Here is a 57,671-nt window from a genome sequence, read left to right on the forward strand (position 1 = left end):
CAATGAAATTCCGTGCGAAAGATCATCAAGCTTTGCAAACACTCTATTCGATTACATTAAAAAAACAAGATGGTGTTGATTACCCAGTACCGGTTTTAGAGCGAGAATTAAAAATGAAAGAAACGGAGCCACCGATCCAAAATAAATAATCAGAATAATTAAAAATCAATCGCGCATTGCCTTCTCTAATTACCTAGTTTTAATGGGGAGATAGAGTGTGATTGATGAGAGATTTCCAGCTGTGATAGAAGAAAAAACATGGCTGGAATCTTTACTTTATACAAAAAATACTTTGTGAGGAGGGCGTAGTGTGGAAAAATTGCTAGAGACTCGCGACCTTTGTGTCTCGTTTGGAGAACATCATGTCATTAGAGGCGTGAATTTGACGATACAAAAAGGAAAGCTTATTTCCATTATTGGACCGAACGGGGCAGGAAAGACAACTTTATTTAATTTGTTAAGTGGTCAGCTTTCTCCGACAAAAGGAGAGATTTATTTTAAGGAACGTGACATTACAAAGTTATCGATTCCAGATCGAACGCGCCTTGGCATCGGACGTTCTTTTCAGCTTACGAATATTTTTCCAGAATTAACTGTTCTTGAAAATGTTCGGCTTGGTGTGCAGTCGTATGCGAAAGATTATTATAGTTTTTTCCCGAAGCCGTCTCAGTATAAGCGGCAACAGGAAGAAGCGCGGCATTTACTTGAGGTTGTACTACTGAATGATAAAGAAGAAGTTTTGGCGAAAGACTTAGCTCATGGAGAAAAGCGAAAATTAGAACTTGCCATGCTTTTAGCGCTTAAAACAGACGTATTATTGCTTGATGAACCGACGGCTGGTATTTCTATTGAGGAGGTTCCTGCTATTCTACAAGTAATTGAAAATATAAAGAATAATAGTGAAAATACGATTGTGTTAATTGAACACAAAATGGATATGGTTCTTCATTTGTCTGATCATCTCGTTGTATTATTTCATGGGGAATTATTAGCAGAAGGTCTGCCAGAGGAGATTATGAAGGATCAGCGTGTGCAAACTGCTTATTTAGGGGGATTATACAGTGACACTATTAAAAGTGGATAATATAGAAACGTATTTAGATCAGTTTCATATTTTGCAAGGTGTTTCCTTCGGTGTCAAAGAAGGGACCATTACAGTCTTATTTGGTAGAAACGGAGCGGGAAAAACAACGACACTTCGTTCAATTATGGGTTTTCATACGATTTCTAAGGGAGAGGTTTACTATGGTGGCGAGAAAGTAAACGGGTTATCTACACATACGATTTCGCGAAAAGGTATGGGATATGTGCCAGAAAATCAAGGGATATTTCATGATTTAACGGTTGAAGAAACGCTTGCTCTTGCTCAAACGAAAAAAAATATTGAGACAGATGAAAAAGTGGACTGGATGCTTGAGCTCTTTCCGGACTTAAAAAGATATTGGCATAAAAAAAGTGGATTATTAAGTGGCGGACAAAAACAAATGTTGGCTATTGCACGGGCGTATATTAACAGTGAAGGTCTACTGCTTATTGATGAGCCGAGTAAAGGATTGTCTCCGATTATGATTGAAAAGCTGATGGTATCCATTTTAAAAATGAAAGAGAAAACAACTGTTTTGCTTGTTGAACAAAACTTTATGATGGCAAGTCAAATTGGTGATTATTTTTACATTATGGATAATGGGAAAATTGTGCATAGCGGCCTGATGAATGAATTGAAGGAAGATAAAGAAACATGTCATAAATATTTAGGGATTTCTTAATCTTAATACGGGGGGCATGGAACGTGGATGTGCTGGTCAACTTATTTGTAAATGGTGTTTCGACAGGAATGCTGATTTTCTTATTAGCATCTGGACTTACGCTGATTTTTGGTTTAATGAGTGTCCTCAACTTTGCTCATGGCGGATTGTTTGCATGGGGAGCTTTTACAGGTGTATGGCTATTTAATGTAACTGGTAATTATATAATTGCATTACTTGGTGCCATCGTAATGGGAATGTTTCTTGGGTTGATATTAGAAAGATTTCTTATTCGGCCTGTTTATGGGAATCACGTTCGGCAGCTACTTGTTACACTTGGTGGTATGCTCGTGCTCAGTGAATGTATCAAAGTATTTTGGGGACCAAATCCGATTGGAGCTAAATTGCCTTCTTGGTTACAAGGAAGCTTTACATTTGATGGAATTATATTAATTAAGTACCGCTTATTCGTTATTTTAATTGGTTTATTGATTTACACTGGACTTGTGTTATTACTTCGTAAAACGAAAATTGGGCTTATGATTCGTGCTGGCGTTATGGATAAAGAGATGGTTCAAGCACTTGGGATTAATGTGAAAGCTATTTTTTCTTTCGTGTTTTTATTAGGAGCTGGAATGGCTGCGTTAGGTGGCTTTCTTCTCGCTCCATATTCGGGTGTTATTTTTGCAGAAATGGGAATGCAATATGCAATTTTGGCTTTTATTGTTGTAATCATTGGTGGGTTAGGGAGTGTACAAGGCTCTGCTCTCGCATCTTTAATTGTTGGATTGGCAGGAGCTTTTACAGCATATTATGTTCCCGATTTATCGCTTGCTATAAATATGTTGATGTTGTTATTCGTCTTATTAGTCAAACCAACAGGACTAATTGGTGAAAAGGGGTGAGATTGTTATGACCACATTTTCTAATTGGGGTAGATTATATTTTGGAATCGCAATGCTTTCCTGTTTGATGATATTTCCTTTTGTAAATGATTCACGGAGCATGCTTATTTTGTTCACACAAATTTTCATCTTTGCCATTTTCGCTATGAGCTTTGATATTCTCCTAGGGTATACAGGAATTGTGTCGTTTGGACATTGTATGTTTTTTGGAATAGGGGCGTACTGTGTCGCGCTCTTGTTCGATCGTCAAGAGGCAACGGTAGCGAGCTTTTTAATTGGAGTTACGATAGCAGTCATTTTATCGGCGATCATTAGTTATATTATCGGCATGCTTTCCTTACGATTGAAAAGCCATTTTTATGCGATGCTGACACTTGCTATTTCCCAGTTATTCTTTGTACTTGCTGAAAAATGGCGTACTGTAACACACGGGGGAGACGGTTTTACATTCCGTGTACCTGATATGTTTCGAGATCGTTTCACATTCTATTATATTACGCTAATAAGCCTAGTCGTTATTTTTCTATTACTACGATTGTTTACGAAATCTTCCATTGGAAAAGTACTAAAAGCTGTTTCGCAAAATGAACAACGTGTGGAGGCACTTGGCTATAAGATTCTTCACTATAAAGTCATTGCAAGTGTTGTAGCTGGAATTGTGGCAGCACTTAGCGGCGGATTATTTGTTGTCACACTCCGCTTTGTGAATACGACCGTTTTCTCGATTGAAATGACTCTAAATGCTTTATTGATGACGACGATTGGTGGTATTGGTACATTAGTAGGAGCGGTAGTAGGGGCCGGAATCATTGAATCTTTTAAGTATTATTTATCAGAGCTTGCTGCGCAGTATCCAATCTTTGAACGATGGACAATCTTCCTTGGTTTATTGTATATCATCGTCTTATTAGGTTTTCCAACAGGATTGCTAGGAACAGTTAGGAAATTGACGAGCTGGAGGAGGCATAAGAAAAAAGAGAAGAGTGAACAGATCGAGCATAGTGCTTAATGCATTGGAAAACGGGACCCTCCGATTGGAGAGTCCGTTTTTTGTTTAAGGTCAGTACAAAAGTTTCTTTTTAAAATATTAAACTCATTATTAGTGTGCTATAAAAAACACCATTGATATAAGTATCTTCTTTCAATAAGCCTTCTTCTTCAAATCCAACCTTCTTATATAACTCGATTGCTCTCGTATTATCCTCTCTTGTAACAAGAGTTATTTTTTTAATAGTTCCGTTTGCTTGTGCCCACTCGATAAGTTCATTCATTAGTATGCTACCTAAACCGAACCCACAATGTTTTTCTTCTATAACAATTCCTAAAGTTCCAACATGTTTCGTTCTGGCCTTTCCATTAGAAGTAATGGATGCGATACTTACGATTTCATCATCAATTGTTGCTAGCAAGATAATTGAATGACTTTCTGCTCTAGTAGATGCCAGGAAGTTTTCATAATCCGTTACCCCCATGCTAAACTCATTTTCCCCAAATGAAAGAAAATCCGTTTCTCCACCTACAATATTATAAAAATCTATCATACGCTTGGCATCTTCTTTTGAAGCCTCTCGTATGAAAACTTCTTTCCCGTTTCTCAAACTTATTTTTTTCATGTATTTCAGCTTCTTTCAAATTAGTCTTGTTCATCATAACAGTTAAAAAAACTTTATGGCTATCATTTTTTGAATTTAAAAAAATAATTTGTTCTTGACAGAATATCAATCAATTTCTTGTTTGAAAACATGAACATTTTATATTGATAAAGTCAAGTATTTTATAGGGAATCATGATTTTTTTCTAAGAAGAGATAGCTTTCATGTTTGAAAATCGTATTTTTATAATATAAAATTTCTTTTTCAAAAAAATAACAAAAGACATATTTTCGACAAAATCCTGTCAAGAATACGTCAAAAATTCATTGAATTTATTATGCAAGTATATTATACAATTCGATTAACGAGTAAAACACTATGGAAATAGGGGAAAATTAAATCGAATGAATAGAGCTTACTTCTTGTTACTGTTAGCTTAAATGACTGAAAATTTTTATTTTCAAACAATACATACGCGAATTAATCATTTCATATTTCCTGATGATTGAGTTTTTGTTGATTAACATAAAGCATACGGATGGCTCAATCTATTTTTAATACATATAAAAAATGAAAAGGAAGTGATTTTAACATGGATACGCTCGAATTGGCACGAATTCAATTCGCATCAACAACGATTTTTCATTATTTTTTCGTTCCGTTGTCTATCGGTCTAGTTTTTATCATTGCGTTAATGCAAACGATGTATGTGGTAAAAGGACAAGAAATTTATAAGAAGATGACGAAATTTTGGGCTCATATATTTCTTGTTAACTTTGCGGTTGGAGTTGTAACTGGTATTTTACAAGAATTCCAGTTTGGAATGAACTGGTCAACCTATTCACGTTTTGTCGGTGATGTATTTGGACCATCACTTGCAATTGAAGGGCTTCTTGCCTTTTTCATGGAATCTACATTCCTTGGTCTTTGGGTATTTGGTTGGGATAAACTGCCGAAACGGATTCACCTTTTATCCATTTGGCTTGTGTCACTTGGAACGATTTTATCCGCGTTTTGGATTTTAACAGCGAATGCGTTTATGCATGCACCAGTTGGATATGAGATGGCTGATGGACGTGCACAGATGAATGATTTCTGGGCAATTATTCAAAACCCACAATTGTGGGTACAATTCCCGCATACGATTACGGCAGCAATGGCAACAGGAGCTTACTTCATTGCTGGTGTAAGTGCATGGAAAATTACTAAAAGACAAGAGACAGAGATGTTTAAAAAGTCTTTCCGCATCTCAATTATCGTTGGAACAATTGCAACAGCTCTTGTGCTGTTCTTTGGGCATGCTCAAGCGCAACATTTAATTAAATCACAGCCAATGAAGATGGCAGCAGCTGAAGCTTTATGGAATACAAGTGCAGATCCGGCACCATTTACAGCTGTAGCAAAAATTAATCCAGAAACAAAGTCTAACTCATTCGAAATTCAAATTCCTTATATGTTAAGTTTGTTATCCTATGATAAATTTAGCGGTCAAGTGGAAGGGATGAATCAGCTTCAAAAAGAATATGAAGCAAAATATGGTCCTGGAGATTATATTCCACCGGTACGTACAATGTTTTGGAGTTTCCGAGCGATGGTAGCAAGCGGTACATTTATGCTACTTCTAGGCGCGTACGGTTGGTTTTTATCAAGAAAAGATCGTTTAACAGAAAAACCATTGTATTTAAAGTTGATGGTATATGCAATTGCTCTTCCGTTTATCGGTAATACGGTTGGATGGATTATGACAGAAATGGGGCGCCAGCCTTGGGTTGTATTTGGAGTAATGAAAACAGAAGATGCGGTATCACCAAATGTTACAGCAAATGAAGTGTTATTCTCTCTTGTTTCATTTACGACGATGTATGCCATTTTAGGTGGAATCTGCATTTACTTATTTGTTCGTTTAATTCGCGAACATGCTAATAAGAAAGCGCAAACGGATCATCATAGTCATGATCCGTTCGATAAGGAGGAAGAATATGTTGTCTCTTAATGAGTTGTGGTTTCTTATCATCTCTACGTTATTTATTGGTTTTTTCGTGCTCGAAGGGTTTGATTTTGGGGTAGGAACAGTCGCTAAGTTTTTAGGAAGAAATGATTTAGAACGACGTATATATATTAATACAATCGGTCCATTTTGGGATGCAAATGAAGTATGGCTTGTAACCGCTGGTGGTACGATGTTTGCGGCGTTTCCACATTGGTATGCAACGCTGTTCAGTGGGTTTTATATCCCGTTTGTGTTTATGCTGCTCGCTTTAATTTTACGAGGGGTTGCGTTTGAATTCCGAGGAAAAGTGGATAATGTAAAGTGGAAGAATATGTGGGATTGGGCGATTCTTATCGGTAGTTTTGTGCCACCACTTCTTTGGGGAATTGCCATTACAAACTTTATGGTGGGCGTTCCAATCAATGAAAATAAAGATGTAGTAGGTGGCTTCGTACAACTGCTTCATCCATTTGCTTTACTTGGAGGTTTAATGTTCGTTCTCTTATGCGTAGTTCATGGTTTGCAGTTTATTACGCTGCGAACAACTGGAGAGCTACAAGAACGTGCGCGAATTGTTTCTAAAAAAATGGCACCCGTTACATTACTTGCTCTTCTTGCTTTTGTAGGTGTAGGGGTGTGGAAAACAGATATTTTTATCGCTCATGGAACAGGCTGGATTGCACTTCCATTAGGTGCATTCGTAGCGCTATTTGTATCTAGTATATTGAATAGAAAGAGACGCGATGGCTGGGCATTTTTTATGACAAGCTTAACAATTATTTTGCTTAGTGCAAGTGTCTTTATTGGTATGTTCCCACGTGTCATGATTAGTACACTTGGGGCAGCGAATGATTTAACAATTTATAATGCGGCATCAGGACCATATTCACTTAAGTTAATGAGTTACCTTTCACTTACGATTTTACCGTTTGTGTTAGGCAATCAAATATGGAGCTACTACGTGTTTAGAAAACGTATTAAGCCTCAGGATCATTTGGAGTACTAATGAAACGAAAAAGAGGACTTCCATCGTATCCTGGTAGCCGTTTTTTATATGTAATACTCAGTTTCATTAGTATTTTTGAAGCTTTGAGTATAATTGCACAAGCAGTATTTTTATCGCGTACCATTACATTTTTGTTTCAAGGAAACCCCGTGCAAACCGTTTACAAGGAAATACTATTCTTTGCGATTGCTTTTTTTGTAAGACGTATACTTATACATGTATCACAATTTCTAGTAGAACGTTTTTCAGAAAGAACAGGACTAGCACTGCGCAAACAATTAATACAAGCGTATTTCAAACTAGGACCAAGATTTATACAAAAGAACGGAACTGGTCGTCTGGTGACCTTATCGATTGAGGGGATAGAACAGCTGAAAACATATATTGAGTTGACAATTCCTCGGATGATTCGAAGCTGTATTGTCCCAGCGATCCTTGTTGTATATGTTTTCACGCTAGATGTTACTTCAGCTGTGATTTTAGTTGTAACAATACCGATTGTTATTGTGTTTATGATTCTTCTTGGTTTAGCAGCGCAAAAAATGGCCGATAAGCAATATGACACCTACCGTGTGTTATCTAATCATTTCATTGACACGCTAAAAGGTTTGGAAACATTAAAGTACTTAGGGAAGAGCAGGCAGCATGAGGAGAAAATCGAGAAGGTTAGTAAGAGATACAGAGAAGCAACGATTCGCACATTGCGAGTTGCTTTTCTTTCTTCTTTTGCACTCGATTTCTTTACGAGTTTATCCATTGCCTTTGTTGCGGTAGGACTTGGTATCCGTTTAATAGATGGTTCCATCATTCTGTTACCAGCGCTTACAATTCTTGTTTTAGCTCCAGAATATTTCCTGCCGATTCGTCAAGTTGGAGCAAATTACCATGCGACATTGGATGGTCAAATTGCGATGGAGCAAATTGAAGATATAATCGAGCAGCAAAAGAACATGGCAGTTCCGAGGGCTGATTCTCAGATTGTCTGGGACTCTTTTAGTAGTATGGCATTAAACAATATAACTGTCTCTAATGAAGAATCGGAAAAAACATTGTTACAGGATATTCATTTTTCATGGAAAGGTAATGGGACTATTGGCATTATTGGTGAAAGCGGGGCAGGAAAATCGACATTCATCGATGTACTTGCCGGATTTCTTCAGCCAGACCATGGTAGCATTGTTATTAATGGCACTGAAACGAAATCGTTCACACGTGAAGATTGGCTGCAAAATATTGCTTATATTCCGCAAACTCCATATGTTTTCCCGCTGTCTCTAGGGGACAATATTCGTTTCTATGAACCGAGTGCTACAGATGAAGAAGTGGAGAGAGTAATAGACGAAGTAGATCTTCGTTCACTTGCTGAATCCCTTCCGGAAGGGATTCATGAAAGAATTGGAGAAGGAGGGCGCATGCTTAGCGGAGGACAAGAGCAACGTGTCGCAATGGCACGTGCACTCCTCAGTAAAAAACCCATTATTCTATTGGATGAACCGACGGCTCATCTTGATATTGAGACAGAATTTGAGATCAAAAAAGAGATGCTTCGTTTATTTCAAGGGAAGCTTGTATTCCTTGCAACGCACCGTCTCCATTGGATGAAACAAATGGATCATATTCTTGTTCTAGAAAAAGGAAAGCTTGTAGAACAAGGAACGTATGAAGAGCTCCGAAAAAAACAAGGGACATACCAGAATTTAGTTGGCAATCATGTGGAAGGGAGGTAATACAAATGAAAAATTGGGTTCAACCTTATATAGGACAAAATAAAGGTCGCATGCTCCTGACCATCGCTCTTGGTGTTCTTGGAGTAGGTTCAGGTGCGATGCTCCTATTTATTTCAGGTTACTTAATTTCAAAATCTTCTCTCCAACCTGTCAATATTATGGTGGTGTATGTACCTATTGTAGCAACGCGAGCATTTAGCATTGGACAAGCAGTGTTTCATTATATAGAACGATTGGTTGGTCATGACGTAGTCTTACGAATATTAGAAAAGATGCGGACAAAATTATATCGCGCTATAGAACCACAAGCGTTGTTTTTACGATCACACTATCAAACAGGAGATTTACTAGGCGTATTAGCTGAGGATATTGAACATCTACAAAACTTGTATTTACGAACAGTATTTCCTAGTATACTTGCTCTCGCGATTTATAGTGTATTTATTGGTGTTCTTGGTGTGTTCGATTGGCTCTTTGCACTTATGATGGGGCTCATGCTAGCTGTCATCGTTTTTCTGATTCCATTTGTATCGTTAATGATGACAAAGCATCACCATGTTTCTTTAAAACAAGGGCGAAGTCGTTTATATCAAAAATTAACAGATGCTGTATTTGGTCTAGCGGATTGGCAAGCAAGTGGTCGAACAACTGAATTTGTAAAAGGTTATTCAGAGGAAGACTTGGAGCTGTTAAGAGTTGAAAAGAAAATGAAGCGTTGGCAACATATACGTGATGGGCTCATTCATTTTACTGTAGGAATCGTTGTAATTTCTATGATTATATGGACAGGGGATCAAGCGCAATCAGAACAAATTGCACCAACGGTCATTGCAGCTTTTATATTAATGACATTATCAGTCACAAATGCATTAATACCTGTTTCAGATGCAATTGAGAGAATTCCATCCTATAGAGATTCATTAGTACGAATTACGAATGTGGAAGATGCTCCCGCTTCATCGTTTGAAGGAAAACATTCTTCTAAAGTGGAAAATATATCTTTACAAACGCAGCAACCAGTAGTCGTTCAATTAGAGGATGTATCGTATCGCTATCCAGAAAGTAAAGAATCCGTACTGAAAAATCTTTCTCTCACAATTCCAGCAGGAAAAAAGGTTGCTATTTTAGGGAAAAGCGGAACTGGAAAATCGACGATGTTAAAGCTACTTACTGGGGCTTTGCATCCAACAAATGGCCGAGTTTTAATTGCGGGAAATGAAGCTCATACTGATTTTTTAGCACAGTATGTTTCGGTACTAAATCAAAAACCACATTTGTTTGATACCACGATAGGAAATAATATACGAATTGGTAGATCGGATGCAGATGATAAGGAAATATGGGATGTAATTGAGCGAGCACAAATTTCTTCATTGATTGCTTCACTTCCAGACGGACTAAATACGAAAATGCATGAAATGGGGAAGCGGTTTTCTGGCGGGGAGCGACAACGAATTGCCTTTGCTCAAACGCTCTTGCAAGAAACACCCGTTATTGTACTGGATGAACCGACAATTGGTCTCGATCCTAAAACGGAATATGCGTTACTAGAAACGATGCTTACTGCTGCGAAAGATAAAACGGTTATTTGGGTAACCCATCATCTTGTGGGGATTGAACATATGGATGAAATTATTTTTCTTGAGAATGGTCAAATTACGATGCAAGGGAATCATGAACAGCTTCTTCAGACAAATAAGAAGTATTATAAGCTTTATCAAATGGACAAAGGAATATAGGGCATAATCTCAATTGATTCTGATGTGAACGCATCTTATTAGAATCTTAGAAGAGAAATCTTTTAATAATATGTTTTGTTTACGTTTGAGTAGCTTCATCTTATGGTGAAGCTACTTTTTTTATCCTGCTATTCGTGGGCAGTAATACCCCAACCTCAAGGTTCAGAAAAAAGCAAAGAAGTTAGGTGGGGATAAACTGCCCGTAAAAGCTCGATTGGTGAGAGCTAATGGTGAGTGGGGGATGAAGAACCCCCCACTAATTAAAGTTTCACTCTATGGTTGTGAATATGGCTATTTTTAGAGGGACATCAAAATAACTCTTTGAAAGATATTTTATAGTGATATTCCTTATTGTGTATCCGTAAAATAAAGATGGATAGCGGGAATTTATGGCGTAGTGTTTAGAACTATTCATATATAGGCAATACTTGAGCCATATGAACTGTTTAAATGAAAGGATGAGACGTGATGTTGGAGGATGGGGATGTATATGAGGAAGATGGAACAGTTTTAATTATGGAACCTTTAGATGAAAGAGGTTTCAGGAAATTTATATTAACGATACCAAAGTCCGTCTATGAAAAAGAAGAAGTTACGTTAGAATATGGAGCTGCCATAGGTGGTGGATATACAAATATCATTGATGAGATTATTGGTGTATACATGAAAGCAGAACAAGTAACGATTGTAGGATATGTAAGAAATTAGTATCCTCTGTGAATGTTTATAGTAACACATGAATAAGTCGTGAGTGAATTAACACCTATTTGGAATCTAAACAAAGGGAAGGTCCTATTTATAAAGGAACTTTCCTTTAACCTATGCAATAAAATCCTTCACGGAGGGGAAGGAATTAAATGTTAGTTTTCCGTTAGAGGAACGGGGAGTATTGTATCTCAGATTCATCCAGCATAGCTTCTTATTATAAAGAGGTGCTTTATCCATCTGGATAGAATAAAAGAAAGAGAATACGCAACAATTTATTTGGTGGGAAGGGAAGTAGTTAATTTAGGAGGGATAAAGGAATGATAATGAATAAAACGGTGTTATTGTTGTTCATGATGGTATTTGGTTTAATGGGTTGCTCAGCTATTGAAGAAGGGAAAAATTCCATCGATTATTTTTCAAAGGCTACAGAGTACATCAATGAAGTAAGTAATTTTGCAAGTGAAGCTCCAGCTTTAGCAGAGAAGGCGATAAATGATGATGCCGCTCGGAAAGAATTAGAGAGCAAATTGCAACAAATTCAAAAGGATATTCCAGCTTTTAATGAATTGACGCCTCCAGACGTAGCAAAAGACATTCACCAACAAATCGTTGATTATAACGAAAAATTAAATACGTTAATTGATACGTCTGTAAAAAACATCGAAGCAGGAAAAATGGATTTAGCTGCATTTGAGAACTCGGAACTGATGAAAAAAGTTCAAGAATTGAAAGATCTTGCAGGGGAAATTCAAAATTTAGGGAAATAATGAGTTAATCAATGGTTCAGAACTTAGTGTGAAAACAGAAAGGAAAAGATTTGCATGTTCAAAATCCCCTTTAGATATTATTTAAAGGGGATTTTGTGTGAAGCAAGAATAGAATGATAGGAAATACATGTAGTGTTTGAGCAATAATCTTCTGTTTCACCTTGACGATTTGAAGGCCTAGTTGTTATGGTTGAATTTGAAATTGTTCTTAGTAGAAAAGGAGTTTTTATCATGAAAAGGTCAAGGTGGGGGCTAGTAGCCATACTATGTGTGATTATCTTTAGTGTATGCTGGTTCTTTTTCCATGAAAGAATACTAGAAAAGAAAGAAGAATCTATTGCTCAAACAGAGAAAAAAATAAAAGCGGTAGAAGAGAAACCGCAGGAAGCAAAGCCTGAAACAAAAGAAGAGAAACAACAGGAAGCACCACTAACAAAAGTTGTTCCGCAAATTCCAGAGCCAATCGTTGAAGCGAAAGCAGCGGTGGTACTAGATGCTGGTGATGGAAAAGTAATCTATAAAAATAATGAAACAGAACCACTTGCTCCAGCAAGTATGTCAAAAATGATGACAGCTTATATCGTGTTAGAAAACATCCATAAAGGCAAAATCCATTGGGAAGATCAAGTGAAAATTAGTGCGAAATCTTCACAAACTGATGGTGCTGGAATCCCAGTGCAAATGGGAGATGTATTAACTGTTAAAGATTTATATCACGCCTTAATGATTCAATCTGCAAATAACTCTGCCGTTGCTTTAGCAGAACATTTAGCGCCGACTGAAAAGGACTTTGTAGAATTGATGAATCAAAAAGCAAAGCAGCTAGAGTTGTCAGATGGTACAATTTTTGCGAATGCCTCAGGCTTACAAGAAGCAGATGGAACAGAAACAAAGATGCCAGCAGCTGATGTAGCACAGTTAGCGTATCACCTCGTAAAAGATTATCCGGAAATATTGCAAGTTTCTCATTTATCACAAAGCCAATTAGCATTTAAAAATACGACTGTTACGAATACAAATAAAATGTTAAATCAGGCTAACCAGGAACTCTATATAGAAGGAATGGATGGCCTAAAAACAGGCTTTACAGATAGTGCAGGCTATTGTTTTACAGGAACTGCAATGCAAGGAGATAGGAGATTAATTACGGTTGTTATGGGAACGGATAGTAAAGAGAAACGTTTTACGGAAACGCATAAGTTATTATCATATGGGTTTCAAATTGTTAAGTAAGTGAAGGGTTTTGGGGTATAATGTAAAGAAATCACCTTGTTTGAATCTCATGTTGAGAGGGAAATAGGGTGATTTTTTATATTATATAAATCGATTTTGATTTTTCGCCATATAGCCGTGGCTATGGATAACAAAAGGTGACCTGCACTGGTTTTCTCTCTTTGTTTTCACTTGGCATGGGGCAGGAAAAGGATCTGACCGCTTCTATGCATGGCTGGATGCTCTCTCCCACCTAAAAAGAAGGGTTTTATGTCGGTTTTTCAATTTGTAGAAGTTAATGAAGTGTATAGTCCTTATTAAGGATGAGAAAAAGAATTGTGAAATTGAATGCATATTAAAAACACTACAAACAAAAAATAGTAGGAGTGCGTGTGTTATTATTTGAATTCTGTTTATTGCGTAGATATAATTAATTTATAAACTTATTATTAATAAGTTGAAGAGGCGAAGATAGAAGGAATACATAAGTCTAATGCCTCATAACAAACAATTGGAGGGAATTAGTATGGCAAAAGATTTTTACACAGCGATTGAAGACAGAAGATCGATTTACGCAATTAGTAAAGAACAAGTGATTTCTGATGAAAAGATTCAAGAAGTGATTAATCATGCCGTAAAATATACGCCTTCATCTTTTAACTCTCAAAGTGCAAGAGTCGTTGTTTTATTAGGCGAACAGCATGATAAATTATGGGATATCACGAAAGAAACGTTACGAAAAGTAGTTCCTGAAAATAATTTTGCACCAACGGAAGAAAAAATGAATGCATTTCGAAGTGGATATGGAACTGTTTTATTTTTTGAAGACAGCAAAGTAGTTGAAACGCTTCAAGAACAATTTGCATTATACAAAGATAATTTTCCAACTTGGTCCGAGCAATCATCAGGAATGCTTCAATTTGCTATTTGGACAGGGTTAGAAATTGAAGGGTTCGGTGCGACACTACAGCACTATAATCCATTAATTGATGATGGAGTGAAAAAAGAGTGGAGTATTCCGGACAATTGGAAATTAATCGCTCAAATGCCTTTCGGTAAACCAGTTGCACCAGCAGGAGAAAAAGAGTTTCAACCGTTAGAAAGTCGTGTGAAATTTTTTAAATAATGTGATGGAAAAGGATTACCGATATCGGTAATCCTTTTTATAAATTGTTAGGGAATAATATGATTGTATGTTTATAAAAAAGGAAAAACGCAGCAGATTCAACGCTACTGCTCCTTCACGGGATAGATGGAACAGAACACGATTTATTGAATATTGGTAGCATGATTTCTGATGAAGTATCTTTGCTTAGTGTGAGAGGAAACGTATTAGATCATGAAATGCCTCGTTTCTTCCAGCGTTTAACTGAAGGTGTTTTTGATGAAGAAGATCTTGTGTTTCGTACAAAGGAATTAAATGAAATTCATCATGCCGCGCAGTGGTTTGAAACGAAATATCCAATAAACGATTAATCATAAAAAAACAGGGAATACAGTCATTTGCATGTCCCTGTTTTTTATGTGTGTATCAAGACTGTGTGTGAATACTTTTACAGTTTATAAGGATTTTCTTTCTTAAAGCCATCTCGTTGTGTTTTTAGCGCTATTTTTAATTCAGCCTTTTTTGTTTCAATAGCTGAAATCTTTTTGAAGGTAAATAAAGATAGTCCACATACTAACGCATAGTATACCTCTATATGGCGATTCTCATTATTTTCGATAATTTGTTCCATAGGGAATAATTAGCCTCCTGTTATCCAGATGTTTATCGTATAGATTAGTTATGTAATAGCTATTTTATCAAGTTAATCCTAAAAATTCCATATTGTTTTGTCAGAGTCTAAAAGATACGTAAGTAATCAATGATATTTTTCCCAATCAGGAAGAGCGTTACGATAATGAATAAAATCCGTACATAGGATACGCCCTTTTTAATCGCAAAGTTTGATCCCACAAAAGCGCCAAGAATCATTGCCAGCCCCATTGGAATCCCATATGCAAAGTTTACGACATCTAAATATAGAAAAATAATGAGTGCGGCAATATTACTGCCAAAATTTAATACCTTTGCATTTCCGGCAGATTGAAGAAAATCAAATCCAACCATTAAGAAAGCAAATAATAGAAATGAGCCGGTTCCGGCACCAAAAAATCCATCATAAAATCCAATAATGAAAATGACGCAAGAGAAGACAATCGCCTTCTTATAGTTCATGCCTTTATAACTCGCATCTTTTCCCCAATCTTTTTTCATAATCGTATAAATGGCAACGCCAATTAATAATACAAGTACTAACGGTTTTAATACTTCAGAAGAAATATGTTTCACGACAAAGGCACCAAGAACAGAACCTATAAATGTTAACGGAAATAACTTGGAGACTAATTTGAAATTAACGTTACCAGATCGAATAAATGAAACGGTACTCATAAGTGCTCCCATTGAACTTGCCAGTTTATTTGTGGCAATGGCTGTTGTTGGTGGAAGTCCAGTAAATAATAGTGCCGGTATAGAAATTAAACCGCCGCCCCCTACGACAGAGTCGATAAATGCAGCTAAAAATCCAGCAAGAATTAAGAAAAGCAGTGTATAAAGATTAATGTCCTCCATATGTATACCCCCTATGTAAAAATAAAAGATAATAGTCACTACTTAAATAGTATCTATTATAAAGGGATATGTAAATGAAAACTTCAACAACTCTATTCATCCATTTACTAATTTTGTTTTTATAGTTACTATGATAGTAATGACTATCGTAAATGTTTTAGCAAATATAACTCTTATAGGAGGGTTACAATGGACGATTTACTACAAAAAATTCAAATGCTCGGTCTCAATCAATATGAAACGAAAGCCTATGTAACGTTAGTTCGCCAAGGGGCTTCAAGTGCCTATCAAGTTAGTAAAAATTCAGGTGTACCTCGTGCTCGCATATATGAAATACTGAATGATCTTGAACAAAAAGGCGTAGTGATGAAAGAGGAAATAAATGAAGCTGTGCAATATTCTCCGTTGCCAGTAGATGTTTTTTTAGAAGCAGTAAAGGAAAAATGGGAAGAAACATATGCGTATGTTGAAAAAAATTTAAAAGGGTTTGAGAGAGAAGAGCCAGAAGTTGATCCACGTGTGACCACTCTAAAAGGAGAAGAAAATATACTTGCTTTTTGCCGAATATTAATTCGCAGAGCACAAAAAAAAGTGATTCTATCTATGTGGAATCCAATGTATGAAAAACTCTTGAATGATTTACAAGCAAAACAGGAGGAATGTAGTTTAAAAGGAATCGTGTTTCAAGTAGAAGAGCCTTTACCTGGATTAGAAGTTCATCGCAAGACAAGCTATGTCGATAATATCGGAAATCATAAATGGTTCATCTTGTCTATTGATGGAAAAGAGATGGTATATGGACATTCTATAGAGCAAAAAGGTAATGCATTTTACACAGATGATCCTGTGCATGTGTACTTACTAGAGAATTATATATGGCATGATATATTAGTGAATCGTTTAGTGAAAGATAATGAACAAAACATAGATTCTTGGATTGCGCCAGAAAGAGATAAGTTCTTTAAAATATAATCCTAATTTTTTAGAAAAGTGCAGAATTGTTATATAAATACAAATTAAAAAACCGACATAAAACCCTTCTTTTTAGGTGGGAGAGAGTATCCGGCCATGCATAGAAGCGGTCAGATCCTTTTCCTGCCCAGACATAGTGAAAACAAAGAGAGAAAACGAGTGCAGGTCACCTTTTGTTATCCATAGCCGCGGCTTATATGTCGAAAAATCAAAATGGATTTATATAGTTTGGTGAATTTTGTAATGATAAGAGAGCTGCTCATGTAGGCAACCCTTTTTAAATGAAGAAAATAGGTATTAAAATCTTTTTATCTCGCATTAACGGACAGTAAGCTTTCATTAATGGAAGTTTCACTTTATCTCACAATAATGGGTGTGAACTCTCCATTATGAAAAAATTGTTGTATTTAAAGCTATTGATTATTTTTTTACTCAAATTTCACGCTATGTTCACACCAAGTTCACTTTAGTAATCTATAATATTGGGGTATAAATATAAAACACTTGTTAAAAAATGGAATTACATATATATTCAATACGTTTCGTTTTGTATATAATGAGTTCGTTTATTTTTAATGAGGAACAGTGGGGAAGGAAGTAAAACAACTTATGAAAAAAGTACTAGCAGGTTTAGCAGCAGTCTCTGTAGCTAGTGTGGTAGTTCCTGGAATGGATACTGCTTATGCACAAGTTCCAACAGATGCACTAAAAGAAATCGATGCACAAACGCAAGCACAAAAACAAACAATTGAACCAACAGTAACTGAAACAAAAGCAGTGGAAACGAATTCTGAAATTAAATACACAGTAACGGCTGATGTATTGAATGTACGTACGGGTCCTAGTACGGGAAATGATATTATTTCTAAGGTACAAGAAGGACAAGTTCTACAAGTAATTGGTGAAGAAAATGGCTGGTTTAAAGTAAATGTAAATGGTAAAACAGGCTATGTAAGCGGTGATTTTGTAACAACTGGTGAGAATAAAGGAACTGCTGTTCAACAAGGAACAGGTAATTATACAGTAAATGTTTCTTCACTTAACGTACGTACAGGCCCTAGCGCTTCTCATACAGTTGTAGGAACTGTAAGCAAAGGACAAACTGTACAAGTTGTTGGTGAAGTGCAAGATTGGTTTAAAATCAATCATAATGGCGGAACTGGATACATCAGTAAGGACTTTGTAACAAAAGGCGGTACAAATACAAATGTCAGTACGGAAACAGAGAAACCAAGTAACAATGATATGACGATTCGAAAAGACGGATCATATGTTGTCGATACAGCTGCTTTACGTGTACGTACAGGCCCAGCTACATATAACGCTGTAATTGGTGGCGTATTGAAAGGTCAAACATTACAAGTTATTGGTGGAGAAAACGGCTGGTATAAAATTAACCACCAAGGAAGAACAGGCTATGTAAGTGCAGACCTTGTTAAGTTTGTAAAAGGTGGTACAGAGAATGTAACTACGCCTTCTCGTCCATCTACTGGTAGTGAGCAAGGAAATACACAAACAGAAAAACCAACAGCACCATCTGGTAATTCATCATCAATCGTGTCTGTTGCACAGTCGTTAAATGGTTCACCATATAGATATGCTGGGACGACACCTGCTGGTTTTGACTGCAGTGGCTTTATCTACTATGTATTAAATAAAGCAGGTCATTCTGGAAGCCGTCAAACAGTTGCTGGTTACTGGGGTAGCTTGACAAAAACAAGTAATCCACAACCAGGAGATTTAGTATACTTTGCAAATACATATAAACCAGGTCCTTCTCATCTTGGGATTTATTTAGGAAATGGTCAGTTTATTAGTGCGGAAAATGAAGATACAGGTGTAAGAATTAGCTCAATCAATAATTCTTACTGGAAGAGCCATCTATTAGGTTATTCAAAAGCATACTAAGAGAATTATATTCTTAAATAGTATAAGGAAAAGCTTTCTAGGAAACTAGAAAGCTTTTTCATACTTCATTTTACTGTAATGCACCACGGAGAAATCTAGAGTACAAATCGTAAAAATAATTTGGGCGGAATATATTTGCCGCATGACCAGCTAACGGAATCTCTTTGTATAGAACGTTAGGAAGAACGGATTTCAAATCAAATAAACATGATTTATAAAGATGGTCGTACTCTCCCATTACCCAAAGAATCGGTTGCTTTAATTCCTGTAAACGAGACTTTAGATCGAATTCAAGACGATGTCGCAGTGATTCTACAATAATGGATGAGTGTAACTCTAATCCAAACCGATAATAAATTTTTTTGGAAAGGAGAGCGAATGGATTTGCTTTGAGTATACCACTTGGGAAAATTGTATTTGAATATTGATCCAACCAAGCTGAGTACTCATTCTCTCTTTTCTCCCAAAATTTTTGAAATACGTTATACAAAACAGAAGGGTTATTATAATGACCTCCAATATGACAAAGGCTCAAAACTTTCTCTGGATAAGTGTGAGCAAATATAGTACCGATATAACAGCCGTAGCTGAGGGCACAAATATGAGCTTGTTCGATTCCTTCTCTATCATAAAGATCCGACAATTGTTGTACTAATCGTTCTAAAGAAAAGTCAATTGCTTGTCCTTTGTCTTCGCCATGACCGAGTAAATCATACGTTATGATGTTGTAAGAAGGGGAAAATAATTTATACTCTTTTTTAAATGCACGACGATTACCAACTAATCCATGAATGAATATAATTGTTTTCTTACTAGAATCCTTTTTTGTTTGCAAAAGTATGCCCCTCTCAGTTTATGAAAATCAGTTTTTTTGGATACCATTTTTTCGCCATTTATATAAATACAAATTAAAAAACCGACATAAAATCCCTCTTTTTAGGTGGAAGAGAGCATCCGACCATGCATAGAAGCGGTCAGATCCTTTTCCTGCCCAGACATAGTGAAAACAAAGAGAGAAAACGAGTACAGGTCACCTTTTGTTATCCATAGCCGTGGCTTATATGTCGAAAAATCAAAATGGATTTATATAGTTATAGGAAATTAATGATTTTTAAACAGTTGGAATAACTTTTTTTATATGAATATATAATTGTTTTTTGTTGGAATATTAAAAGTTTAGAGAGAAAGAACTATTATCTTATTTTTAATAAGTACCAGGTAATAATATCAGATGATTATATTGTTTGTAAAGATAAGTTTATATAAGATTTTATGTATTTTTTGATGGGAATAAAAAAGTGGAAAATGTTGTTACATAAAGGTGGGGAAAAGATACATAGAATAATAGAAAGAGAAAAAGTGTGGGGGAAGATTGTTAGTTGCTATATAAATACAAAATAAAAAACCGACATAAAACCCTTCTTTTTAGGTGGGAGAGAGCATCCGGCCATGCATAGAAGCGGTCAGTTCCTTTTCCTGCCCAGACATAGTGAAAACAAAGAGAGAAAACGAGTGCAGGTCACCTTTTGTTATCCATAGCCGCAGCTTATATGTCGAAAAATCAAAATGGATTTATATAGTAATCATGATTGGGCATGTATATAAGCATGCATTTGTCTTTCTTATTTAATATTTATCCCGTTATTCGCGGGTAGTAAGACCCCCACCTTAAAATTCAGCAAAAAGCAAAGAAGTTAGATGAGGGCTAATGATTTTTAAATTGGCCTTATAATTTTTTGCAACGAGTATATAAGTATATATCACTTAGAGTTTAAACTGAAACATTGAAAATGATGTCCGTGGTTACCTGTAAGTAACCTACGCACATAAAAGTGCATGATTGCATTTCGGTCCATATCTCGATAAAATTCATGTTATAAAAATTAGTAACTGAGAATGATTAAGGAGTGTTATATTTGGCAGAATTATTACAAGGGAAAAATGCATTAATTACAGGAGCAGGAAGAGGTATTGGCCGTGCTGTAGCTGTTGCTTTAGCTAAAGAAGGCGTGAACGTAGGCCTTTTAGCACGTTCGGAAGAAAACTTAAAGGTAGTTGCAAAAGAAGTAGAAGCTGAAGGTGTGAAAGCTGCCATTGCTACTGCTGATGTTTCTTCATATGAAGAAGTAACTGAAGCAATTAATTCATTAAAAAATAGTTTAGGTTCTATTGATATTTTAATTAATAACGCAGGAATCTCTAAATTTGGTAAGTTTTTAGAGTTAGATGTTGCTGAATGGGAAAAAATTATTCAAGTGAATTTAATGGGCGTATACTATGTGACTCGTGCAGCGTTACCAAGCATGATTGAACAACAGTCTGGTGATATTATTAATATTTCATCAACAGCTGGACAAAAGGGAGCACCAGTAACAAGTGCATACAGTGCTTCTAAATTTGGCGTTCTTGGTTTAACAGAATCTTTAGCGATGGAAGTGCGCAAACATAACATTCGTGTTACTGGGCTAACACCAAGTACAGTTGCAACAGATATGGCAGTAGACTTAGGTTTAACAGATGGTAATCCGGATAAAGTTATGCAAGCTGAAGATATTGCAGAGTTTATCGTGGCACAGCTGAAATTAAATAAACGTACATTTATTAAATCTGCTGGCTTATGGTCTACAAATCCATAAAAGAACCAATCATCGAAGCTTGATTTGAAAGAGTCTAATCAAAAAATGGATGATCCAAATACTTTGTTGATTTACGTAAGACTGTGATATGAAGCATAAGTTTGCCGGAACGGCAGGCTTATGCTTCTTTTGTTTGTGGCAAACTTATCTTTATATCAAGAAGCCCTTCAGCGATTGTCTCGCAAGCATTTTACCATCTATCGAATGACAGGGTTATATCAGATGACGTTTGATCAACGATTAAGATGAAACAATGGATAGAAAAACAGATATATAAATACAAATTAAAAACCGACATAAAACCCTTCTTTTTAGGTGGGAGAGAGCATCCGGCCATGCATAGAAGCGGTCAGAGCCTTTTCCTGCCCAGACATAGTGAAAACAAAGAGAGAAAACGAGTGCAGTCACCTTTTGTTATCCATAGCCGCGGCTATATGTCGAAAAACTAAAATGGATATATATAGAAACAAAATTATGTTTAAACAAGTAAAGAAATTTACAACTAGATAGAATAGTTTTCATAGGTACATCACAAGATAAAGATAATTTTCCATACAACCTTGAATAAAAGGAAGGAGCTATCCATGTTGTTTCGAAGCGAGCGAAAACGATTACAAAGGGGAAAACAACTCCACACACAACAATCGCAAGTTGCCAGGCAACAAGTTCCGCTTTCTTCCGACTTGGATGAAAACCTACGGGTCCTTCGTTCCATGTATCAGGATTGCTTTGATGTGGTCTTTCGGACGTTTTTCATTAGTGGACAAACCAAAGCTGTTCTTGTTTATGTAGAGGGTTTATCTAGTGTGGAGGAGATTGAGGGTTATGTGCTTACTCCACTTATGTCAGAAACAGAAACAGGGGTTCATAGTCCGCGTGAACTATTAGAGAAAAAAATACATATTTCAAAGATGAAAGAAGTCAAGACATTTACAGATTGTATAGAGAACATCTCCATCGGGAATCCTGTGGTTTTCATAGACCAAGAAATGTTCGGGCTCGCCTTGGGATTGGCTAAATGGGAAAAGCGATCGATTGAAGAACCGCAGGCAGAGGGTGTTGTGCGGGGACCACGGGAAGGTTTTGTGGAAACACTGGGAGTCAACACTTCCCTACTCCGACGAAAAATCAAAAGTCCTGATTTCAAAATGAAATCGATGAAAATTGGGCGCTTTACTGAGACTAATGTTGTAATTGCCTACATAGAAGGACTTTCGGATCCAACACTCATTGAAGAAGTTGAAAATCGCTTGCTACGTATTGACATAGACAGTGTATTGGAAAGCGGGTATATCGAAGAACTAATTGAAGACAATCCCTATTCACCTTTTCCGCAACTTGTCAATACGGAACGACCGGATGTAGCCGCTGCAAATCTTCTGGAGGGACGTGTGGTGATTCTAGTGGATGGTACACCTTCTGTCTTAATTGCCCCTATAAGCTTTTTTACCTTACTTCAGTCACCAGAAGATTATTACCAACGTTTTTTGATTGGTTCAATCATTCGCTTGTTACGCTTTGTGTTTATGGTGCTTTCTCTCCTTTTGCCTTCGCTCTATGTAGCGGTCCTTACGTATCACCAAGAGATGGTACCGACATCTTTGCTGATTAGCGTGGCAGGTTCAAGGGAAAGTGTTCCCTTTCCGGCGTTGGTAGAAGCATTAATGATGGAGATCACATTTGAAGCGCTACGTGAAGCAGGGGTACGGCTTCCGAAACAGGTCGGGGCTGCTGTTAGTATTGTCGGTGCTTTAGTCATCGGTCAAGCTGCCGTTCAAGCTGGTCTGGTTTCCGCTCCGATGGTCATTGTTGTTGCGATTACAGGCGTTTCCTCTTTTATGGTGCCGCACTATACACAAGGAATCGCGTTACGAATGCTACGCTTTCCTATTATTTTTTTAGCTGGCTCCCTTGGTTTGCTTGGAATTATGCTTGGGGGGATTGCAATCGTCATCCACTTATGTGCATTGCGTTCGTTTGGGGTTCCCTTCCTTACACCCATCGCTCCAATGAAGGGGAGTGAGTTGAAAGATACCTTAATCCGGGCTCCATGGTGGAAAATGAATACACGCCCTCATTTAACTGGCGAATTCAACAAATATCGACAGTCACCTGGGCAAAAACCAAATCCGAGTAAAGGGGATGAATAATAGAGCAAAGATATGGTGAGAAGGATGTGAACAAGAATGAATCTTTTTCTAGCTCGAAACATCATAAAAATGTTTACTATTCTTTTCTTTTTTTCAACTAGCTTTCTGCTTACTGGTTGCTGGGACAGAAGAGAAATAAATGATACGGCGATAGTATTAGGGGCTACCATTGACAAAGCCAATGGGAAAAACATCAAGCTTGCCGTTCAATTTTTGGCTCCTCAGGCTATTGGTGGGCAGCAAGGTGGGGGCGGCGGAGGAGGTCCTAAGGTTTTGATGAGATCGGCGATTGGAGAGAATATGGTAGATGCTGCGTCAAAGCTCCAGGTACAACTTCCGCGTAAACTCTTCTGGGGGCACTGCAAAATATACATTATTGGTGAGAAGCTCGCTAAAGGAGGAGCGCTTAATGAGCAAATTGACTTTTTAATTCGCCATCCGGAACCTCGGGACAATGCTTATTTGTTTGTTAGTTCTGGGAAAGCATCCAAAGTTTTGGAATTCCAGCCACTTTCAGAGCTACATGTTGCAGAAGGACTTCGAAAGATTTCTGAGATGCATATAGGTAAAACTACTACAGTTAAGGATTTTGAACAGATGGTAACAGGTGATGCAAGGGTGGTAACCACCCCTTTAATCAAGATGGTACCGGCCAAAAAGGGGGAGAAAGGAAAATTTTTCCTTTAATGGCAGGAACTGCTGTTTTGAAGAAAGATAAAATGGTTGGTCAAATTGATACGAAAGTCACTAGAGGACTGTTGTGGTTACGAAATGAAATCGAAGTGACTGCGATTACAATAAACCCCAAAAAGGGGGAAACGATTTCGTTAGATCCCACTCGACAAACGATGAAGCTTTTCCCTATCATCGAGAATGGAAAGTGGAAGATCGTAGCGAAGGGCGAATTAGAAGGCACGATTATGCAAAATGGAAGTCATCTTACTGTTATGAATCCAAGCACTGTGAAGAAGGTAGAAAAAGATTTCGAAAAAATCGTCAAACAACGTATAAACCTGTCTCTAAAGCAAGTGAAGGTGGAGATGAATGCGGATGCATTCGGTTTCGCAGATGCGTTTCATCGTAAATATCCAAAAGAATGGGAAAAAGTCAAAGATCATTGGGATAAGGTTCTGCCACAGGTGGATGTGAAAATAGATATTAAAGCGCATGTACGCCGACCTGGCTTATCTTCCACGCCAGCGGGTTTGAAAGAAAAAGAGGTAATAAAGAAATGAAATGGATAACGATAGCAGGAATAACAGCATGCGTGGTACTTATTACTTTGTACGAATGGCCCAAAATGGATCGGAATCAAAAAAGAGAGAAAGCAGTCTTTGTGATTTTAACAGCAATGGGATGGTTGCTCGCCATCCTTCTTCTTTTTTTTCCAGATATGCCGGGTCCTACGCAAATGATTTCTAATATTTTCAAACCACTTAGCAAGATGCTTGAAAAATAGTAGAACTATGGGATGTTAATCAAACGAAGGAGACAAGAAAAGGATGGAAAAAGGGAAAATTTCTTCATTTCAAATGGCACTTATGATAGTACCGACGATCATCGCCACTGCTATTCTCATCGTTCCAAGTATTACAGGCAAGTTTGCGGGGCGTGATATGTGGATTTCTCCCATTTTGGCGTCTCTCAATGGATTTTTTACAGCGTTTCTTATGTATCGATTACATAAGATCTATCCGAACAAGACGTTCATTCAATACAGTGAACATATTATTGGCCGGATTCCAGGAAAAGTCCTTGGGTTTGTCTACTTGTTCTTTTTTTTGCATACGTGTGGCTCAATATGTAGAGAGTACGCAGATTTCGTTATTGGTTCTTTCCTCCCTAAAACTCCGATGATTGTAGTTTTGGGAAGCATAATTTTTGTTTGTGCCTTCGCTGTACGTGGTGGCGTGGAAGTAATCGGAAGAGTGGCCCAACTGTTGATTCCGCTATTCATACTCCCATTGTTTTTGCTCATTTTACTCCTATCTGACTTAAAACCAGTAAATATGCTTCCGATTATGGAACATGGGATCATGCCTTCTGTTATGGGGGCGGCTGTACCACAGGGATGGTTCGCTGAAATTTTTATGATCTCAATGCTGCTACCTTTTTTGACCGATCGTGAAAAAGGGATGAAATGGAGTGTATTTTCGGTGATTGTCGCTATGTTAACTCTCACTTATACCAACATAATGGGCATTCTTCATTTTGGAAATTCAGTAATTAGTTATGCCTATCCATTGTTTTCGGCTTTCCGATACATTAGTATTGCTGGATTTTTTGAACATCTTGAGTCAGTTGTAATAACTTTTTGGATATTAGGAGTATTCGTCAAAATTTCAGTATTCTATTATGCACTTGTTTTAGGGACTGCCCAATGGTTACAGTGCTCTAACTACCGGCCTATCGTATTTCCACTTGGTTTCCTGTTAATGTTGTTCGGTATATGGGTAGCTTCCGCTGAGCAGGAAATGACACGATTTTTAGGGGAAGTCTTCCCTTTTTATGGGGCATTGATGTTTACGCTCATTCCACTATTGCTACTGCTCATCGCCATCATACATAAGAAGTGGAAAGATAAATCATACACCATAAAAGAATAAAATTGTCTGTTTTTATCCTCTATATTTCCTATATGTAGTAGCTGTTTAGTTGTCGATCAAAGGAGAAAGATGCATGATGCAGGAAAAAATAGGATTTATTCAACTTTTTTATATAATGATGGCCTTTGAAGTAGGAAGTACCGTGATTTTCGGATTAGGAGCAGAGGCAAAACAAGATGCTTGGTTAGCGATTCTAGTCGGGATGTTCTGTGGGTTAGTGTTAATGTGGGTGTATACCAAATTATTTGAATACTACCCAGGGGATACACTTACACAAATGATTCCAAAGATTGTGGGCAGATTTATCGGTTACCCGTTGATTGTAAGCTATATTCTTTATTTTGTTTATTTAGCCTCGCGAGTGGCGAGAGATTTTGGTGAACTTATAGCTGGAACCATCTTGCCTAAAACTCCAATGATTATTGTTATCGGTAGTTTTATGGTTGTGATCGTGTATTGTTTACGTGGTGGGATCGAAGTATTCGGCCGTACGGGGGAGATATTCTTTCCTGTTCTGCTTCTCGTTGCGATTATAACATGGATTATCGTATATAGCTCCCAACTTGGTAATATAGAACGACTCGCACCTGTATTGGAAAAAGGAATTGGAATAGTATGGAAGGTGGCATTTCCCCTTACCATCACGTTTCCGTTCGGGGAAATGGTGCTATTCATGATGTTTTGGCCAGCGCTACAAGATCCGGGGAAAGTGAAGAAATTAGGAATGATGGTGGTTTTTGCGGCTGGAATTTTATTGACTGTAAATATGATCAGTATTATTTCCGTTATAGGACCTAATTGGATTCGTACGCAAACATATCCATTGTTTACGGTGGTGAGAATGGCATCTATTGGAAATTTTATCGAAAGAATTGATGCTGGTGTAATTATAACGATGATAGTAGGTGGATTTTTTAAAGTGGGTTCGCTTCTATATGGTGCCGCGATGGGAGCTGCTCAGCTGTTTAAACTGAAAAGCTATCGCGCTATGGTTGTTCCGTTTGGCGTAATTGTAGTTCCATTATCACTTATGATCGCCACTAGCTATATGGAACATGTAGAAATTGGACTGAAGAAGGTCCCGCTATTTTTACATATCCCACTCCAGATTGTAATACCGGTTATTTTATTAGCTATAGCTACAATTCGTAAGAGGATACAGTCATAATTTCTTTTAATACAACAACTTTATGTTTACATAATACCTCGATAGTATGTTTTCATATCTTTCTAACAACCCGTTAGTCAATTGCATATAAAAGTGTTAGATAGTGTTTTTCCATACTACTGGACAGTATGACCAGATCATAAGATTCAAAGGAGGTATTTATAGTGTTGTATTATTTTTATCCGCCAGAAATATGGACTCCTTTTCAAAGTTTTTTTTATCGTAACATTCCACAGTGTAATGACTATTTTTTTCTGTCAAATTCATCTGTCCAACACACACTTTATACTCAAAATTATACAAATACATTTCCGTTTTCCTCAAATAACTATACCCAAGTTTCGATTCAAGAGAGTGAAGAAGCCGTTAGAGGCTCATGGACTCCTTTTTCATGGGTCGAAAAATATGCGTATGCTTTTTCGGGACCTTACAACAAAGCAGAAGTCGCTCTCACATTTGATGACGGACCAGATCTTGTGTATACCCCTCAAATATTAGATAAATTGAGCAAACATGGTGTGAAAGGTACATTTTTTCTGCTAGGTGAAAATGCGGAGAAATATCCTGAGGTTGTAAAACGGATTGTAAAGGAAGGGCATATTGTCGGAAATCATACGTATAGTCATCCGAATTTAGCAAAAGTGAGTGATGAGGAATATCGTGACCAGATTTTAAAAACAGAAGAAATATTACGAAGGTTAACGGGGTATGATGCGAAGTTTATACGGCCACCTTATGGATCGATTAATGAGAATCAGCTGAAATGGGCGACTGAGCAAAACTTTATGATGATTCAATGGAGTGTAGATACGGTAGATTGGAAAGGTTTAAGCGCTGAGAAGATTACGAACACCGTACTCGGAAATACATTCCCAGGCAGCATATTGTTACAACATTCTGCGCCAGGAGGGAAATTACAAGGTTCTGTAGACGCTTTAGATCGAATTATTCCTGAACTTACATCTAAAGGAGCGCGATTTGTGACGCTTCCCAAAATGTTTGATACTTCGAAACAGAGACGATAAAATAAACATGTTAAAAGCCAACATGTATTACAAACTGTTGACTTTTAACATATTTCGACTTTGTTCTACAACAAAGTCATAGTATTCAATTTCATGAGGATAAATATCTTCGAATGTTACAGAAATTGGTTTTTCTTTATCATTTATGAGTGTAGTCCCAGTAACAGATGATTGTTCTCCTTTTAAAAGTTGCAAAAAGGAAGTTGCACTGAGTTTCATCACATCATCGACTTCATCACCAGGAGCAAAAGCTAGTGGGGATGTGACAATATGAAAATACATATGACACATTTCATGGTCAATGAGAGGGGGATGCTCGTTATTTAGTTTATAGACCCCTTTGTATACGAGGTCATTCGCATGGAAAGAAAGTCCTAATTCTTCTTCTGCTTCTCGAAGACCACCTGTTAGCAAATCTTCGTCATGCATAATATGTCCAGCAGATGTGATGTCCCATTTTCCTGGGAAATCTTTTTTGTCACGCGCACGTAATTGAAAATATAAAGAGAGATCTTCATTATCTCGTTCTATTAACCAGCAATGGAAAGTTTCATGCCAATCACCTTCACGATGTACATCATCACGTAATTTTTTTCCTAGTATGTTTCCTTTTTCGTCGAATATGGTTAACCATTCTTTCATATATATTCCTCTTTTGGTATATTTTATTATACAATAAGTTGTGTATAATTTTTAGAAAAATAAAATTTATTCATTGAATGAGGAGGAAAATATAGTGGAAAAAGAGAATCAAAATCAGAATTCATTCATTTCAACAGAAGAAGAATTACGGCTTATTTTAGGATATCCAAGCGAGCGAGCGGTGAAGAAAGTGATTGAATCGCTTGATCACCATTGTCGTGCGTTTATTTCTAAATCTCCCTTTCTAGTATTATCTACGTCGGATAAATCTGGCCATTGTGATGCTTCACCAAGAGGAGATTCTCCGGGATTTGTATACGTTTTAAGTGAAAAGCAACTCGTTATTCCAGAAAGACCAGGTAATCGCCGAATTGATTCGATTCTTAATATTTTATCTAATCCGCAAGTAGGGATTATTTTTTTCATTCCGGGACTCGGGGAAACATTACGAATAAATGGCCGTGCAGCTATCACAAAAGATCAAGAAATTTTAGAGAAAATGCAAGTGAATGGTTGTAGTCCTCTTGTAGGAATTGTTGTGGAAGTAGAAGAATGTTTTGTACATTGTGCAAAAGCATTCATACGTTCTAAACTGTGGAATCCAGACTCTTGGGTAGAAAAAGAACAATTACCTTCTGCAGCAAAAATGTTGGCTGAGCATGCGAAAAGTCTCAATAATGATGAGAAAGAAGTTGCTATTTCTCTCTATGAAAGTTATACGAAAAGGCTTTATTAAAACTTTTGTATTTTTACTACAAATGAGGGGTGAATTGAATAGTAAGAGAGCGAAATAGTTCAAAACGAGAATATATTTTTTAAAATGACACAATTGGGCTTTTTTAGAAAAATAGTCTTGCTTTTTTAAATTATCACAATTATAATAATTAAATAAATATAACTGAACGAAAAGTAATGATAAGGACATGAGATTATTTTTACGGTTTACAGAGAGGGAAGCCATAGGCTGTGAGCTTCCTAACACGAAAAATAACCTTACCACCTTTGAACTTCAATAGTGAACGAGTAATCTAGTAATTATTGACGGACTCAACCGTTATCTGATCTTGAGCAATCTATCCTGTATATACTGGTGGGTTGAAACAAGGGTGGAACCACGAAAACACATTCGTCCCTTTACTAGGGATGAGTGTGTTTTTTTTATATAAATCCATTTTGATTTTTCGACATATAGCCGCGGCTATGGATAACAAAAGGTGACCTGCACTCGTTTTTTCTCTTTGTTTTCACTTGGCATGGGGCAGTTCTATGCATGGCCGGATGCTCTCTCCCATCTAAAAAGAAGGGTTTTATGTCGGTTTTTTAATTGGTATTTATATAGGTAAATAAATTAAATATTTAAAATATAAAAAAATAATTATTTATTTTATGTAATATGTATGTATAATGAATTAATAAATATAACTGAACGAAAAGTAATGATAAGGACATGAGATTATTTTTACGGTTTACAGAGAGGGAAGCCATAGGCTGTGAGCTTCCTAACACGGAAAATAACCTTACCACCTTTGAACTTCAATAGTGAACGAGTAATCTAGTAATTATTGACGGACTCAACCGTTATCTGATCTTGAGCAATCTATCCTGTATGTACTGGTGGATTGAAACAAGGGTGGAACCACGAAAACACATTCGTCCCTTTACTAGGGATGAGTGTGTTTTTTTTGTATATAGAATCTTAAAAGGCACAATTGAATTGAAAGGAGGTGTCGTGGAATGAAACGATTGATACGAACGAAAATAACCATAACCTGCGCAACTACTAGAGCAATGAAGAGGGAGAATGTGTCATAGTTTGAAATAATAAGAGGAGGTACAAAAATGAAAAAGGTAATTTATGTCGGTGTGCTAGGTCTTGGAACTGTAGGGAGTGGGGTCGTTCATATTTTAGAGAACCACCAAAAGAAAATTTCTCTTGATACAGGGTATGAGGTAAGAGTGAAGTCAGTAGCGGTCCGTGATTTGGAAAAAGAACGTGATGTTTCTATCAGTGGAATTGCTATAACGAATGATGCAGATGAAATATTAAATGATCCAGATATTGATATCGTAGTAGAGGTAATGGGCGGAATCCAGGAAGCAAAACAATCTATTGTAAAGGCATTAAACAATAAAAAACATGTAGTGACTGCAAACAAAGATTTGATGGCTTCTTATGGTGCGGAATTATTACAATTGGCACATGAACAGGAGTGTGATTTATATTATGAAGCGAGTGTTGCCGGAGGGATTCCAATTTTAAGAGGTCTTGTGGATGGGCTAGCTTCGGATCATATTGAAAAAATAATGGGAATTGTAAATGGAACAACAAATTATATATTAACAAAAATGAGTCAAAATGGATGGTCATATGATCAAGCACTTCAAGAAGCACAAAAACTTGGGTTTGCAGAATCTGATCCTTCAGCAGATGTGGATGGACTTGATGCAGCACGAAAGGTGGCCATTCTTGCTAATTTAGGTTTTTCAATGAATGTTTCTCTAAGTGATGTACATGTACAGGGAATTCGCGATGTGGAGAAAGAAGATTTGGAAATGGCAAAAAAATTAGGATTTACTATGAAATTAGTGGGGAAAGCGGAGCAACACGATTCGAGTATTCATTTAAACGTGGCACCTACTTTATTGCCAGATCATCATCCACTTTCAAGTGTGAACAACGAATTTAACGCTGTGTATGTACACGGTCACGCTGTTGGAGAAGTGATGTTTTATGGACCAGGTGCTGGAAAATTACCAACTGGGTCTGCTGTCGTGAGTGATATCATTTCTATCGTTAAAAATATGAAGCTAGATGTAAAAGGTCATGGTATGTTAAAAGAACCACAACCTTATATGCTCAAAGGGGATCGAGAAATCGTTTCGAAATACTTTTTACGGATTTTATTAAAAGATGAACCGGGAATGTTTCAAAAAATCACTGAATGTTTCGTTAATCATTCTATTAGTTTAGAAGAAATTATTCAGTTGCCACTAAATCAAGAACTTGCAGAAATTGTGCTTGTTACTCATCAAACTTCAAAATACCAATTTGAACAGACTTTAGCATCATTAGAGAGTGTAGCAAGTGAGATTAAGAGTTATTACTGTATTGAGGAGGAAAAAGAATATGTATAATGGTTTATTAAAACAATATGCTTCATTTTTACCGGTGAGCGAAAAAACGCCAAATGTCAGTTTGATGGAAGGGAACACACCACTTATTCCGCTTCCGAATCTTTCTAAGAAATTAGGTATTACTTTATATGGGAAATATGAAGGAGCAAATCCAACTGGTTCCTTCAAAGATAGAGGAATGGTAATGGCTGTTGCGAAAGCAAAAGAAGCAGGTTCAGAGGCGATAATATGTGCTTCGACAGGGAATACATCTGCATCAGCGGCGGCGTATGCTGCCCGCCTTGGCATGAAATGTATCATTGTTATACCCGAAGGGAAGATTGCCCATGGCAAGCTGGCACAAGCAATTGCTTATGGAGCGGAAATTATTTCAATAGAAGGGAACTTTGATGATGCACTACGAGCAGTACGTCAAATTGCAGCAGAAGAGCCAATTACATTAGTAAACTCTGTCAATCCATACCGTATTGAAGGGCAAAAAACAGCAGCATTTGAAATTTGTGATCAACTTCAAAAAGCACCAGACGTCCTTGCTATTCCTGTTGGAAATGCTGGAAATATTACAGCATATTGGAAAGGGTTCTGTGAGTATGAAAAAGAAAAAGGGTATAAAAAACCAAGGATTCATGGTTTTGAGGCAGAAGGTGCAGCGGCGATTGTAAAAGGTCATGTGATTGATTCTCCAGAAACAGTTGCAACAGCAATCCGCATTGGTAACCCAGCGAGCTGGTCATATGCGGTAGAGGCAGCGGAGCAGTCGCAAGGTGAAATTGATATGGTAACGGATGAAGAAATTCTACAAGCTTATGGGTTATTAGCAAAAAACGAAGGTGTATTCGTGGAACCGGGATCTAGTGCATCTCTTGCAGGTGTGATCAAACATGTTCGAGCCGGTAAAATTAATGAAAATGAGACGGTTGTCCTTGTACTAACAGGAAATGGTTTAAAAGATCCTGATATCGCTCTTTCTTCAAATAAACTGGATATCGCTAATATTTCAAATGATATGTCAAAAATAAAAGAACATATTAAGGAAGTGATTGTTTCGTGATCCCATTTATGATTCGTGTTCCAGCTAGTACAGCAAATGTCGGTCCTGGTTTTGATTCTATCGGAATAGCCTTATCTCTATACTTGGAAGTGCGTGTGAAAGAAAAATCAGATCATTGGCATGTGGCCCATTCATTTGGCCCTTCTATTCCAAATGATGAAAGAAACTTAATTGTAAGTACAGCACGTGAAGTATTCCCGTCTTTATCTCCTTATGTAATAGAAGTGACAAGTAATATTCCACTTACACGAGGATTAGGTAGTAGTGCAGCGGCGATCGTGGCGGGAATTGAACTTGCGAATCAACTTGGAAATTTAAAGTTAACAAATGATGAGAAAATTCATGTTGCAACAAGCTTTGAGGGACATCCCGATAATGTAGCTGCCTCGATTTTAGGAGGTACAGTGATTGGTGTGATGGATCACCAGCATGTATCTGTTATAAGAATAGAACATAGAGATGTAGGCGTGATTGCACTTATTCCAAATGAAGAATTAAATACAAATGAAAGTCGTTCTGTTTTACCAGAAACGTTCTTATTTGCAGATGCTGTTCGCGCAAGTGCGGTAAGTAACGTATTGGTAGCGGCACTATGCCAAAAGAAATGGGAAACTGTTGGTGAAATGATGGAAAGGGATCAATTTCATGAACCGTATCGTTCACAGCTTGTCCCACTTTTACCGGAAATTCGCCATTATGCAAAAAGATTTGGCGCATATGGCACATCATTAAGTGGTGCAGGACCGTCGGTTTTTATTCTGACTCCATATGAGAAACGTCAGGAAATTGCCGAACAGTTAGTAAGAAAGTTTCCAGTGCTACAAGTATGCGAGCTTGAGATTGATCTTGAGGGAACGGTTGTCAAAAGCGAACAAAGTGCTGGAATTTCAATAGAATAATAGAATGGTATGTATCATTTTTGGAGCTATATAAATACAAATTAAAAACCGACATAAAAAAAAGGGTTTTATGTCGGTTTTTTAATTTGTATTTATGTAAGACAAATCGAGGGAAAGTATGATGATAAAAATATGACTTCGTTATATATGTTATCAACGTATAAAGTGTTTCTAGTGTGAAAAATAAAATTGTAAATTTTTTGAAATTTGATTGTGACGTCTTGCTAAAATAAAAAGCGGGAGTATAATGTGAGATGAAATATATAAATTCAGTTTAATTCTCTCCTTAAAAAAGAAACCTTACAAAAATGTAAGGTTAATGAAATGAAATTCAATATGAAGAATAAAAGATTAAGAGTATACTAAGTGCAGATAAGGAGAGGGAAGGAGAATCAACATGAGTTCTGAGTTAGGATCCAATACAAGAAGTGGAAAAAAACGTTCTAAGCGAAAATCTGTGAAATGGTTGATTTTGATTCCATTTGTACTGCTCATTTTTGGTGGAGTAGGCTATGGTTCATTTCTATATAATAAAGCAAAAGCAGTCGTAAGTGATGCATATGCAAAAATTGAAAAGTCGGATAAACGTGATAAAGATGTTGAACCGTTAAAAGATAATATTTCTATTTTGATTATGGGTGTTGATGGAAGTGATATTCGAAAAGAGCAATATGGTGAAGCGGTTCGTACGGATGCACTTCTGCTTGCGACAATTAATAAGGATGATAAATCAGTGAAATTGGTAAGTATCCCGCGTGATTCACGTGTGTATATTCCATCAAGAAAAAAATTGGATAAGATTACACATGCGCATGCATTTGGCGGTGTTGAAAGTACACGGGATACAGTAGAGAAATTTTTAAATGTTCCAGTCGATTATTATGTGAAGTTCAACTTTGATTCTTTTGTGAAAATTGTAGATTCACTTGGCGGTATTGATGTGGATGTACCTGTTACATTTACAGAACAAGATAGTAAAGATCAAGCGGGTATGATTCATTTAGAAAAAGGAAATCAACATTTAAACGGGGAGCAAGCTCTTGCGTTAGCAAGAACGCGTAAAATTGATAGTGATGCAATGCGTGGTCAAAGACAGCAACTTGTAATCGAAGCAATTGCGAAAAAAGCAATGTCCGTTCAATCTATTAGTAAGTTTGGTTCTATGTTGGATGCGGTTGACAGCAACATGAAAACAAATTTATCATTTGATGATATGCTTTCTATTACAAGAAATATGGCCGGAACAGATTTACAAATGGAAAAATTACAAGTGGAAGGTACGGATAAGCGTATCGGTGGTATTTATTACTACCTGCCAAATGAAAAGAATGTGCAAGATATTTCTAACAAGTTAAATGAACATTTAGGTATTACACCAAAAGCGGTTCAAAACTAATTTTGAAAAGGTTGGCGTCTTGCCAACCTTTTTTTCATACGTAACGATTTGTAACGTTTCTGTAACGATTTTCTTTTTAATAAAAATTATACTTTTTTATGAGTGAAGATATTGGATAAAGTGTAACGGTAAGTAGAAATTAAAAATATTTTGTAGCGAGATTACTACAGATACACAATATAAAAGAAGAAAATAACATGGATACTTTGTAGAAGAAACAATTTTAGAAAAAAGGATAAAAGTGAAACGAAGTAAACAAATATGTAGTGAGGAACGAGAATACATGCGAAAAGCGTTAGGAATCCTTGGGGTAATTACGATGTTGACGGGCTGTGCAATGGCCGAGACACCTACAAAGTTAATGGAAGCTCCTACACATGAAAACTGGCAGAATGAATTACAGGAACAAATAAAAAAAGATTTACCTGTGAATTCGCGGTTAATAACCCCATTGTCCAATCAAGACAAACAAACGATTTGGACGGTGGATGTAAATCCACATGGCAAGAAAGAAGCAGTTATTTTATATAAACAGCAAAATGAAGATTATCACGTGTATATGTCCGTTTATAAACAATCGAAAAAAGGGTGGGAAGTTCGAGCTACACGCACTTTTACAGGAGAAGGTGTTGATACGGTCTCGATTGGAGACTTCACGGGGAATCACAAACAAGATATCCTGATTGGAATCTCTCTAAGCCGTGAAGAATCTCAAAATGAGATGATTGTTTTTTCTACAGAAGAAAATGATCTTGTGGAACGGTATAAACGAAATTATACAAAACTGTTTGTTGAAGATTTAAATGATAATGGGATTAAAGATATCAGTGTTGTTACATATGCAAAAGATGAACAATTGCAAGTAGAGTTGTTGGAAAAATTTAAGACGCTTTCGGAAATTTCATTTGATCCATATGTGAATGGAATACAAAAAGTGCAGCTTGGACGTATTTCTCTGCAAACAAAAGCAATGGTAATTGATGCAGCTGTTGGTGCGCACTCGGGTATGACGTATGTAGCTAAATTTGAAAAAGATCATTGGGAAAAAATGTTTGAAGATGAAGAAAACCAATTATTTAATGGTTCTGTAATGGAAAGCCAAGATATAAATGGTGACGGAATTATTGAGTTTGCCACTAAGATTGAACCGAAAGGCTGGGAAGAAAGTGCCTACGCAGAAATCCCTTGGTTTGAACGATATGTACAGTGGGATGAAAAGAATGGATTTAATCCAGTACAAGAGAGATATGTGAACATAGAACAAGGCTATTATGTTAATATTCCTGCAGATTTAATAGGAAAAATAACAATCGCAAAAACGGATGCTAAGGATGCGCAGCGTTTTATTTATGGTGACACAAATAAAACGTGGCTCGAAGTTCACACTTTTAAACGTACAGAGTGGAAAGATGTAAAAGAGTATGATGCAGCAGTTAAAACAAATTCATATATATATGCAGTGCCGAATCAATCAAAATATAAAAAATTCAAATCATATATTAAGCCGTTAGCTGATTACCAGCAGGAGTAGTAGAGGGAGGAAGAGGATGAGTACAATTTTAGTGCTGGAAGATGAAATGACGATTCGCAGTTTTATCGTGTTAAATATAAAGCGTGCGGGATTCGATGTACTAGAAGCAGAAACGGGGGAAAAGGCTTTAACTTTACTTCGTGAACATCATGTTGATATTGCACTATTAGATGTGATGTTACCTGGAATGGACGGTTTTGAAGTCTGCAGATGTGTACGTGAAATGAATAAGCAAATTGGTATTATTATGTTAACGGCACGTGTTCAAGATAAAGATACAGTACAAGGTTTAACACTTGGAGCGGATGATTATATTGCAAAACCATTTAGTCCAGTAGAGTTAATTGCACGCATTCAATCCTTGTTGAGGAGAGTGAAAATGAATGAAGAAAATGTAGAAGTGATTCAATCAGGTCCATTTACATTAAACCATTCTCAAGAAAAGTTATATAGAGACGGAAAAGAAATTGATTTAACACCGACGGAGTATATGATTCTTCATTATTTGATGGACAATGCAAGTAAGCCAGTGTCGAGAGATGAAATATTAAACAGAATATGGGGCGTTAATTATGTAGGGGATATGAAAGTGGTAGATGTAAATATGAGTCGCTTACGCCAAAAAATAGAAGCTAATTCATCACAACCTCAGTTTGTTCAGACTGTTTGGGGGAAAGGATATATGTGGAAGGAAAGCATGGAATGAATCGGAAAATAAGTCTGTATTTTATGACAGTAATTATTCTCATGCTTGCTTTATTTGAAGTTGTTTTTTCCTTTGTTATTTACCGTTATTATTACAATGGAATTGTTAATCATATTGAGTCACATGCGAAAACAAGCACTCGCTTTTTTTCAGAATATAACTCAATCTATTTAATTCGATTACGTGAATATAGCGGCGATATTATGGAGTCATTTCAATTAGAAGGAGCAGAATTGCAACTGATTGATCGCAGTGGCAAAGTCGTACAATCTTCAAGTGGGTATAAAGTAAATGAAAAGGTAAAAATACCTCTCACATTACTAGAAGGAGAGACCTATCATCAGGTGACCACTAGAAAAGATGAGCAAAAACAATTGGAAGTGTTTAGTCCACTTATTCATCAAGGACAAACGATTGGTATTTTAAAATATACGACAGTTCTAACGACTGTGAACAAAACCATTATAGAGCTTATTCTGTGTACAATTATAGTGGGAATGGTTATTTCAGGGATTGTTTTGCTGATTAGTAGGCGTTTAGCAAATATGTTTGTCAGACCGATAGAATCTATTATCCACGCCTCCTCACAAATTGCAGAAGGAACGCTGAACAAGAAGATAAAAGAGGATTATCCTGGAGAGCTCGGAGAATTAGCACATAGCTTAAACCATATGTCAGAGAAAATTGAGAAAACCGAACAAATGAAAAATGAATTTATTTCATCGATCTCACATGAACTTCGTACGCCTTTAACAGGGATTAAAGGATGGAGTGAAACATTAAAATTTGTTGATTCTTTAACGGAAGAAGAGGTTAAGCAAGGAATGAATATCATTTCTGGTGAAACAGATCGTTTAATTGATCTCGTGGAAGAATTATTAGATTTTTCTAGGCTAGAGGCTAATCATCTTCGTTTATGTAAACAACAAGTTCAATTACATCATATACTTGATGAGTCCATATGGCAGTTAACGCCAAAAGCAGAGAAGAAGCAGATTGAAATGATTTCCAATTTAGAAGAGATAGAAGTATTAGGTGATAAAAGTCGTTTAAAGCAAATCTTTTTAAACGTAATTGATAATGCAATTAAGTATTCAAATCAATATGGGAAAATTTCAATCTGTGTAACACAAAAAGAGAGAAAAGCGATCATTACTGTAACGGATGAAGGAATTGGAATGGCAAAAGAGCATATACCGTTCGTAATGCAATCTTTTTATCAAATTAACAGTTCATCATCAGGTGCAGGAATTGGACTTGCTATTGTGAATAAAATTGTTCAGCTTCATGAAGGATCAATGCATATTGAAAGTAGCGAAGGAGTTGGCACGGTGATTATGATAAAGCTTCCTTTATAATGTGTACAATGTTCGTTTTCTAGTAGTCGAAAGAAAGAAAATATGTTTACATTAATATAAACGGATGTTATATATTAGAGTGATAGAGAGAAAAAGAAAGAGAAAGAGAAAGGAATTTAATAGAATGGGGAATTTACTAAATGTAAAAAGAATAATTGTAATGGTAGTAGCTATTGCAGTAATAGCAGTTGGGTTTTTCATGTTTCAATCAATCACATCGCCAGCAAGAGCGGTAGCAAATCAAGAAAATTCGGTTCAGCTTGCAAGTGATCAGCTCAAAGTAGAGATGAATAAAACAGCACCAGATCAATTTAACGGCCAAGTGCGTAAAGTTGCATATCTTACTTTTGATGATGGACCGGGAAAATACACAGCTGAGCTGTTAAATATGTTAAAGCAACACGATGCGAAAGCTACATTTTTCTTAATTGGTGCGAATGTAAAAGAATATCCTGATTTAGTCAAGCGTGAAAACGTAGAAGGGCATTATGTTGGCATGCATAGTATGACACATGATTTTAAAAAATTATATACATATGGTAACTATGTAAATGAAATGAAAGAAGATCAAAGTTTAATAGCGAATATTCTTGGGCAAGCACCAAAATTAACACGTCCACCATATGGCTCAATGCCTGGTTTAAATGAAGCGCTCCGCAACAAAGTAGTGGAAGGCGGTTTTAAAGTATGGGACTGGACGATTGATTCTTTAGATTGGAAATATAACAAAATGCCAGTTGATGCTGCTTCAGCAAAAATTGCTCAAAATGTACTTGCTGGTGCAACAAATCCGAAAGAAGTCATACTAATGCATGATATTCACCCGCAATCTGTTGCTGCAATACCAGCTATTCTGAAAGGTTTAAAAGAAAAAGGTTATGAATTTGAGGCATATCATGAAGATGATCATTTCCCGTTGAATTTTTGGCATGATAAGCGTATGTAATATAGGAGGATTTGACGTTGACTTATAGAAAATTAGCACTTGTAGGAGCCTTATCAGTAGGATTGTTATCAGGTTGTTTTGGCTCGAAACCAGAAGAAGATTTATATGTAGCATTTGAAAATGCTGCAAAACAGGAAAAAACGTTGTTTGAAGATGCGAAAAAATTAGAGACATTAGAGAAAAAAGGGCAAGAGCTATATGTTCAAATTATAAAAGAAGGAAAAGATCAAAATGAAATAGTGGCACAAAAATTAGATCAAGCTGCTACGAACATTGATGATCGTGAAAAAGTATTAAAAAGTGAAAAAGATTCATTAGATAAAGCACAGAAAGAAACAAAATCCGTTCAAAGTCATGTCAATAAAATAGAAGATAAAAATTTACAAAAACAAGCAACTGAAGTGCAGGAAGCGTATAAAAATCGTTATGGCGCTTTTCAAAAGATGAATGATAGCTATGTAAAATCAATGACGTTGGAAAAAGAATTATATACAAAGCTTCGCGTAAAGGAAACGAAGCTAAAAGAGATTAGTGAAAAAGTCAAAGCTGTAAATCAATTAAATGAAGAAATACAAAAAGAAAAAGAGAAGTTTAATCGATATACAAAAGAGTATAACGAAGAAAAACTAGCATTCTATAAAGAAGCGAAGATCAAGATTAAAGAAGAAAAGTAAGACAAAAAAGCCGAAAAAACATTTGATAAAAAGTGTTTTTCGGCTTTTTCACTTGAAAGGAGTATATAAATCCATTTTGATTTTTCGACATATAAGCTGCGGCTATGGATAACAAAAAGTGACTTACACTCGTTTTCTCTCTTTGTTTTCACTATGTCTGGGCAGGAAAAGGATCTGACCGCTTCTATGCATGGCCGGATGCTCTCTCTCACCTAAAAAGAAGGGTTTTATGTCGGTTTTTAATTTGTATTTATATAGAAAAAGACTGGCATTGAAAGTATAAAAGAGTTATAGTTAATTATTTAAAGAAAAATGATGTTTAAGATGGAGAATGAGGAACATCATATAAGTAAGGAGAATGAAATATGACATATGAATTTTTACTCAAACTAGGCCTCGCACTTTTTTTAGGTTTATTTATAGGAATAGACCGGCAGCTAAAGAATAAACCACTTGGCGTGAAAACAAGTATGGTCATTTCTGTAGCGAGTTGCTTAATTACAATGGTTTCGATTGAATCGGTAAATGTATACTCTTCACCAGGACATACGAATATGGATCCAATGCGCCTTGCAGCTCAAATTGTGAGTGGAGTTGGTTTCCTTGGCGCAGGTGTTATTTTACGAAGAAATAACGATGTAATTTCCGGACTAACAACGGCTTCTATGGTTTGGGCAGCATCTGCTTTAGGGATTGCAATTGGTGCTGGCTTTTATATACAAGCAATAGTAGCCATGGTTTTAATTATACTAGCGATTAATGTATTTCCACATCTCATTAAGCTAGCGGGACCGTATTCTTTAAGACAAAGGGACTTATCAATTAAAATCATTGTGAATAAACATCAAGAGCTCGATGGAATCTTTAAGCAAATTAAAAATTTAAATATGCAAGTGAAACGTGTGAAAATTAAAGATATCGACAATGGATCTCAACAATTAGAAATGATGATATTAGCACCTGAAGATTTATATACAACAGAGTTATATAGCTCTTTAAAAGAGATTAATCACATTGTTTCAGTTGAGGTTGAAAGTAGATAAGATATGTGTTTGAAAAATCCTCCACTAAATTCATTAAAGTAGGGGATTTTTTAGTGAATGCCCCCTCTTTAACACTCTTACGAGTTGTTTGAAGAAGGGGCGTGGTAGGAAGTCTCCAGCAGAAAGAAGTGAGGAGTCAAAATTTCCAACTAATATCGTTATCACTTCTGAAATGCAGTCCAGATATGTGTTTCAAGCTGATATAGCCTACGATTGGAATTTTTCGCTTGATGAACTGGCACTTGATACATTTACCTATAAAGATGACCACCTTCATGATTTAGCACGAAAGAATGCTCGGTTCCGTCGTGGTTATACCTCATATTTTATTAACTTTTAATGTTCGACATAGACTAAGCACCAAAAAAATTGTTATTCACGTCGGAGCGTTTTTCATTTATTAGGATTTGTTGTTATGTTCCACATTTATGACGACATTTCCCTTCTTGTGTCCTTTCTCGACATATCTATGAGCTTCCACAATCTCTTCAAACGCATAGTACCTGTCAATGACCGCTTTTATCTTCTCCGTCTCAACAAGTTCTTTAAGGAAGTTTAATGCTTCGGAAGTTTCAGGTGAATTTTGACCTAATATTAGTTTCTTGCTGCTTGTCAATTTAGTCCATAGCATTCGAACACTTGGCAACGGTGCAACGACATTTATATAGGTACCGTCCTTCTTTAACAATTTGATACAATCTGAAAACGAGCTCTTGTTTACCGCTTCAAAGATAACATCATAAGTCTCGTCTGCAGTAGAAAAATCTTTTGCAGTGTAATCAATTACCTTGTCGGCTCCCAGAGATTTTACCAATTCTAAATTTGTGTTACTGCACACCCCTGTAACTTTTGCTCCGAAATACTTGGAAATCTGTACTGCATAACTTCCTACACTTCCAGAAGCTCCATAGACAAGAACATTTTGACCGCTCTGAACGTTAGCTTTTCTAAGAAAAAACAAGGCTGTACGTGCTCCGATTGGAATGGCAGCGGCTTCCTCATAGGTTATATTGGAGGGTTTAATAGATACTGGTCCATCTTCAGGCAGACAAATATACTCGGTATAAGAACCAAAACCCACTTGGGTAGCCGCAAAAACCTGGTCTCCTTCCTTAAACCGTTTGACATCTTTCCCTACTGACTCAACTTCTCCAGCTAACTCCATTCCTAATATTTGTTTTTTAGGTTGTCTAAAACCAAGTGTTATTCGAGCAGGTAGCCAAACAGAAAGAGGAACCGTAAAACTCCGTGACCGAATATCTCCTGCTGTTACGGTTGTCGCTTTTATTTTTACCAGTATTTCATTTTCCTTAGGAGCAGGTTTCTCTACCTCTTTCAGTTGAAGAACGTCGGGGGGACCGTACTTTGTGTACACAATTGCTTTCATTGATCTTCCTCCAATTCGTTCTATTTATTAATATCATACGAATAACATGAATAAATAGAACAATGGTTCACTCTTCAATAATTGGTCTAAACTGTCCTGTTAATTAAAAAATGTATTTAAATAATACATATTTCTCCTCAACAAAATGCTAAAAGCAGTGTGATTTCACTTGCGAAATCCACTGCTTTTATACTTGTTTTTATATATGCTTTTTCCAATGCGGGCACTTCAAAAGAGAACGGCTTAAGAACAATCCACCCTTTTTTATGATAATGTATTATTTTTTTGTATCAGCAGGAAATACAAGTCCAATTTGTTTTCTAGCTTCCTCCATTATTTTCATTGTAGTCATAGAAGAAGTATGAGAATTCACAGTAGACTCTAATTGATTTTGCTGAATTAATCCAATAAATTCTTGTGCTTCATAAGACATTGTTTCATTTGATTGTGGTTGTGTTATATCTTCTACACGACCATCCGTATAACGGATTTCTATTTTTGTTAGTCCACTAATTTTATCGATTATTATACTACCGTTTTCTCCTTGGATTTCAGAAGGTACATAAGAGTTCGTTATTTTGGAGTACATAATGACAGCATCCATATCTTCGTACTTTAATAAGAGGCTTCCTTTACCATCTACACCGGACTCAAGAAGAATGGCATTTGCTTGTACGTGAGATGGTTCACCGAATAGTACGACCATCGGATATATACAATACACACCGATATCCATTAACGCACCGTTCGAAAAAGCAGGATTAAAGGCATTCAGAATCGTACCTTCTTTATACGTATCATAACGAGATGAATACTGACAAAAACTAGCAAAATAACGACGGACTTTCCCGATTTTATGTAAATTAGTTTGTATCGCTTGGAAATTAGGAAGAAGTGTCGATAATAATGCTTCCATTAATACAACCTTATTTTTTGTAGCAGCTTGAACCATCTTCTCCAATTCTCTCGTATGAGAGGCAATAGATTTTTCGCATAGGACATGTTTACCATGATTCATAAACAGGATGGATTGTTCTGCATGCAATGAATTGGGACTGGCGATGTAAACAGCATCAATTACATCACTTTTGGCCATGCTTTCTAAATCGGTAAACGTGGTGTGTACATCATATTTTTTTGCGAATTCTTTCGCTTTTGCTTCTGATCTTGAATATACCGCGGTTAAAGAAAAGTCTTTTAATGTACGAGCATCTTGAATAAACTTATCTGTAATAGTATTCGTTCCAATTACTCCAAATCGTATCATCTGTATTTCTCCTTGTATAAATCATTTTCGTTATTGTTTTCTGTGGAAACTTAATTATATCGGGAAGGGACTTAAATATTAAATCTTTTGCCTCATCTTCTTTCTAAAAACTATGTTAATTTTATATGAAAAAGATATACATCGTTTTGGAATACGATCTTTTTGATAGAATGAAACAAAAGGGGGGACGCGCAATGGAGATTAGAATTAGAAAGGCAATAGAAGCTGATATAGAAGGGATAGCAAAGGTTCATGTTGATAGTTGGAAAACAGCTTACAAAGGGATCGTATCAGATGAATTCTTAGCTAACTTATCGTATGAGAGCCGGGAAAAACAATGGAAAAACAATGGAAAAACAATGGAAAAACATCTTTAAACAAGCAACACCAAACCATTATACATACGTTGCGGAGATTTCAAATGGAACGGTTATAGGATTTATTAATGGAGGACCTGAAAGAACGGAAAAATATAATTGTGATGGCGAATTATATGCGATATACATTTTGCAGGAGTACCAAGGCCTTAAAGTTGGACAACAATTATTTCAATCTCTTGTATCAAATTTTATACAAAGTGAATTTCGTTCGGTATTAGTATGGGTAATATCGAATAACCCTTCAAAATCTTTTTATGAAAAATACAGTCCGGACTGTATTGATACAAAATTTATTAACAGATTGGGCGTTGAGGAAATGGCATACGGATGGGGAGACATACATAGTCTTTTCAATCGTCTTATGCAAACAATTGAAGAAATATAAAACCATAATTAAATTATGTAAACAAAAAGCCATTCAGATTTCTATATAAATACAAATTAAAAAACTGACATAAAACCCTTCTTTTTAGGTGGGAGAGAGGATCCGGCCATGCATAGAAGCGGTCAGATCCTTTTCCTGCCCATGCCAAGAGAAACAAAGAGAGAAAACGAGTGCAGGTCACCTTTTGTTATCCATAGCCGCGGCTTATATGTCGAAAAATTAAAATGGATTTATATAGATGGCTTTTTTATTGAAAAAGAAAAATAGTTTGAAAGGATAGAAACTATATATTTGTAAAGATAATGCTAGATATTTTGCGTATGAAGCATATATTTTATCAAGTTATAAGGTGTTTTTTCTTTTCTCAATATACCGAGAAATATTGAGAAATATAGTAACGGATGTATCAGATTTATTGAAATGAAAAAATAATTCTGAAATACACTATTGAATTGATAATGATAATCAATTAGAATCTTAAGTGACAATGATAATCATTAACTTCGAAAAAGATTATCTTTCATCAAAATAAAAAATTGTAATGGCAGTATCAAAAAGAGGAGGACGAATATGCAGCATGCGAAACAAATCGCAGAACATGCAACAATGCAAAGTTTTTTAAATTGTTATTTACGTGAGACAGGAAGCGGAGAATGGATTACGGAAGAGGAGACGATAAGAAATCTATTTGTTCATACAACGATTACAAATGTCGCTTCAACATACTTATGCTTTCGCTTATCATTACAAAATATTACTTTGTATACAGAAGTCAAGTATATGTCACCAACGGGTCGGCATCTGTTTGGAGAGTGCTCCTATTATCAGATTGGACAAGGATCTTCTTTTGTGAAGGCTGATTATGTAACAGTCATTACATTCTTAATAAAAGAAATGTCACTTAAGTATGGAGAGGGGACGAACCCTGATGAACTTCTACTTCGTGTTATTCAAAGTTGTCGAAACATAAAAGAATTTGTAGAGCAGCGAGAACATGATACAAAGAAATTATATGGCTTCCATACGACTTTTATTGATGCAGAGCAAGCTTTACTCTTTGGTCATTTAAATCACCCGACGCCAAAGAGTAGACAAGGAATATTGAATTGGAAAAGCACAATGTATTCGCCAGAATTAAAGGGAGAATGCCAGCTTCACTATTTTCGGGCACATAAAAGCATGGTAAGTGAAAACTCAGCTCTAGTGCATTCTGCAACAGAAATGATAAAAGAAGAGCTAAGGGAAGATTCGTTCGTAAGTAAGGAATTTATTGAACGTTATTGTCAAGAAGATGAATATTCTTTAATTCCAATACATCCACTTCAAGCAGAGTGGTTGTTGCATCAGTCTCATGTGAAGAAATGGATTGAGGAAGGCGTACTTGAATACTTCGGGCCAGTTGGAAAAGCGTATATGGCAACATCTTCGCTTCGAACGCTATATCATCCAGAATCTAACTATATGTTTAAGTTCTCTTTCCCTGTAAAAGTGACAAATTCTATGAGAGTCAATAAATTAAAAGAACTTGAAAGTGGGATAGAAGGTAAACAAATATTAGCTACAGGAATTGGAGAAGTACGAGATAAGTTTCCAGGATTTGATTTTATATGTGATCCAGCATACATCACGCTAAGATTAGATAATCGAGAATCAGGATTTGAAGTTATTATTCGGGAAAATGTCTTTCGCGGAGAAGAGGAAAAAGATGCAACACTAATTGCAGCACTTGTTCAAGATGCACTTCCAGGAGAGAAATCACGACTAGCGACGATTATTCATCATCTTGCAGAGAAAGAGGGAAGTAATATTGAAGAAGTGAGCTTAAAGTGGTTCCGCCAGTATGTAGACATTTCTTTAAAGCCGATGATATGGATGTATTTAAAATACGGTATTGCATTAGAAGCACATCAACAGAACAGTGTTGTTCAGCTGAAAAATGGTTATCCAGAAAAATTTTATTTCCGCGATAATCAAGGGTTCTATTTCTGTAACTCAATGAAACATATTTTAGATGCTGAATTACCTGGAATTGGTAAAAAAAGCGGTAATTTTTATGAAGATTGTATTGCAGATGAACGTTTCCGATATTATTTGGTTTTCAATCATATGTTTGGATTGATTAATGGGTTTGGCGCATCTAGATTAATAGACGAAAAAATCCTTCTTTTTGAATTACGTATTGTACTAGAATCATTCCTTCCACATAACCGGGAGCCTTCCATGTTTTTACAAGGGCTATTGGAGGAAGAACAGTTACCGTGCAAAGCGAATTTATTAACGAGATTTTATGATGTCGATGAATTAACAAGTCCTCTTGAACAAGCGATTTATGTTCGTGTAGATAATCCTCTTACTTCGGGAGTATCAAGATATGTTGATAAAAAAGAGGCCGTTGTTCGTTTTTAAGCATTCACAAAATTTCACGTAATATAAAAATGGTATTGTTGAGAATTACCTTAACGGAGGAGAGTATGATGGAAGAGATTTATCATACAAAAGTAATAGAAGCGGTGCAATCGAAGCAATATATTGCTGTTAGAAGAAGAGTCTTTCGTCAATTAATAGAGTCGTTGATTTACGAGGGAGTTCTTTCTCCAATTCGCATACAAGAGGGAGAATATTTGATTTTTACAATACAGGGCCTTGATGAAAGCGGTGACAACGTTGCGTATCAATGCCGTTGCCAGGAGCGAATGACGTTTGAACGCATTCGTTTAGCTGAGAAATCAATTGTCAGAATACAAAATGATAAGGTAGAAGAAGTAACATCCATTGCACAATTTTTAAATGAAGTTTTCAGAATTATCAAAGTGGATGAGGTCAAATTACATTCCTTTATTGAAGAGCTAGAACAAACAATCTTTAAAGATACAATTGCTCAATATGAAAGAAGCCAAAAAGCAGAAAAGTTATTAGGAAAAACATATGATGAGCTTGAAAGTGGCTTAATAGATGGACATCCGTATCATCCGAGCTATAAGGCGCGAATTGGTTTTCAATATCGTGATCATTTCCAATACGGATTCGAATTTAATCAACTGATGAAACTTATTTGGATTGCAGTTCATGATAAACATACTTATGTAGGTGCTCTGTCAAAAGAAGATTTCAAGCACATTGTAAGAGAAGAAGTGGGAGAAAGAAAGTTGAACGATTTTTGTTCTACAGTTCGAAATGTAGGCTGCAACCCGAATGATTATACATTTATGCCCGTCCATCCATGGCAATGGGAGAATTACATTATTCCGAATTATGCCCAGCACATACAAAAAGGAAACATCATTTTTATAGGGAAATCGGAAGATGAGTACTATGCGCAGCAATCGATGCGTACATTACGAAATGCTTCCAACTGTATGAAACCATATGTGAAACTTTCCATGAATTTATTAAATACATCAACCGTTCGCACGTTAAAGCCGCACTCTGTCGTAAGTGCGCCTATCATTTCGAATTGGCTAAAAGAATTGGTGGCAAATGACCCTTATTTACGAGATGAAGCACGTGTTATTTTACTGCAAGAGTTTGCAGGTGTAACGTACGATCCACCCGAACAATCTACATACGGATCATTAGGATGTATTTGGCGTGAAAGTATTCATCAATATTTGGAAGGTGCGGAAGAAGCGATACCTTTTAATGCTTTATATGCAAAGGAGCTAGATGGAACACCAATCATTCAGCCTTGGTTAGAAAAGAACGGGATAGAAAGTTGGCTCCGTCAGCTTATTAAACAAGCAGTGCTGCCCATTGTACACCTTTTAGTGGAGCAAGGCATTGCACTTGAATCACATGGACAAAACATGATTCTTATTCATGAACAAGGGACTCCCATTCGCATTGCTTTAAAAGATTTTCATGAAGGAATAGAATTTTACCGTCCCTATGTAAAAGAACCGGAAAGATGTCCTGATTTTGCAAAAGTTCATCCTATGTATGCGAATGGACACTTAAATGACTTTTTTGAAATGGACAGTATCAAATGTTTACAAGAAATGATTTTAGATGCGCTGTTCTTATTTAATGTAGGTGAATTAGCTATGCTACTCCAAGAAAATTATGGATTTAAAGAAGAGCAGTTTTGGCTGCTTATTGTGGAAGAGTTAGAAAATCATCTCGTCCGATTTTCGCACTTACGTGAGCGGTTCGAACAGTTACAATTATATGCACCAACATTTCAAGCGGAACAATTAACGAAGCGTCGATTATATGCTGATGTTGAATCACTTGTACACGAAGTTTCAAATCCGTTGTATACAGTACGCCAACTGATTAAACAGTAAGACTTTCATTTTGGAGGGACACAATGCTAACAGTTAACAAACAAGACTATAGTCAAGGGGATTTTGAAGAACGTCTACAAGAATATGAAAATATGAATCACTTTAAAGAGGTAGCTGGAAAAAGATTCGCTCTCTGTGTCACAGAGCCATTTGATGTGATTACTCTTGTGTATTTTTTAAAAAAACATAGAGGTTCAATATTGCTTATTCATGGAGAGACGCCAAGAGAGACAGCTTCAGATATGGCATCTCGTGCAGGGTGTTTTGGACTTTTATATGGAGAGTCAACCCATTTTGTATTTCTTGATACTCCAAGGAGAGTAGATGATCAACCTTCACTACTTCAATATAGCTCAGGAACAACGGGTGAACCGAAACTTATTCAGAGACCTTGGGAAGAAATTGAAAGAGAAATAGCAGCTTACAATGAATCATTGCAGTGTGAAGTTGATGAAATACCGATTGTGTTAGCGCCTGTTTCGCATTCATACGGTTTAATTTGCGGAACGTTATCTGCGATAGAAAGAGGAAGCAAGCCGATTATTGTCACAAATAAAAATCCGAAGTTTGCGTTAAATGTGATCCGTAATACACCAAAGCATATCGTATATGCAGTGCCACTTATGCTACACATTATGGGAAGTTTTCCGCAAGGGACGTTTCAGTTTCATAAGGTGATGACATCAGGTTCACCGTTGCCACAATCGCTCTTCGGTAAACTGAAAGGCATAACGAAGTATATGATGCAGCAATATGGATGTTCCGAAGCAGGTTGTATCAGTATATGTCAAAATATGCACTCACATTTAGATTTAGGGCAGCCACTTGGTCATCTGTCTATTCGTACAAGCGATAACGAAGAAAGTCCGGAAGAAATTATTGCTACGATCGGGGATAAAGTGATCCATACACAAGATTTAGGATATAGATCTGAACGTGGTATTCATTTTATTGGTCGCATGGATGATGTGATTAACGTGTCTGGTTTGAAGGTGTTCCCAATAGAAGTAGAGGAAACGATGCTGCGTTTAGAAGGAATACAAGAAGCAGTCGTGTATCGTGGTATACATCCGGTTATGGGAGAGATTGTAAAAGCAAAAGTTATTGCGCGTATTGAGCCCGTTCAAATACGAGAATGGTGCATACAGCATTTACCGTCTTATAAAGTACCAAATGAAATTGAATGTGTAACAGAGATTCCTAAGAATGCAACTGGAAAAGTGAGTCGTAAGCTGTTAGAGATGGGAGAAGTGACAACATGAATCGCGAAACGTTAAAGACGGCTTTACAAACGATTATGACAGAAAAAATAGAGTTAAAAAATATCACACATTTAGAAGAAACGATGCGTTTAAATCAAGATTTATATATTGATTCTGTTATGATGCTGCAGCTTATTGTGTATATTGAAATGGATTTAGGGTTATGTGTTCCTGACGATGAAGTGGATCCGAAAGCTTTTGCTACGGTCGGCTCATTGCTGGATTTTATGGGGAATTTGCAACCGTTACAGATCAGTGCGGACAACTAATATTTTAGAAAACGGGTGAGAAAATGACTTCAATTAAAGTACATTGTTTAGTAAGTTGTTTCTGTGAAATTATTAAAAGACGTAGTGATATAGATTTTCGTCCTTTCTATTTTGGTTTATGGGATGGAGACTTTGATATAACAAAGGATGGTGTAATTACCTATCATTCGGAAAATATCAATCATGATTTTTATTTACACTGGTATGAACAGCTATACGGGATAAAGGTAAATGAATGGTATGATCATTCCAAAAATAAACAAGCGAATTTGGAGACCTTTCTGGAATTGGTAGAGAGTAAACCGAACAATCGCTATGTCATCGTAATGGTGGATATGTCATTATTGCCGGAGAGAGAAAACAAGTTTCATCAAAAGCCATTTCCACATTATTTAATGATATCGAAAACAGAACAGGAAGATGAATGGTTTATGTTTGATCCGGATTTCCGCTGGGAAGGAAATATGGCGAAAGAAAAAGTCATTGATTCTATCTTGGATAATCCCTTTGGTGGTGGTTATTTTATTGATGTTCCCACTGTTCAAGAACCCACGCAGGAAATGTTAGAAAGTTATTTTTATGAGACATTTAAAAAGGATTACAATGAGCTAACTATGAAATTAAAAGAGCTTATTATAAAAATGGCGGGTGGTGAGGATGGATATACACTTTCTAAGTTAATAGCAGGTGTGAAGCAAATACCTGTATTATCCATTCGGAAATATAGCTATGAGCATGCGTTCGCTTATTTCCGGGAAACACTTCAATATTCTGAGGAAGAGTTTGATTATTGGTGTGATCGTGTAGAAAATATCGTGCAAGGGTTTACAAATGTACAGTATAAAGCAATTAAAATGGCAATGACCAATAATACGGCACTTTTATCATCCATCGTTGAAAAACTGAATGAAATAGATGCGATTGAACGTACCATAAAAACCGAATTAGAGAGACAGTTTATACAGTGGAAACATACAAGAATGAATCAGCGTGTCAATTTGTAAAACAACAAGAACCGAATTTGAGAAAAAGGGGCCTAAATCTATGAAGTATTCGTTGTGTACCATTTCATTTCGTCATCAACTGATTTCATTTACTGATATTGTTCAATTTGCATATAAAAACGGTTTCGAAGGCATTGAGTTATGGGGGATTCACGCTCAAAATTTATATACGCAAGAGCGTGAAGTGACGGAAAAACAGATCGATTTTTTACGAGATCACAATATGAAAATTACGATGATTAGCGATTATTTAGATATATCATTGTCAGCTGACTTTGAGAAAACAATTGAAAAAGCAGAACAAATAGCAGCGCTAGCAAATTGGTGTGATACGAACAAAATCCGTACATTCGCTGGCCAAAAACCAAGTGTTAGCTTTACGAAAGAAGAGCGTCAAGAATATGTAAGGCGAATCCGTATTCTATGTGATCTATTTGCACAGCACAATATGTACGTATTGTTAGAAACACACCCAAACACATTAACAGACTGTCTAGAGTCAACTTTAACGTTACTAGAGGAGGTAAATCATTCATTTCTAAAAATCAATCTTGATTTCCTACATATGTGGGAGTCAGGTACAGATCCAGTTGAAAGTTACCATCAATTAAAACCGTGGGTACAGCATTATCATATGAAGAATATTTCTTCAGCTACTCATTTAGATGTATTTGAACCAAATAATGTATATGCCTCAGCTGGAAAGAGGGAAGGGATGGTTCCGTTATTTGAAGGTATGGTGAATTACGGAGATATCCTTCGAGAAATTCAAGATACGGAACATTTTGCTTCACTTGAATGGTTTGGATATGATGCGAAAGATGTACTACGAGAAGAAATTGTTCAGCTGAGAAGAAAGCAATTGTCTGTAGTGACCTCATAAATTCCGTTTTTATTATTGAAGTAATATTGCCTATTATATGAGGGGATACATACATAATTATGAAAAGAGAGTCTCGTTTATACGGGACTCTTTTTCTATGATTTGAATTTTATTGTATCGCGCGAAAAATTACCATTAATTGGTATGTATATAAATGCTATAATCTTTACATTTTAATATGTAAAGGAGGTGAACCGAAATGGCGAACAATCGTAATTCTAATCAATTAGCATCAAATGGAGCACAAGCAGCTCTTGATCAAATGAAATATGAAATTGCGCAAGAGTTTGGTGTGCAACTTGGTGCCGAAACTACATCTCGTGCAAATGGTTCTGTTGGCGGTGAAATCACGAAACGTCTTGTAGCTATGGCAGAGCAACAGCTTGGTGGCGGATATACTCGTTAACTTGGTAGTGTCATGGATGAAAGAGAGGACTTCCCTCTCTTTTTTTATGTATTTGTGTGGTTTCTAACTTTAAAAAAACAGCTCCCATTAAATGGTAAGAATATACTGTTTCGTGGATAGACAGAATATACGTAATGCTATATTTTTTATCCAATTTCTTTTGTTGAATAAGTTTGAATGAAGACCAAATGTGATAGCCCTGATGAAATGTAAAATCAAATTTCATCAGGGCTACTGCATGGGAAGAAATATATGATGAAAGGTTTCGAAGTCCATATGTCGAAAAAAGAAAACTGTTGCTTGCTTGCACTTGCTTCTGTCCCACTTGTCATGACATTAGGAAATTCGATGCTTATTCCAATTCTTCCTACAATCGAAAAAAAGTTAAATATTTCTTCTTTTCAAGTGTCAATGATTATTACTTTATATTCCATTGTCGCAATTTTATTAATTCCGATTGCTGGCTATTTATCAGATCGATGGGGACGTAAAATGGTGATGGTTCCAAGTTTATTGATTGCGGCTATTGGCGGGGCAATTACAGGCTGGGTATCTTGGAGAGTAGAGAATCCTTACGTTTGGATTCTAATCGGAAGAGCTATTCAAGGGATTGGTGCTGCTGGAGCAATGCCTGTTGTTATTCCATGTGTTGGTGATTTGTACAACGATGAAAAACAAGTAAGCAGTGGATTAGGAATTATTGAAACATCCAATACATTTGGAAAGGTTCTTAGTCCGATTTTAGGTTCTGCACTTGCAGCAGTTGTATGGTTTTTACCATTTTGGACAATTCCAGTTTTATGTGTAATAGCTGTTACCCTTCTTTTGTTTTTGGTAAAAGCAAAAAAACAAATAGAACAAGCGCTACCATTCAAGGAATTCATTCAATCTATTGGCTCGACTTTCCGTGAAAAAGGAAGATGGTTAGTTGCTATTTTTATATTAGGCGCTATCATTATGTTTATTTTATTTGGTGTTCTTTTTTACTTGTCTACTGTATTAGAATCGAAATATGATATACATGGAATTTGGAAAGGGTGCGTCTTGGCAATTCCGCTACTTGTATTATCGTTAAGTTCGTACATGGCAGGAAAGAAAATTGGTGACAACCAAGCTTTCATGAAGAAATGTATATATATTGGTTTTATATTCACTGCGATTTCTGTTATCTTTCCTTTATTCTTGAAAGGGATATACTTATTAATTCTTTGTCTTGTTGTCATGGGGGTAGGAATTGGCATTGCTTTACCATGTCTAGATGCTCTAATTACGCAAGGGATTGAAAAAGAACAAAGGGGAACAGTGACATCTTTTTATAGTTCGATGCGTTTTATCGGTGTGGCTGCAGGTCCTCCTCTTTATTCTTTCTTTATGAAAGGGACAGATCATGAAGTGTTCTATGTAACAAGTATATTTGCAGTGATAGGTACCATTATAACGATTGTATGGATTAAACCTGAAGGTAATCAAGCATCTTTACATCCAAAACCTAAGCCTGTGCCATGATTAAGAAATGAAGTAAGAATTTATAACTTGTAAGAACTCAAAAAAATAACCGCATGCATATTTTGCATACGGTTATTTTTTTGATTACTTAATTGGAGTTGTTACTCTTTTTTATCATTATGCTCTGTATTATGAAATGAGTTGTACGAACATATAAAGGGCAACACCCCAAATAATGACCCCCGAAATTTTATTTAACATCACGATAGTTCTTCCTGATGGATCCACTTTCCCAAGCATTCGTCCTGCAAGCGCTAAACCGATAAACCATATCCAAGAAATCGTAATCGTGGCGAGCGTAAAAGCCCATTTTTCTGCTCCTACATATTGAATAGAGTTTGTTCCAATGACACCAATCGTGTCTAAAATTGCATGTGGATTCAATAAGGAAACTGAGGCGGCGAAGACAATTTGCTTTTTTATCGTCATCGTTTTCGCCTCAGTCTTTGTTTTAGTAGGCTCACTTTTCCATATGACCCATCCCATATAAATGAGAAAGAAAAATCCTATCGCATAGAGTATTGTTGTTAGCCATGAAAAGGTAAGTAGCATAAGAGATACACCTTGTACTGCAATTAAAATTAACACGGTATCGCATATTGATGCCGTTAGGACAACTGGAGCAGCCCGCCAGACATTTGGCTGACTGGTACCTTGATTGAACACAAAGACATTTTGTACGCCTAACGGAATAATGAGTCCAAATGCAAGAATAATTCCGTGAAATATTGCTTCAGTCATTTTATTTCCTCCCATACAAATTTCTAAATTATGATAGTGTATATTGTATAAGAGAAAATAGAAATTGTATCCATCCATATGGTTGGATAGCAAACCAACCAAAATGATTTGGAGTGATGATATGGAACGATTTGGCTGGAAACCAAATGTATCTTCTCCCATTCCGTTATATAAACAAATTGAGGGGTACATAAAAGAAAAGATTGTCAATGGGGAATGGACTGTCGGTACAAAATTACCATCACAACGAGCATTTGCACATGCATTTAAAGTGAATCGAAGTACAATCGTCATGTCTTTAGATGAATTAGCGGCACAAGGGTTAGTAGAAGGAGACGGGAGAAGAGGGACGATTGTTAGGAATGATACATGGAATTTCTCAACTTCCACGCCTCCTCCAGACTGGAATTCATATGTAGAAACGGGTCTACACTATCCGAATTTACCGACCATTCAAGAGATTAATCAAGCCGAGTTTTATCCAAATATGATTCGGTTAGGAACCGGTGAACTCTCACCAGAGCTGTTACCTGAAAAGAAAACACAGCAGATCATGAAAAAACTCTCCCAGCAAGAAATTCCGTTAGGGTATGAAGAACCAAAAGGGGACTTCAAATTACGTGAGCAACTAGCGGAGTATTTAAAAAAGCATGACATTCGTGTATCACCAGCATCCATATTAATTGTTTCGGGAGCAATTCAAGCACTGCAGCTCATTTCGATGGGATTACTCTGTAAAGGTTCCGCCATTTTATTAGAAAAACCATCTTACTTATATTCTCTAAATGTTTTTCAGTCAGCAGGGATGCGTTTATTTGGTATTCCAATGGATGTGTATGGGATTCAGCCGGCACTCATCTCAAAATATAAAAACCAATTCAATGGCTCTATTCTATATACAATTCCTTCTTTTCATAATCCGACGAGTGTTGTTATGGATCATGAAAGGAGACAACAAGTCATGAGTGTATGTAATGAGATTGGATTACCCATTATTGAAGATGCAGTGTATCAAGATGTATGGCTAGATGCTCCGCCGCCTAAGCCGTTGAAGGCGTATGATAAAAATGGAACAGTGCTCTACATAGGAAGTATGTCAAAAGTAATTAGTCCTGGTTTAAGAATTGGCTGGGTTGTCGGACCGGAACTAGTTATTCAAAGATTGGCAGATATAAAGATGCAGACAGATTATGGTTCTAGTTCATTATCGCAACAAGTTGCTGCTGAATGGTTTTTAAGTGGGTTATATGAGGAGCATTTACAGCATATTCGAATCGAATTGAAAAAACGGAGAGAGCATATGCTACAAGCACTCGAGAAACATTTAGGAGGTATGGCGACTTGGCATATACCAACGGGTGGTTTTTATATTTGGCTACACATTCAGGCCAATATTTCGATGCGTGAGTTGTTTGAAAAAGCACTACAAGAAGGGATTTTACTTAATCCGGGGAATTTGTATGATCGTCATGCAAGCCAACATTTGCGTCTTTCTTATTCGTATGCATCATTGCATGATATAGAGAAAGGAATTGAAAAACTTGCACGATTGATAAAGTGAAACTTTGATCAGTGGGGGTTTTCTTCATCCCCCACTGATCATTAGCCCTCACCAATCGGGCTTTTACGGGCAGTTTATCCCCTACCTAACTTCTTTGCTTCCTGCCGAACTTTGAGGTGGGGGTATTACTGCCCGTTAATGCGGGATAAAAAATATTTAGGCATAATAGTAAGTTCTCTATTAGATTCAAAAAAAGTGGTATCATAAATGTAAGTAATAGAAAAAGGGGAAGAAATATGAAGCAATATGTAATTTGTCAGGTTATTGATGGAACAAAATATTTAGCTGCTTATGCAGAAACAAAGCAAGAAGCGATTGAAAAAGCAGAGTTGTTAGGGCTGCGAACAGGAGAGCGTTATGTTGTCATTACAGCTGAAGAAGCGGAAGGGTTACAATATCCTTAATTGTAAAGCTACTATAAAGAGTAGCTTTTTTCATTTTATTTATGATACATTGCTACGTAATGCCTAAAGTATTCGCGACACT

At 36.5% G+C, this 57,671-nt stretch carries 51 protein-coding genes, 3 pseudogenes and 2 other annotated features (1 of these 56 running past the window's edge); of the genes and pseudogenes, 46 read left to right on the top strand and 8 right to left on the bottom strand.

Features of this window, described 5'->3' with window-relative positions:
- From QRE67_RS09270 to QRE67_RS09290, 5 genes are all read left to right on the top strand, one after another.
- On the top strand, nt 1-149 hold the end of the coding sequence (locus tag QRE67_RS09270; protein ID WP_286125232.1) for a substrate-binding domain-containing protein. It extends 1,069 nt beyond the left edge of the window; the window shows 149 of its 1,218 coding nt (coding positions 1,070-1,218); its start codon lies off the left edge, out of view; it ends in the stop codon at nt 147-149.
- Nucleotides 150-310: 161 nt separating this feature from the next.
- Nucleotides 311-1,084 carry an ABC transporter ATP-binding protein gene (locus tag QRE67_RS09275; RefSeq protein WP_286124586.1) on the top strand — a complete coding sequence of 258 codons (774 nt, stop codon included), beginning with the start codon at nt 311-313 and terminating at the stop codon, nt 1,082-1,084.
- Nucleotides 1,062-1,766 carry an ABC transporter ATP-binding protein gene (locus tag QRE67_RS09280; protein ID WP_286124587.1) on the top strand — a complete coding sequence of 235 codons (705 nt, stop codon included), beginning with the start codon at nt 1,062-1,064 and terminating at the stop codon, nt 1,764-1,766. The genes QRE67_RS09275 and QRE67_RS09280 overlap by 23 nt, the downstream gene beginning before the upstream one ends.
- Nucleotides 1,767-1,789: 23 nt before the next feature.
- On the top strand, nt 1,790-2,650 hold the full coding sequence (locus tag QRE67_RS09285; protein ID WP_286124588.1) for a branched-chain amino acid ABC transporter permease: 861 nt from the start codon (nt 1,790-1,792) through the stop codon (nt 2,648-2,650).
- 7 nt (nt 2,651-2,657) lie between these two features.
- A complete protein-coding gene (locus QRE67_RS09290; protein ID WP_286124589.1) occupies nt 2,658-3,659 on the top strand; it encodes a branched-chain amino acid ABC transporter permease in 1,002 nt (333 codons plus the stop codon).
- A gap of 70 nt (nt 3,660-3,729) precedes the next feature.
- Here the strand turns inward: QRE67_RS09290 and QRE67_RS09295 are convergent, their stop codons facing one another.
- A complete protein-coding gene (locus QRE67_RS09295; RefSeq protein WP_286124590.1) occupies nt 3,730-4,263 on the bottom strand; it encodes a GNAT family N-acetyltransferase in 534 nt (177 codons plus the stop codon).
- A gap of 571 nt (nt 4,264-4,834) precedes the next feature.
- On the opposite strand from QRE67_RS09295, the gene QRE67_RS09300 reads away from it, so the two are divergent.
- From QRE67_RS09300 to QRE67_RS09340, 9 genes and pseudogenes are all read left to right on the top strand, one after another.
- Nucleotides 4,835-6,235, top strand: coding sequence for a cytochrome ubiquinol oxidase subunit I (locus QRE67_RS09300; RefSeq protein WP_286124591.1), 1,401 nt, complete (start codon nt 4,835-4,837; stop codon nt 6,233-6,235).
- Nucleotides 6,222-7,238, top strand: a complete 1,017-nt coding sequence (cydB, locus tag QRE67_RS09305) for a cytochrome d ubiquinol oxidase subunit II (RefSeq protein WP_286124592.1) — start codon at nt 6,222-6,224, stop codon at nt 7,236-7,238. The genes QRE67_RS09300 and cydB overlap by 14 nt, the downstream gene beginning before the upstream one ends.
- A complete protein-coding gene (cydD, locus tag QRE67_RS09310; protein ID WP_286124593.1) occupies nt 7,238-8,965 on the top strand; it encodes a thiol reductant ABC exporter subunit CydD in 1,728 nt (575 codons plus the stop codon). The genes cydB and cydD overlap by 1 nt, the downstream gene beginning before the upstream one ends.
- A gap of 5 nt (nt 8,966-8,970) precedes the next feature.
- The gene (cydC, locus tag QRE67_RS09315; RefSeq protein WP_286124594.1) at nt 8,971-10,704 is read left to right on the top strand and encodes a thiol reductant ABC exporter subunit CydC; all 1,734 of its coding nucleotides are present in this window, start codon (nt 8,971-8,973) and stop codon (nt 10,702-10,704) included.
- Nucleotides 10,705-11,172: 468 nt separating this feature from the next.
- Nucleotides 11,173-11,412 carry a hypothetical protein gene (locus tag QRE67_RS09320; protein ID WP_286124595.1) on the top strand — a complete coding sequence of 80 codons (240 nt, stop codon included), beginning with the start codon at nt 11,173-11,175 and terminating at the stop codon, nt 11,410-11,412.
- A 317-nt stretch (nt 11,413-11,729) separates the two neighbouring features.
- Nucleotides 11,730-12,179 carry a DUF6376 family protein gene (locus QRE67_RS09325; RefSeq protein WP_286124596.1) on the top strand — a complete coding sequence of 150 codons (450 nt, stop codon included), beginning with the start codon at nt 11,730-11,732 and terminating at the stop codon, nt 12,177-12,179.
- Between the two features lie 231 nt (nt 12,180-12,410).
- Complete coding sequence (locus QRE67_RS09330) at nt 12,411-13,412, top strand: D-alanyl-D-alanine carboxypeptidase family protein (protein WP_286124597.1); 1,002 nt, start codon at nt 12,411-12,413, stop codon at nt 13,410-13,412.
- A 505-nt stretch (nt 13,413-13,917) separates the two neighbouring features.
- Nucleotides 13,918-14,517, top strand: a complete 600-nt coding sequence (locus QRE67_RS09335) for a nitroreductase family protein (protein ID WP_286124598.1) — start codon at nt 13,918-13,920, stop codon at nt 14,515-14,517.
- Between the two features lie 107 nt (nt 14,518-14,624).
- Nucleotides 14,625-14,816 (top strand): annotated as a pseudogene (locus QRE67_RS09340) (carboxylesterase); the annotation flags it as partial.
- Between the two features lie 128 nt (nt 14,817-14,944).
- Here QRE67_RS09340 and QRE67_RS09345 read toward each other — a convergent pair.
- Both QRE67_RS09345 and QRE67_RS09350 read right to left on the bottom strand, forming a co-directional pair.
- Complete coding sequence (locus tag QRE67_RS09345; RefSeq protein ID WP_286124599.1) at nt 14,945-15,127, bottom strand: hypothetical protein; 183 nt, start codon at nt 15,125-15,127, stop codon at nt 14,945-14,947.
- Nucleotides 15,128-15,234: 107 nt separating this feature from the next.
- Entirely contained in the window at nt 15,235-16,005 is a 771-nt protein-coding gene (locus tag QRE67_RS09350; RefSeq protein ID WP_286124600.1) for a TSUP family transporter, read from the bottom strand.
- 189 nt (nt 16,006-16,194) lie between these two features.
- Between QRE67_RS09350 and QRE67_RS09355 the strand changes: the two genes are divergently transcribed.
- Nucleotides 16,195-16,977, top strand: a complete 783-nt coding sequence (locus tag QRE67_RS09355) for a TrmB family transcriptional regulator (RefSeq protein WP_286124601.1) — start codon at nt 16,195-16,197, stop codon at nt 16,975-16,977.
- Nucleotides 16,978-17,586: 609 nt separating this feature from the next.
- Nucleotides 17,587-18,885, top strand: coding sequence for an enterotoxin EntFM (entFM, locus tag QRE67_RS09360; protein WP_286125233.1), 1,299 nt, complete (start codon nt 17,587-17,589; stop codon nt 18,883-18,885).
- A 70-nt stretch (nt 18,886-18,955) separates the two neighbouring features.
- On the opposite strand, the gene QRE67_RS09365 is transcribed toward entFM, so the two are convergent.
- The gene (locus QRE67_RS09365) at nt 18,956-19,720 is read right to left on the bottom strand and encodes an alpha/beta fold hydrolase (protein WP_286124602.1); all 765 of its coding nucleotides are present in this window, start codon (nt 19,718-19,720) and stop codon (nt 18,956-18,958) included.
- 1,081 nt (nt 19,721-20,801) lie between these two features.
- Between QRE67_RS09365 and QRE67_RS09370 the strand changes: the two genes are divergently transcribed.
- The 8 genes from QRE67_RS09370 (at nt 20,802) to QRE67_RS09405 (ending at nt 28,470) form a co-directional block, all read left to right on the top strand.
- On the top strand, nt 20,802-21,521 hold the full coding sequence (locus QRE67_RS09370; RefSeq protein ID WP_286124603.1) for a 3-ketoacyl-ACP reductase: 720 nt from the start codon (nt 20,802-20,804) through the stop codon (nt 21,519-21,521).
- 584 nt (nt 21,522-22,105) lie between these two features.
- Nucleotides 22,106-23,671 (top strand): spore germination protein, encoded by a 1,566-nt coding sequence (locus tag QRE67_RS09375; RefSeq protein ID WP_286124604.1) that lies wholly within the window; start codon nt 22,106-22,108, stop codon nt 23,669-23,671.
- 36 nt (nt 23,672-23,707) lie between these two features.
- Nucleotides 23,708-24,358: a Ger(x)C family spore germination protein gene (locus QRE67_RS09380; RefSeq protein ID WP_286124605.1), complete on the top strand. Its 651-nt coding sequence runs from the start codon at nt 23,708-23,710 to the stop codon at nt 24,356-24,358.
- Between the two features lie 17 nt (nt 24,359-24,375).
- Nucleotides 24,376-24,906, top strand: a complete 531-nt coding sequence (locus QRE67_RS09385; RefSeq protein ID WP_286124606.1) for a Ger(x)C family spore germination C-terminal domain-containing protein — start codon at nt 24,376-24,378, stop codon at nt 24,904-24,906.
- Nucleotides 24,903-25,130 (top strand): hypothetical protein, encoded by a 228-nt coding sequence (locus QRE67_RS09390; RefSeq protein WP_286124607.1) that lies wholly within the window; start codon nt 24,903-24,905, stop codon nt 25,128-25,130. Before QRE67_RS09385 ends, QRE67_RS09390 begins: the two co-directional genes overlap by 4 nt.
- Nucleotides 25,131-25,173: 43 nt before the next feature.
- Nucleotides 25,174-26,277 carry a GerAB/ArcD/ProY family transporter gene (locus QRE67_RS09395; RefSeq protein WP_286124608.1) on the top strand — a complete coding sequence of 368 codons (1,104 nt, stop codon included), beginning with the start codon at nt 25,174-25,176 and terminating at the stop codon, nt 26,275-26,277.
- 73 nt (nt 26,278-26,350) lie between these two features.
- The gene (locus QRE67_RS09400) at nt 26,351-27,445 is read left to right on the top strand and encodes a GerAB/ArcD/ProY family transporter (protein WP_286124609.1); all 1,095 of its coding nucleotides are present in this window, start codon (nt 26,351-26,353) and stop codon (nt 27,443-27,445) included.
- A gap of 167 nt (nt 27,446-27,612) precedes the next feature.
- Nucleotides 27,613-28,470, top strand: coding sequence for a peptidoglycan-N-acetylglucosamine deacetylase (locus QRE67_RS09405; protein ID WP_286125234.1), 858 nt, complete (start codon nt 27,613-27,615; stop codon nt 28,468-28,470).
- 27 nt (nt 28,471-28,497) lie between these two features.
- Here QRE67_RS09405 and QRE67_RS09410 read toward each other — a convergent pair whose 3' ends face one another.
- Nucleotides 28,498-29,112 (bottom strand): NUDIX hydrolase, encoded by a 615-nt coding sequence (locus QRE67_RS09410; RefSeq protein ID WP_286124610.1) that lies wholly within the window; start codon nt 29,110-29,112, stop codon nt 28,498-28,500.
- 94 nt (nt 29,113-29,206) lie between these two features.
- On the opposite strand from QRE67_RS09410, the gene QRE67_RS09415 reads away from it, so the two are divergent.
- The 11 genes from QRE67_RS09415 (at nt 29,207) to QRE67_RS09465 (ending at nt 41,851) form a co-directional block, all read left to right on the top strand.
- Nucleotides 29,207-29,848 carry a pyridoxamine 5'-phosphate oxidase family protein gene (locus QRE67_RS09415; RefSeq protein ID WP_286124611.1) on the top strand — a complete coding sequence of 214 codons (642 nt, stop codon included), beginning with the start codon at nt 29,207-29,209 and terminating at the stop codon, nt 29,846-29,848.
- A gap of 167 nt (nt 29,849-30,015) precedes the next feature.
- Nucleotides 30,016-30,249: a binding site (T-box leader), on the top strand.
- A gap of 290 nt (nt 30,250-30,539) precedes the next feature.
- Nucleotides 30,540-30,773 (top strand) — a binding site (T-box leader).
- A gap of 178 nt (nt 30,774-30,951) precedes the next feature.
- Nucleotides 30,952-32,247, top strand: coding sequence for a homoserine dehydrogenase (locus QRE67_RS09420; RefSeq protein ID WP_286124612.1), 1,296 nt, complete (start codon nt 30,952-30,954; stop codon nt 32,245-32,247).
- A complete protein-coding gene (thrC, locus tag QRE67_RS09425) occupies nt 32,240-33,298 on the top strand; it encodes a threonine synthase (RefSeq protein ID WP_286124613.1) in 1,059 nt (352 codons plus the stop codon). Before QRE67_RS09420 ends, thrC begins: the two co-directional genes overlap by 8 nt.
- Entirely contained in the window at nt 33,295-34,197 is a 903-nt protein-coding gene (gene thrB / locus QRE67_RS09430; RefSeq protein ID WP_286124614.1) for a homoserine kinase, read from the top strand. Before thrC ends, thrB begins: the two co-directional genes overlap by 4 nt.
- Nucleotides 34,198-34,594: 397 nt before the next feature.
- Nucleotides 34,595-35,593, top strand: a complete 999-nt coding sequence (locus QRE67_RS09435) for an LCP family protein (protein WP_286124615.1) — start codon at nt 34,595-34,597, stop codon at nt 35,591-35,593.
- A gap of 283 nt (nt 35,594-35,876) precedes the next feature.
- On the top strand, nt 35,877-37,124 hold the full coding sequence (locus QRE67_RS09440) for a hypothetical protein (RefSeq protein WP_286124616.1): 1,248 nt from the start codon (nt 35,877-35,879) through the stop codon (nt 37,122-37,124).
- A 16-nt stretch (nt 37,125-37,140) separates the two neighbouring features.
- Nucleotides 37,141-37,830, top strand: coding sequence for a response regulator transcription factor (locus QRE67_RS09445; RefSeq protein ID WP_286124617.1), 690 nt, complete (start codon nt 37,141-37,143; stop codon nt 37,828-37,830).
- Nucleotides 37,827-39,188 (top strand): HAMP domain-containing sensor histidine kinase, encoded by a 1,362-nt coding sequence (locus tag QRE67_RS09450; protein ID WP_286124618.1) that lies wholly within the window; start codon nt 37,827-37,829, stop codon nt 39,186-39,188. The genes QRE67_RS09445 and QRE67_RS09450 overlap by 4 nt, the downstream gene beginning before the upstream one ends.
- 124 nt (nt 39,189-39,312) lie before the next feature.
- A complete protein-coding gene (locus QRE67_RS09455; RefSeq protein WP_286124619.1) occupies nt 39,313-40,134 on the top strand; it encodes a peptidoglycan-N-acetylglucosamine deacetylase in 822 nt (273 codons plus the stop codon).
- 17 nt (nt 40,135-40,151) lie between these two features.
- Nucleotides 40,152-40,808: a YkyA family protein gene (locus QRE67_RS09460; RefSeq protein ID WP_286124620.1), complete on the top strand. Its 657-nt coding sequence runs from the start codon at nt 40,152-40,154 to the stop codon at nt 40,806-40,808.
- A 365-nt stretch (nt 40,809-41,173) separates the two neighbouring features.
- Complete coding sequence (locus tag QRE67_RS09465) at nt 41,174-41,851, top strand: MgtC/SapB family protein (protein WP_286124621.1); 678 nt, start codon at nt 41,174-41,176, stop codon at nt 41,849-41,851.
- Nucleotides 41,852-42,251: 400 nt separating this feature from the next.
- Here the strand turns inward: QRE67_RS09465 and QRE67_RS09470 are convergent, their stop codons facing one another.
- Both QRE67_RS09470 and QRE67_RS09475 read right to left on the bottom strand, forming a co-directional pair.
- The gene (locus tag QRE67_RS09470; RefSeq protein WP_286124622.1) at nt 42,252-43,238 is read right to left on the bottom strand and encodes an NAD(P)-dependent alcohol dehydrogenase; all 987 of its coding nucleotides are present in this window, start codon (nt 43,236-43,238) and stop codon (nt 42,252-42,254) included.
- A 277-nt stretch (nt 43,239-43,515) separates the two neighbouring features.
- Complete coding sequence (locus tag QRE67_RS09475) at nt 43,516-44,505, bottom strand: Gfo/Idh/MocA family protein (RefSeq protein WP_286124623.1); 990 nt, start codon at nt 44,503-44,505, stop codon at nt 43,516-43,518.
- A 194-nt stretch (nt 44,506-44,699) separates the two neighbouring features.
- Between QRE67_RS09475 and QRE67_RS09480 the strand changes: the two are divergent.
- From QRE67_RS09480 to bcbE, 9 genes and pseudogenes are all read left to right on the top strand, one after another.
- A pseudogene (locus QRE67_RS09480) lies at nt 44,700-45,270 on the top strand (GNAT family N-acetyltransferase).
- 570 nt (nt 45,271-45,840) lie between these two features.
- A complete protein-coding gene (locus tag QRE67_RS09485) occupies nt 45,841-47,676 on the top strand; it encodes an IucA/IucC family protein (protein WP_286124624.1) in 1,836 nt (611 codons plus the stop codon).
- A 65-nt stretch (nt 47,677-47,741) separates the two neighbouring features.
- Nucleotides 47,742-49,590 (top strand): annotated as a pseudogene (locus QRE67_RS09490) (IucA/IucC family protein).
- Nucleotides 49,577-50,815, top strand: coding sequence for an AMP-binding protein (locus QRE67_RS09495; protein ID WP_286124626.1), 1,239 nt, complete (start codon nt 49,577-49,579; stop codon nt 50,813-50,815). The pseudogene QRE67_RS09490 and the gene QRE67_RS09495 overlap by 14 nt, the downstream one beginning before the upstream one ends.
- A complete protein-coding gene (gene asbD, locus QRE67_RS09500; protein WP_286124627.1) occupies nt 50,812-51,084 on the top strand; it encodes a petrobactin biosynthesis protein AsbD in 273 nt (90 codons plus the stop codon). The genes QRE67_RS09495 and asbD overlap by 4 nt, the downstream gene beginning before the upstream one ends.
- 23 nt (nt 51,085-51,107) lie before the next feature.
- On the top strand, nt 51,108-52,088 hold the full coding sequence (locus QRE67_RS09505; protein WP_286124628.1) for a DUF6005 family protein: 981 nt from the start codon (nt 51,108-51,110) through the stop codon (nt 52,086-52,088).
- A gap of 40 nt (nt 52,089-52,128) precedes the next feature.
- Nucleotides 52,129-52,971 carry a sugar phosphate isomerase/epimerase family protein gene (locus QRE67_RS09510; protein WP_286124629.1) on the top strand — a complete coding sequence of 281 codons (843 nt, stop codon included), beginning with the start codon at nt 52,129-52,131 and terminating at the stop codon, nt 52,969-52,971.
- Between the two features lie 199 nt (nt 52,972-53,170).
- Entirely contained in the window at nt 53,171-53,377 is a 207-nt protein-coding gene (locus QRE67_RS09515) for an alpha/beta-type small acid-soluble spore protein (RefSeq protein ID WP_286124630.1), read from the top strand.
- Between the two features lie 255 nt (nt 53,378-53,632).
- Nucleotides 53,633-54,883: a bacillibactin exporter BcbE gene (gene bcbE, locus QRE67_RS09520; protein WP_353507073.1), complete on the top strand. Its 1,251-nt coding sequence runs from the start codon at nt 53,633-53,635 to the stop codon at nt 54,881-54,883.
- Between the two features lie 129 nt (nt 54,884-55,012).
- Here the strand turns inward: bcbE and QRE67_RS09525 are convergent, their stop codons facing one another.
- Entirely contained in the window at nt 55,013-55,624 is a 612-nt protein-coding gene (locus QRE67_RS09525; protein ID WP_286124632.1) for a LysE/ArgO family amino acid transporter, read from the bottom strand.
- A gap of 121 nt (nt 55,625-55,745) precedes the next feature.
- Between QRE67_RS09525 and QRE67_RS09530 the strand changes: the two genes are divergently transcribed.
- Both QRE67_RS09530 and QRE67_RS09535 read left to right on the top strand, forming a co-directional pair.
- Complete coding sequence (locus QRE67_RS09530) at nt 55,746-57,185, top strand: aminotransferase-like domain-containing protein (protein WP_286125235.1); 1,440 nt, start codon at nt 55,746-55,748, stop codon at nt 57,183-57,185.
- A 236-nt stretch (nt 57,186-57,421) separates the two neighbouring features.
- Nucleotides 57,422-57,589 (top strand): DUF3933 family protein, encoded by a 168-nt coding sequence (locus QRE67_RS09535; protein WP_286124633.1) that lies wholly within the window; start codon nt 57,422-57,424, stop codon nt 57,587-57,589.
- The last annotated feature ends 82 nt before the right edge of the window (nt 57,590-57,671 follow it).

It is taken from the genome of Bacillus sp. DX3.1, from assembly GCF_030292155.1.
In the GTDB taxonomy this organism is placed as follows: Bacteria; Bacillota; Bacilli; order Bacillales; family Bacillaceae_G; genus Bacillus_A.

Bases quoted from the DNA above. Each gene is read 5' to 3' on its own strand.
- QRE67_RS09515 (WP_286124630.1), top strand. From the start codon at position 53,171: ATGGCGAACAATCGTAATTCTAATCAATTAGCATCAAATGGAGCACAA.
- QRE67_RS09440 (WP_286124616.1), top strand. From the start codon at position 35,877: ATGCGAAAAGCGTTAGGAATCCTTGGGGTAATTACGATGTTGACGGGC.
- QRE67_RS09485 (WP_286124624.1), top strand. From the start codon at position 45,841: ATGCAGCATGCGAAACAAATCGCAGAACATGCAACAATGCAAAGTTTT.
- QRE67_RS09400 (WP_286124609.1), top strand. From the start codon at position 26,351: ATGATGCAGGAAAAAATAGGATTTATTCAACTTTTTTATATAATGATG.
- QRE67_RS09290 (WP_286124589.1), top strand. From the start codon at position 2,658: ATGACCACATTTTCTAATTGGGGTAGATTATATTTTGGAATCGCAATG.
- QRE67_RS09525 (WP_286124632.1), bottom strand. From the start codon at position 55,624: ATGACTGAAGCAATATTTCACGGAATTATTCTTGCATTTGGACTCATT.
- QRE67_RS09535 (WP_286124633.1), top strand. From the start codon at position 57,422: ATGAAGCAATATGTAATTTGTCAGGTTATTGATGGAACAAAATATTTA.
- QRE67_RS09335 (WP_286124598.1), top strand. From the start codon at position 13,918: ATGGCAAAAGATTTTTACACAGCGATTGAAGACAGAAGATCGATTTAC.
- thrC (WP_286124613.1), top strand. From the start codon at position 32,240: ATGTATAATGGTTTATTAAAACAATATGCTTCATTTTTACCGGTGAGC.
- QRE67_RS09395 (WP_286124608.1), top strand. From the start codon at position 25,174: ATGGAAAAAGGGAAAATTTCTTCATTTCAAATGGCACTTATGATAGTA.
- entFM (WP_286125233.1), top strand. From the start codon at position 17,587: ATGAAAAAAGTACTAGCAGGTTTAGCAGCAGTCTCTGTAGCTAGTGTG.
- QRE67_RS09455 (WP_286124619.1), top strand. From the start codon at position 39,313: ATGGGGAATTTACTAAATGTAAAAAGAATAATTGTAATGGTAGTAGCT.
- cydD (WP_286124593.1), top strand. From the start codon at position 7,238: ATGAAACGAAAAAGAGGACTTCCATCGTATCCTGGTAGCCGTTTTTTA.
- QRE67_RS09345 (WP_286124599.1), bottom strand. From the start codon at position 15,127: ATGGAACAAATTATCGAAAATAATGAGAATCGCCATATAGAGGTATAC.
- QRE67_RS09330 (WP_286124597.1), top strand. From the start codon at position 12,411: ATGAAAAGGTCAAGGTGGGGGCTAGTAGCCATACTATGTGTGATTATC.
- QRE67_RS09410 (WP_286124610.1), bottom strand. From the start codon at position 29,112: ATGAAAGAATGGTTAACCATATTCGACGAAAAAGGAAACATACTAGGA.
- QRE67_RS09325 (WP_286124596.1), top strand. From the start codon at position 11,730: ATGATAATGAATAAAACGGTGTTATTGTTGTTCATGATGGTATTTGGT.
- QRE67_RS09470 (WP_286124622.1), bottom strand. From the start codon at position 43,238: ATGAAAGCAATTGTGTACACAAAGTACGGTCCCCCCGACGTTCTTCAA.
- QRE67_RS09465 (WP_286124621.1), top strand. From the start codon at position 41,174: ATGACATATGAATTTTTACTCAAACTAGGCCTCGCACTTTTTTTAGGT.
- QRE67_RS09510 (WP_286124629.1), top strand. From the start codon at position 52,129: ATGAAGTATTCGTTGTGTACCATTTCATTTCGTCATCAACTGATTTCA.
- bcbE (WP_353507073.1), top strand. From the start codon at position 53,633: ATGAAAGGTTTCGAAGTCCATATGTCGAAAAAAGAAAACTGTTGCTTG.
- QRE67_RS09350 (WP_286124600.1), bottom strand. From the start codon at position 16,005: ATGGAGGACATTAATCTTTATACACTGCTTTTCTTAATTCTTGCTGGA.
- QRE67_RS09355 (WP_286124601.1), top strand. From the start codon at position 16,195: ATGGACGATTTACTACAAAAAATTCAAATGCTCGGTCTCAATCAATAT.
- QRE67_RS09495 (WP_286124626.1), top strand. From the start codon at position 49,577: ATGCTAACAGTTAACAAACAAGACTATAGTCAAGGGGATTTTGAAGAA.
- cydB (WP_286124592.1), top strand. From the start codon at position 6,222: ATGTTGTCTCTTAATGAGTTGTGGTTTCTTATCATCTCTACGTTATTT.
- QRE67_RS09320 (WP_286124595.1), top strand. From the start codon at position 11,173: ATGTTGGAGGATGGGGATGTATATGAGGAAGATGGAACAGTTTTAATT.
- QRE67_RS09475 (WP_286124623.1), bottom strand. From the start codon at position 44,505: ATGATACGATTTGGAGTAATTGGAACGAATACTATTACAGATAAGTTT.
- cydC (WP_286124594.1), top strand. From the start codon at position 8,971: ATGAAAAATTGGGTTCAACCTTATATAGGACAAAATAAAGGTCGCATG.
- QRE67_RS09300 (WP_286124591.1), top strand. From the start codon at position 4,835: ATGGATACGCTCGAATTGGCACGAATTCAATTCGCATCAACAACGATT.
- QRE67_RS09420 (WP_286124612.1), top strand. From the start codon at position 30,952: ATGAAAAAGGTAATTTATGTCGGTGTGCTAGGTCTTGGAACTGTAGGG.
- QRE67_RS09390 (WP_286124607.1), top strand. From the start codon at position 24,903: ATGAAATGGATAACGATAGCAGGAATAACAGCATGCGTGGTACTTATT.
- QRE67_RS09435 (WP_286124615.1), top strand. From the start codon at position 34,595: ATGAGTTCTGAGTTAGGATCCAATACAAGAAGTGGAAAAAAACGTTCT.
- QRE67_RS09375 (WP_286124604.1), top strand. From the start codon at position 22,106: ATGTTGTTTCGAAGCGAGCGAAAACGATTACAAAGGGGAAAACAACTC.
- QRE67_RS09380 (WP_286124605.1), top strand. From the start codon at position 23,708: ATGAATCTTTTTCTAGCTCGAAACATCATAAAAATGTTTACTATTCTT.
- QRE67_RS09505 (WP_286124628.1), top strand. From the start codon at position 51,108: ATGACTTCAATTAAAGTACATTGTTTAGTAAGTTGTTTCTGTGAAATT.
- QRE67_RS09530 (WP_286125235.1), top strand. From the start codon at position 55,746: ATGGAACGATTTGGCTGGAAACCAAATGTATCTTCTCCCATTCCGTTA.
- asbD (WP_286124627.1), top strand. From the start codon at position 50,812: ATGAATCGCGAAACGTTAAAGACGGCTTTACAAACGATTATGACAGAA.
- QRE67_RS09295 (WP_286124590.1), bottom strand. From the start codon at position 4,263: ATGAAAAAAATAAGTTTGAGAAACGGGAAAGAAGTTTTCATACGAGAG.
- QRE67_RS09450 (WP_286124618.1), top strand. From the start codon at position 37,827: ATGAATCGGAAAATAAGTCTGTATTTTATGACAGTAATTATTCTCATG.
- QRE67_RS09445 (WP_286124617.1), top strand. From the start codon at position 37,141: ATGAGTACAATTTTAGTGCTGGAAGATGAAATGACGATTCGCAGTTTT.